Raw genomic sequence first — 57671 nt, 5'->3', positions numbered from 1 at the left:
GCGCGCCGCCTGGTTGTCAGGATAGGCGAACACCAGATGGCTCACCGCCTGTGCGACGAACCGAAATTCGCCCTTGGCAAAATCCGCCCGCGCCCGCGCAAGGATCGCGTCCGCGCCGCCCATATACTCGACATATTTCTTGCCTGATTCCACCGGCGGCAAGGGATCGAGGTTGACGGGATTGGCGTCGTACCAGCCGAGGTATTTTTGGTAGATCGCCTTCACATTATGCCTGATGTGACCGTAATAGCCGCGGCCATGCCAGGCGCCTTCAAGGCTCGCCGGCAAGCGAATGGCTTCCGCGATTTCGGTCGCCGTCAGGCCGTGATTCATCAGGCGGATAGTCTGATCATGCGCGAATTTGTAGAGGTCGCGCTGCTGGCGGATCATGGTGTCGATCCGCTCGTGGCCCCAAACCGGCCAATGATGCTGGCCGCACATCGCGTCTGCCTTGCCGCCCCACATCCGCAACGCTTCGCCGAGATATTTCGACCACGCCAGCGCGTCGCGCACGTCAGCGCCGCGGAACGGCAGCAGATTGTGAAAATTATGCGTGCAGTTTTCCGCGAGATTGAGCAGCTTGTAGCGGGCGACAAAGAAATGCATCTCGGCCGGCGCTTCGCTGTTCGGCGCCATCTGGAATTCGAACTCGACGCCATCGATGGTGCGCCTGTCGCCGGTTGCGATAATCAGGTCGGTCGGGCGCACCAGCGCGACCGCTCCTGCAGCCATCGTTTTGCCCAGTCCGCAATCGACTTGCCCGCGCGCGCCCTTGGCCAGGAACGGCCCGAACTGATATTGCGCGCGCCGCAGCATCGCGGGCCCTGCGATGATGTTCTCGGAGACCGCGTGCTCCATGAAGAGATTGGGCGCGATGACCGGCACCTTGCCACCGGCGAGCATCGCATCCTCGAGCACGCCGCGCGCGCCGCCCCAATGGTCGGTATGGGTGTGAGTAAAGATGACGGCGGCGACCGGCCGTTTGCCCCGATGCTGGAAATAGAGCTCCATCGCGGCTCGCGCGCCCTCGATCGAGGTCAGCGTATCCACCACGATGACGCCGCTGTCGCCCTCGATCAGCGTCATGTTGGCGATATCGAGCCCGCGCACCTGATAGACGCCGGGCACCACCTCGAACAGGCCATGATGCATGTTAAGGCGCGACTGCCGCCACAGGCTGGGATCGACCGTCGGCGGCGCCTCTTCCGCCGATAGGAAGCCGTAAGGCTCGAGGCTCCAGACCACCCGGCCCTGCGGGGAGGTGATCTTCGCGTTCTCTACCGTGCCGAGGAAGCCGCGCGCCGCGTCTTCGAAGTCGCGCGTGTCGGAGAACGGCAGCGCTTTCAGCGTCGCCGCGTGCTGCGCGATGACGGGAGCGGAAGCTTCCTTCGGGGTTTCCTTTGCCGTTTCGATCGTGGCTGGTTGGCTCATTATCGTGTACTCCCTCTTCGCAACTGAGACGAAACCCCGAGTAATTCGACGTCAGCGAAACGCGATTCCCTCGAACTTGCCGCTGCTGCGCCAACCCTCGATATATTTGAAGTAGGCCAGCGGACCTGCTGGATGGCCAACGTTGAGCTTGGCCGCCGGGCCCGGCTCGTGTCCCTCATTGTTGTAATAGCCGGGCGTGCAATCGGGTGAACCGATCATGCGTCCAGGGCCGGTCAGCAGCAGCTCGACCCAGCGATCCTCGGCTTCCCTGGTGACCTCGATTTCCTTGAACCCGTTTGCCCGCGCATGCTGCACCATCAACGCGATCGTCTTCGCAGCATCGGTGAGATTGTGCGGGACATTGGAGATGAGATTGGCGCCCTGCGCCGGCTGCACGAAGAACGCGTTCGGGAAACCGTGCACGTGAATGCCGTGCTTGGTGCGCATGCCCGACGCCCAATGGTCCGACAGCTTGACGCCGCCACGGCCGGTCAGGTCGAAGCCGGCGCGCCGCTTGTACTCGGTGCCGACCTCGAAGCCGGATGCATAGATGATGCAGTCGAGCTGGTATTCCCTGCCAGCGACGACGACGCCGTCCTCAGTGATACGCTCGACGCCCTTGCCGTCGGTATCGATCAGATGGGTGCCCGGCGTGTTAAAGGCTTGCAGATAGGAGTCGTGGAAGCATGGCCGTTTGCAGAGCTGGCGATACCAGGCCTTGAGCTTTGCCGCGGTTTCGCGGTTCTCCACGATACTGTCGACCCGCGTGCGGATTTCCTCCATCTTCTCGAAATCGGAATCTTCGAACGCCGCCAGCATGTTTTGTGCCGTGCGCTGCTCGCGCGGCAGGTCCATGATCTTGGCGCGAATGCGTCGCGACAGGTCGGTCCAGCCGTCCTGCACCAGATCTACTTCCGCGGAGCCGCCGGCCTGGTTGGCGGTAAAATTCTCCAGCCAGCGCTGCTGCCAGCCGGGCGTGGCGATCCCGGCAAACCACTCCGGATCGATCGGCGCATTGTCGCGCACGTCGACCGAGGATGGCGTGCGTTGGAACACGTAGAGCTCCTTGCAGGCGCGCGCGAGATGCGGCACGCACTGCACGGACGTGGCGCCGGTGCCTATGATGCCGACGCGCTTGTCGGCGAGTTTCTCCATCAGCGCGCCCGACGGATTGCCGCCGGTGTAATCGTAATCCCACCGGCTGGTGTGGAACGAGTGTCCCCTGAACGACTGGATGCCGGGAAGGCCCGGGAGCTTCGGCACGTGCAGCGGCCCGGTGCCCATGCCGACGAACTGCGCGGTGAAGGCGTCGCCGCGATTGGTGCGGATATTCCAGCGCGACTTTGCTTCGTCCCAAGCGAGGTCCACGGCTTCGGTATGAAACAGCGCATTGTTGTAGAGGCCGTATTGCTTGCCGATGCGCTGGCAGTGCGCGAGGATTTCCGGCGCATGCGCATATTTCTCGGACGGCATGTGCCCGGTTTCCTCGAGCAGCGGCATGTAGACCATCGACGCGGTGTCGCATTGCGCGCCCGGATAGCGGTTCCAGTACCAGGTGCCGCCAAAGTCGCCGCCCTTCTCGATGACCCGGACATCCTTCACGCCGGCTTCCACAAGCCGCGCCGCGGTGACGAGCCCGGCGAAACCGCCGCCGATAAAGCCGAAGGTGACGTGATCGGTTTTCGGGTCGCGCGGAGTGACCGGCGTATAGGGATCGTCGAGATAATGCGCGAGCTGCCCCGCGACGCGCAGATATTGATCGTTGCCGTCAGGACGCAGCCGCTTGTTGCGCTCCTCCAGATATTTTTGGCGCAGCTGCTCCTTGTCGATCATGGGCCCCTGCGAGGTCAGGGCTTTTTCGCCTTGTTCGGTCATTGTCATCCGGAGCGGCCTCCCTTTCGCGGAACCTAAGCGCAATTCGAAACGATATGCAAATTCATTTCGATATATTGACAGAATGGGCCATGATGGCCAATTTCCAGCTATGGCAGCGATTTCCAGCATCGATCCCTTGAAATCCAGGACGGCGGAGGACCAGGCCGATCCCTCCTTTGCGACTACGCTGGCGCATGGGCTCGACGTGCTGGCCGCGTTCCGCAACCGCAGCGGTTCGCTATCGAATGCCGAACTGGCGCTGCATACCGGCCTGTCGCGCCCGACAGTGTCGCGGCTGACCTACACGCTGGCGCAGCTCGGCTATCTCAAGCGCGATGCCAAAGGACGTTTCCAGCTCGGGCTCGCGATACTCGCCGCCGCCTATCCGGTGCTGTCGGCGCTGAAGGTGCGGCAACTGGCGCGGCCCTTGATGCGCGATTTCGCCGCCTATACCGGCGGCACCGTGTCGATTGCGATGCCATTCGGGCTCGACTTCATCTATGTCGAGACGCTGCGCACCACCGACGCGGTGGCGCATTTGCCCGACGTCGGCTTTACCGGCTCGCTGGCGCCGACCGCCGTCGGCCGCGCTCTGCTGTCGCTCTTCACCAGGGAAGAGCTCGATGCATATGTGGCGAACGTAAAGGCCGAACGTCCGGAAGAAGCTGATTATGTGAAGACGCGCACGCTGCCGGATGTCGAACTTTGCAAGGAGCGCGGCTTTGCGATTTCGCTCGGCGACTGGCGGCGCGAGATCTTCGGCGTCGCGGCGCCGCTGTACCGCACGCCATCAGGCGATTGTCTTTCCGTCAATTGCGGCATTCCCTCGTTCCGCTTCAACGCCGAGCAGATCGAGCGCGAATGCGGCCCGCGCATGCTGGGCCTGGCGCGCAGCATCCGCTCGCTGGTAGCCGGCGAATAAAAATACCCCCCGCAAGAGGGGCAAAGGCGCGCGCCGCTCGCAAGGTGCGCAACATACGGGGAGGGAAGAATGAGCCGGATCGAGACCGTGCTGGGCTTCGCCATGGGTATTGCCGTTGGCGCGGCCATGCTACTCGCCAATGCAGCACAGGCGCAGAGCAATTACCCAAGCCTCCCGATCCGCATCGTCGTGCCCTATCCCGCCGGCGGTATCGTCGACATTGTTGCCCGCGCCGTGACCGAGCAGGTCGGCCGCGACTGGATGAACACCGTGATCATCGAGGCAAGGCCGGGCGGCAACAGCAACATCGGCACCGCATCGGTCGCGCGCAGCGAACCCGATGGTTACACCTGGCTCGTCACCGGTCCGGCGGCGCTGGTCAACCCGACGCTTTACAAGGACGCCGGCTGGGATGCGCTCAGGGATCTCCGATGCGTCGGCCTCGCCGTCTGGAATCAGAGCGTCGCGCTGGTTCATCCCTCGATGCCGGCCAGCACTATCAAGGAATTCGTCGAGATCGCGCGCAACAAACCTGGCGAATTGAACTTCGGCAATCCCGGCACGGGGTCATCGATCGACCTGAGCGCGCAGAAGCTGTTTCAGGCGGCGAACATCAAGCTCACCAATGTCGGCTACAAGGGCCAGCCGCAGGCCCTGATCGATCTGATGACGAATTTGATGCATTTCGAGATCGTCTCGCTTGAGCTCGCCTTGCCGCACATCAAGGCCGGCACCGTGAAACCGCTTGCCGTGATGACCGACAAGCGCGTCACCGATCTGCCCGATGTGCCGACGATTGCGGAAGCCGGATTTCCGGAAGCCACTTATGTGCCCTGGTACGGCATCTATGTTCAGGCCGGCACGCCGGACGCCATCGTCGCGAAAATCAATGACGGTATCAACAAGGCGCTGCAGAACCCCGAGGTGCAGCGCCAGCTCGCCGTCGCCAATATCCCGGGCAAGCCGATGCCGCTTGCCGATCTCGCCGCGCTGATGAAGGCCGACCACGAGAAGCTGACCAAGGTGATCGCGACCGCCGGCATGGCGCTGCAGTGAAGCGGCGCTAGTTCAGCGCCCATAGATACGCCAGCGTCGCCGCGATCCCAAGGCCGGTCCTGACCGCGTGCAGACCTCCCCACTTCACGATCAGCGCGCGTGACTGCGGACCTGCATCGTCCTCGGCAATCGCCTTCAAAGCGTGGTTGGTCGGCATGATGCCGAGCAGCGTATAGGGCCAGTTGGCGAGAATGAGCACCGCGCCGACGATCCAGCGCCAATCCCACGTCGCCCAGGCCGCGATCAGACCGAGCACGCCCGAAATCACCGCACAACTCGCCTGCATCGTGAGGCCACGGTCGTAGCTTGGCTTCCACTCTTTCAGAAGAGCCCGGTCATCGAGGCCGAGCCGGGCCGGCTGCTCGGCGAAGTTGATATAGAACGCCGCTCCCGCGAACGCGGCAGCAACGATCGTCGCAAGCTGTCCTGCAAACATGATGTACTCCACGTCACTTTCCTATATTGACAACATGTTGTCATACTGGATACTAATAGTCAAATGACAGGCCAACGACACTCGCCCGGCGGCGAGGCCCTGACCGATCTGGTCCTTACGGTGTTCCGCCTCAACGGCCGCCTGCTCACGGCCGGTGACCGCCTTGTTGCCGATCTCGGCCTCACCAGCGCCCGCTGGCAGGTGCTGGGCGCGATCGCGCTTTCGCCAAGCCTGCAACCGGTAGCCTGGCTGGCGCGGAATATGGGCCTCAATCGCCAGGGCGTTCAGCGCATCGTCAACGAAATGCGGGACGACGGCCTTGTTGAGCTGCGTCCTAATCCGCACCATCGGCGCGCGCATCTCGTCGCGCTGACCAAACGGGGCGAAGACGCCTTTGCTTCCGCCAGCCGGTTACAGACGCCCTGGGCAAATGCGCTGGCCAAGGGAATCAGCGCCGAGGAACTCGCGAAGACGCGCCGCCTGCTCGCGACGTTATGCGAGCGGCTCGATCAGGAACTCGGCAAAAGCCGCGAAGATGATTGACCCAGTGGTGGCGCCAACATCGTCAAGCGCCGCACTGCGGTGATGCTTCAACTGTCATTGCGAGGAGCGAAGCGACGAAGCAATCCATCTATCCGGTATGCCGCGCTATGGATTGCTTCGCTTCGTTCGCAATGACGGCGGAGACGCTACTGCCCTACTTCTTCACCTTGCTGGCGTCCATCTTGATCGACGTATCAAGCATCTTAACCGAAAACGCCGTATTCACGTCGAACGGCTTTTCCATGCCGAGATAGGTCTGCACCAGCTCGTAGTCCTTCTTCATGCGCTCGGCGTCGATCCATCCCAATGCCTTGGTCGTGGTGAATTCGTCTGTCATCAGGAACTTGATGCGCTCCCACTGGCGCTGCTGGTTTTCCTTGTCGAGACCGGAAGCCTGGTCGAGCAGCGCCTTGAGACAGGGCTCAACGTCGGCGACGCAGGCCGCATAAGCCTTCTGGCTGATCTTGACGAACTCCTCGACCAGTTTCGGGTTCTTCGCGAGGTACGCGCCGTTGACGATCAGCGAATTGCCATAAGGATTGAGGCCGATATCCTTCCAGTTGACATAGCCGAGATCGGCGCCGAACTCGATCACCTTGAGATCGTGCTCGTTGTAGAAGTCGCTGATGATGTCTACGGTATGGGCCTTCAGCGCCGCGATCTTGGCGGTTGGGCCGACATTGACGAAATTCACGGAGTCCGGCGCGATACCGGCGGCCTTGGCAAAGGCTGGCCACATCACCCGCGACGCATCGCCGGGCGGGTTGCCGATCTTGTGGTTCGGAAAATCCTTTGGCCCGTTCACGCCATAGCTCTTCAGCCAGTAGAAGGTCTGCCCCGTATTGGCGTAGATGCTCATCAAGGCCACCACGTCGGCGCCCTTGCTCTTGGCCACCAAGGCGGTCGCGAGATCGGCGATACCGAACGGCGAGCCGCCGGAGCCGACCTTCAGCGAGGAGACGCCGGAGCCCTTGCCGACCTCGATCGTCAGATCGATGCCGGCCTTTTCGTACCAGCCCTGCGACTTGGCGTAATAGAACGGCGAATGGTCCGCGGTCGGCGTCCAGTTCAGGATCAGGTTGACGGCTTCGCCCGCCACGCAGGGCGCAGCCGGTATGGCAAGCGCAAGCGCCAGTCCCGCAATTCGCAAAGCCTTCATCGCACGCTCCTCGTTCTACAACCCGATCTTGTCGCCGCACACGGGTGACGCTACCAATGCAACTAGGGACAAGACGAGTTGTCAACTATTTGGTTGGAAATGCCCAAGAGACGAACGGACGACTTGAAGCCGCAGCGGCGTGATCCGGCCGCCACCCGCAAGAAGCTATTGACGGCGGCGCGGCGGGAATTCGCCAGCAGCGGCCTCGCCGGCGCCCGGGTCGACGAGATCGCGGCGCGCGCGGGGGTCAACAAGCAACTGGTCTATCACTATTTCGGCGACAAGGATGCGCTTTATCTGGCGGTGCTCGAATGGGTCTATGAGGAGATTCGCGCCCAGGAGCGCAAGCTAAACCTCGAAGGACTGCCGCCAGAACGGGCCATCAAGAAGCTGATCGAAAGTTCCTTCGACCACCTCGCTGCACATCCCGATTTCATCGTACTGCTGAACGACGAAAATCGCGGCGGCGCCCGCCATGTGCGCGGCTCGCGCAAGCTGGAAGCCATGCATTCGCCGCTGGTCAGCATGATCTCGGCCATTCTGTCCGAGGGCGTGAAGGCCGGCACATTCCGCAAAGGCATCAATCCGGTGCACCTCTATATTTCGATCGCCGGGCTCAGCTACTTCTATTTCTCGAACACGCCGACCCTGTCGGCGATCTTCGGCAAGGACCTGTCGAGCCGGGCCGCCAGACAAGCCCGCCGCAAGCATGTCGTCGACCTGGTGATGCACTCGCTCCGCCCCTAATCAACCAGATAGTTGATTGTCGGATGGTGCCGCGATAGATTGCCGCCTCGCGGCTTGGGAACCCGGCCGTGCCTCAAAAGGAGTCTTGCGGTGTTCAGCGGAGACGGCGGACCGGCACGATCTTTTGCGATCATCCTGATCGTGCATCTGGCCGTGATTGTGCTCTGGCAGGTTCTGGTCGATGCGTTCCAGGTGCCGAAATTCATTCTCCCCTCGCCGCTGGCGACCATCAAGACGCTGGGCTCGCCGAGCTATGCCTGGCTCTCCAATCTCGCGGTGACGGCGGCCGAAATTCTCGGCGGGTTCTGCCTCGGCGCGCTGGTCGGCATCACGCTCGCCGTGATGTTCACCTGGTCGCCGCTGGTCAGCCTGTTACTGCTGCCGCTGTTCGTGACGCTGAACATGATCCCGAAAGTGGCGCTCGGGCCGCTCTTCATCGTCTGGTTCTCCTACGGCATCTTTCCGAACATCCTGATTGCGTTTTCCATCTGCTTTTTTCCGATCCTGCTGACGACCGCGAGGGGTTTGAGCGAGGTCGAGCCCGATCTCTTGGATCTCGTGAAATCGTTGCGCGGCTCCCGTTGGACGCTGTTCCGAAAAATCCAGTTGCCTGGCGCGTTGCCTTACGTGTTTTCCGGAATGAAGGTCGGCGCGATCCTGGCGGTGGCCGGCGCCATCGTCGGCGAGTTCATCGCCTCCGAGCGCGGGCTCGGCTATCTCATGATCCAGGTGCAATCCTCGCTGGATACGCCGGCGATGGTGATGGCGGTCGTGCTCCTGACACTGCTCGGTGTGGCCCTGTATGGCCTCGTGCTCGGCCTCGAGCGGATGTTCGTCGTGCGCGACATCCGCCTGCAATAAGACAGGGAATGAACATGCTGCTAACGCGCGAAAACCTGCCGCAGACGATTGCCGATATCGACGCACTCGACGAGCTGTTGTGCCGCCCGAGCCAGGCGCTGATCGACGATCTCCGCAAGGTCGACGGTGACATCATGATCTTGGGCGTCGCCGGCAAGATGGGGCCGACACTGGCGGGCCTTGCCAAGGCGGCCGCACCGGAGCGCCGCGTGATTGGCGTCGCGCGCTTCAGCGATCCCACTGTGAAGGACTGGCTGCAGGCGCGCGGCGTCGAGACCATCAGTTGCGACCTGCTCGATGAAGCTGCCATCAAGGCGCTGCCGAAGATTTCAAATGTCGTGTTCATGGCCGGCCGCAAGTTCGGCGCCGAAGGCGATCTGTCGCTGACCTGGGCGATGAACTCACACGTCCCTGCCCTGGTCGCACAAGCTTTTTCATCTTCGCGCATCGTCGCGTTCTCGACCGGCTGTGTCTATCCGTTCGTGCCGGTGGATAGCAAAGGCTCGACCGAAGATATGCCTCCCAACCCGCCCGGCGAGTACGCGCAATCCTGCGTCGGACGCGAACGCATGTTCGAGTATTTCTCGAAGAAGTATTCGACGCCGGGGCGATTGTTCCGGCTCAACTACGCGATCGACATGCGCTACGGCGTACTGCACGACATCGCAAGCAAGGTTCTGCAGGGCAAGCCGATCGACGTCAGCCTCGGTCATGTCAACTTCATCTGGCAGGGCGACGCTTCGGCGCAGGCTCTGCGCTGTCTCGCGCACTGTGAGATACCAACTTCGCCGATCAACGTCAGCGGCCACGAAATCCTCGCTGTGCGCGATCTCGCCGCAAATTTCGGCCAGCGCTTTGGCCTCGCGCCCGTGATCGTTGGCAAGGAGGAGCCGACGGCCTGGCTCACCGACACCTCGCAGGCGGTGAAACTGTTCGGCCTGCCGATCGTCGATACCGAACAGCTCATCACTTGGACTGCCGACTGGGTCTCGCGATCAATGCCGAGCCTCGGCAAGCCCACCAAGTACGAGGTGCGCGATGGCCGGTACTGAGCCGATCGACGTCGTCGAGCTTGGCGTCGGCGACGCGCAGGCCGCTCTGGTGCTGTCGACTGAAGCCGGCTGGAACCAGAATGAGGCCGACTGGCGATTTTTCCTCGCCCAAGGAATTGTGTTCGGCGTGCGCGACGGCGAACGGCTGGTCGCAACCGCGGCGCTATTGCCTTACTCGGCGGGCAACGCCTGGATCAGCATGGTGCTGGTGACCGCCGACTTCCGCCGCCGCGGCATCGCGACCACGCTCGTGGATACCTGCCTCAACTTGGCGAAACGACGCGGCCTGACGAGCTGGCTCGATGCAACACCGGCCGGCGCCACCGTCTACGGCCCACTCGGCTTCATGCCGACACTGCAATTGCGACGGCTGCGGCTGGAGAAGCCGCAAGGCACCAAGGCGACACAACAGCCCTCAGCGGGCAGCCCCGACGCCTTGGCCACGCGCGATAGCAGAGCCATGGGGTTCGACCGCAGCACATTGCTGTCGGAATTTGCAGCTCGCCCCGGCTCCCGCATCGTGTCGGGCGATCGAGCCATGGCCCTCGTCCGCGATGGGCGCACTGCGCGACATATCGGCCCGGTGCTGGCCGATCGCGCCGATCAGGCGTTGAAGCTGGTGGAGGCCGTTGTTGGCTCTGAAACCGCCCCGTGGCTGATCGACGCGGTGTTCTCCCAGGATGAGTTTCTGGACGGGCTCGTCCGCGCGGGCTGGAGCATCGAGCGGCCGTTTCAGCGCATGCGCTTTGGCCCCGCAACCGCCTCGCCCGCGCAACTGCCATTCGCCGTCGCCGGACCGGAATTTGGATAGAAAGTGCCGTCATGCACCATAGCGAAATCAAGCCCGAGATCCGCAGGCTGATCGCCAACGGCACCGTGCTGCCGGCGCATCCCCTCGCGCTCGACGCGAACCGCAAGCTCGATACCAGGCATCAACGGGTACTGACGCGGTATTACCTCGACGCCGGCGCCGGCGGATTGGCCGTCGGCGTGCATACCACGCAGTTTGCGATCCGCGATGTCGGCCTGTACCGCCCGGTGCTGGAGCTGGCAGCCGAGACCGCTGATACATGGACCAGGCGGCCGGTCGCGATGGTGGCGGGACTGGCCGGCCCGACCCAACAAGCCATTGCGGAGGCGCAAACCGCACGCGGCATCGGCTATCACGCCGGCCTGCTCAGCCTCGCCGCGATGAAATCGGCTTCCGAAGACGAGATCATCACCCATTGCGAAACGGTGGCGCGCGAGATCCCGCTGGTCGGCTTTTACCTGCAGCCGGCGGTCGGCGGCGTCATCCTCAGCGCCGATTTCTGGCGTCGCTTCGCTTGCATCGACAACGTGATCGCCATCAAGATCGCGCCGTTCAATCGTTATCGGACGCTGGACGTGCTGCGCGGGGTCGCGGCGGCGGGCGCGCTCGACCGCGTCGCGCTCTATACCGGCAATGACGATCACATCCTGCTCGATCTCACCTTGCCGTTCGACCTGCGCGACAACGGCGTCACCACCCGCGCCTATTTCAGGGGCGGCCTCCTTGGCCACTGGTCGGTCTGGACGGCGAGCGCGATCAAGCAATTCGAGATGTGCAAGGCCGCGCGGGGCAAGGACACCATACCGGCTGATCTGTTGGCGCTCGACGCCCGCGTCACCGACTGCAACAGCGCGTTCTTCGACGTCGCCAATAATTTCCATGGCTGCATCGCCGGCTGCCATGAAGTGCTGCGGCGGCAGGGGTTGATGCAAGGCCTATGGTGCCTCGATCCCGCCGAAGGACTGAGCCCCGGCCAGATGCAACAGATCGACCGCGTCTGCCGCGAGCATGCCGATCTCTCCGACGACGCCTTCGTGAAGGCGAACCTCGAGAAATGGCTGGCATGAGCACGGACGAGCCCTTCATCAGCCTGCGCAACGTCCGCAAGGTCTATCGCTCCAAAGGCGCGGAATTCCTCGCCGTCTCCGACGTCACCATGGACGTGAAGGAAGGCGAGCTGGTTTCGCTGGTCGGCCCGTCCGGCTGCGGCAAGACCACTGTGCTGAAGATCCTCGCCGGGCTGCATGAAGCCGACGGCGGCACGATCAAAATCGGCAATGCCAAGACGCCGTTCGATCCCGCGCGCGACATCGGCATGGTGTTTCAGCAGGCCTTGCTGCTGAAATGGCGAACCATTCTGGACAACGTGCTGCTGCCGGCCGAAATCGTCGGTCTCCCGATGAAGGCGGCGCGGAGCCGCGCCCGTGAGCTCCTCAACCTGGTCGGCCTCGCCGGTTACGAAGACAAATATCCGCAGCAACTGTCCGGTGGCATGCAGCAGCGCACGGCGATTGCGCGCGCCTTCATCCATGATCCCAAGCTGATCCTGATGGACGAGCCGTTCGGCGCGCTCGACGCGCTGACCCGCGAACAGATGAACCTCGAAATGCTCAGGATCTGGCGCGAGAGCGGCAAGACCATCCTGTTCGTCACGCATTCGATCCAGGAGGCGGTGTTTCTCGCCTCACATTGTGCGGTGCTGACCGCAGGTCCTGCGCGGATGGCGGAGTATTTCCCGATTGAGCTACCGTTTCCACGCGCGCTGCCGATCAAGACCACCGATGAATTCGGCGCCTATGCGCGAAGAATTTATGCACGCCTGGGATTGAGCGCCGGCCCGTAGGCACCCGCGCTCCCGCCACTTCGCCAGCCCGCTTCGCATACGCATCATGCAAGGAAGCGCCTGTGGCGCATGTCGCGTTCGTAGTACACGCCGCGAGACGGGCGCGTCCGCGGCCGGCGTGGAGAGCCCGACAGAATGTGCGCAGAGGTCACTTCAAAATCAGCAGCCCCCATGGACGGCCTGCCGCCCGAACTCAGGCGGTGGGCAGTCGCTGCGATCTTCACTGCGCTGGCGATGGCTTCGCTGGATACGGCGATCGCCAATGTCGCCCTTCCGGCCATTGCCGCCGATCTCCGCGTCAGCCCGGCGGATGTGGTCTGGGTGGTCAACATCTATCAGATCGCACTAGTGGCGACGCTGCTGCCGCTCGGCGCGCTTGGCGAGATCGTCGGCCATGAGCGCATCTACATCGGAGGCCTGGTGCTGTTTACGCTCGCCTCGCTCGGCTGCGCCCTGGCATGGTCGCTGCCCAGCCTGACCGCGGCACGCGCGCTGCAGGGCCTTGGCGCCAGCGGCATCATGAGCGTGAACGCCGCCCTGGTCCGTTTCGTCTATCCCACCCACATGCTCGGCCGCGGCTTCGGCCACAACGCGCTCGTGGTCGGAACCGCCTTCACCTTCGGCCCAAGCATTGCCTCTGCAATCCTTGCAGTCGGCACATGGCCGTGGCTGTTCGCGATCAACATCCCCTTCGGCGTGATTGCAATCTGGATCGGCCTGAAGACCTTGCCGAAAACACCGCGCGCGGTACACGCCTTCGATTTTGCAAGCGCAGGACTCACCGCAAGCTGTCTCGGCCTCTTCATCATCGGAATAGGCGGCGCCGCGCATCAGGTGCCGCCCGTCCTGGTCGGGCTGACCCTTGGCGCGGCGTTAGCGCTCGGCTGGGTCATCAGCCGCAGATATCAGAATCATCCGGCGCCGATGTTGCCGATCGATCTCTTCAAGCGGCCGATGTTCGCGCTGTCCGCGGCCACCTCGGTCTGCGCGTTCGCCGTGCAGGGACTCGCCTTCGTCTCGCTGCCCTTTTACTTCGAGGACGTCCTGCACCGCTCGCAAGTCGAGACCGGCTTCTTCATGACTCCGTGGCCGCTGGTGGTGGCGATCATGGCGCCGATCGGGGGCCGGCTATCCGACCGCTATCCCGTCGGCATCCTCGGCGGCCTCGGGCTGGTGTTGCTCGGCATTGGCATGGCGCTGCTAGCGACGCTGCCGCCGGACCCAAGTGTCGCCAACATCGTCTGGCGCACGGTGATTTGCGGGATCGGATTTGGATTCTTTCAGACGCCCAATCTGCGGGCACTGATGTCGAGCGCACCGCCGCATCGCAGCGGCAGCGCAAGCGGCATCGTCGCGACCGCCCGCCTGACCGGCCAAACCCTCGGCGCGGCGCTGGCGGCGCTATGCTTTGCCCTCGCCGGTCACAACGGCGCGACGGTGGCGCTGGCGCTCGGGGCCGGCTTTGCCGCGCTGGGGAGTCTGATGAGCTTCCTGCGTCTTACTGTGCCTGCAGAAAAAGCATGACAGCCATGCGATCGGCACGTGCCGACGCAACACCGGCAGATCGAATTTCTTCCGGTCCGCAAACACGCTTTTTCTTGATTTGAACTATTCCAAGTTGCACGCCATCTTCCCGCGCGCAGCTCACTCGGTGGATTGAGCTAACAGGGGATACGCGATGGCAAACCTCACAATTAACGGCAAAACAATCAATGTGGATGTCGAAGACGACACACCACTGCTTTGGGCGATCAGGGAAAATGTTGGACTGACCGGCACCAAGTACGGGTGCGGCATCGCGCTATGCGGCGCCTGCACGGTGCATGTGGACGGGGTCGCGATGCGCTCCTGCGGCATGACTGTCAGCGAAGCGGTCGGCAAGCAGATCACCACGATCGAAGGACTCGCCAGCAACGGCGCACTGCACAAGGTGCAGCAGGCCTGGATTGCCCACGATGTCCCGCAATGCGGCTATTGCCAGAGCGGCATGATCATGGCGGTCGCAGCCCTTCTCAAGGAGAAGCCGAAGCCGACCGACCAGGACATCGACGAGGCCATCACCAATATATGCCGCTGCGGGACCTTCCAGCAGGTCCGCGAGGCAATCCACGCCGCCGCGAGCGCTTGAGGTGACGCCATGAACCAGCACGTCATGCCCAAACTCAATCGTCGCGCCTTCGTGATCGGCGCCGCTGCTGCGGGGGCCGGCCTCGCCATCGGCCTCGATATTCCCTTCGGCGGACCACAGGTCGTCCGTGCCGCCGACGGCTCGCCCGAAGTCAATGTCTGGGTGGTGATCCGCCCCGACAACACGACCGTGATTCGCGTCGCCCGCTCCGAGATGGGCCAGGGCACCCTCACCGGCCTCGCCCAGCTCGTCGCCGAGGAACTCGAATGCGACTGGTCGAAGGTCATCACCGAATACCCGACCCCCGGGCAAAGTGTCGCACGCAAGCGCCCCTGGGGCGATTTCTCGACTGGCGGCAGCCGCGGCATCCGCTCCAGCCAGGAATATGTGCGCAAGGGCGGCGCCACCGCGCGCATGATGCTGGTGCAGGCCGCTACGAACGAATGGAAGGTGCCGGCCTCGGAATGCACTGCGGCCAACAGCGTCATCACCCACACGCCGTCGGGCAGGACCACGACCTACGGCAAGGTGGTGGAAGCCGCAGCGAAGCTCACGCCGCCGGCGGACGCCGACGTGAAGCTAAAGGATCCGAAGGATTGGAAGATCGCCGGCAAGGGCGTGAAGCGGCTCGACACCGTCGACAAGACCACAGGCGCGATGATCTACGGCGCCGACTTCAAGCTGCCGGGCATGCTCAACGCTGCGATCAAGGATGCGCCGGTCTTCGGCAGCAAGCTGAAGAGCTATGACGAGGCCAAGATCGCCGGCATGAAGGGCGTCAAGAAGGTGGTGAAGGTCGGCGATAGCGCAGTGGCTGTTGTCGCCGACACCTGGTGGCACGCCAAGACCGCGCTCGATGCGCTGCCGATCGTCTGGGACGAAGGCGAGAACGCCAAAGTCTCCAGTGAGTCGATCGCCAAATGGCTGGCCGAAGGTCTCGACAATTCACAGCCGGCTTTCATCGGCAACCAGAACGGCGACGCCAAGGCCGCGATTGCCTCTGCGGTCAAGAAAGTCGAGGCGGTCTATAACTACCCGTACCAGAATCACGCGACGATGGAGCCGATGAACGCCACGGCGCTCTATACGCCGGACAAGTGCGAGGTCTGGTGCGGCACGCAGAACGGCGAAGCGGCATTCGCCGCTACCCTGGAAGCCTCGGGCTTGCCGGCCGAAAAATGCGAGGTGCACAAGCTGATCCTCGGCGGCGGCTTCGGCCGTCGCGGCATGACCGACTATGTCCGGCAAGCGGTTCTGATCGCCAAGCAGATGCCCGGTACGCCGGTCAAGCTGCTCTGGTCGCGCGAAGAAGACATGGCGCAAGGCAAGTTCCATCCGGTCACGCAGTGCAAGCTGACCGGCGCCTTCGATGCCGACAACAATCTCACGGCGCTGCATGTGCGATTGTCGGGCCAGTCGATCCTGTACACGGTGCGCCCGGCGGCGCTGGTGAACGGCATGGACACGGCTGCGTTCCAGGGCCTCAGTCCGTCCGGCGATGCGGCGTTCGGCTACTCCGTGCCGAACCTGCTGGTCGAGCATTCCATGCGCAACCCGCACGTTCCGCCCGGCTTCTGGCGTGGCGTGAACGTGAACCAGAATGCGATCTACATGGAATGTTTCATGGATGAGCTGGCGCATTCGGTGGGCCAGGATCCGGTGGAATTCCGCCGCAAGCTGATGAGCAAGCATCCGAAGCATCTCGCCGTGCTCAATGCCGTGGCCGAGAAGATCGGCTGGGGCAAGCCCGCGCCGCAAGGCGTCTATCGCGGGATTGCGCAGGTAATGGGCTATGGCAGCTACGTTGCGGGCGCCGCCGAAATCTCCGTCACCGACGGCAGCAAGATCAAGGTGCATCGTATCGTCGCCTCGACCGATCCCGGCTACATCGTCAACCCGGCGCAGGTCGAGCGGCAGATCGCGGGTTCCTTCGTCTATGGCCTGTCCGCCCTGTTCTATGGCGGCTGCACGGTGAAGGACGGCAAGATGGAGCAGACCAACTTCGATACCTACAACTCGATGCGCATCGCCGAGATGCCGAAGGTGGAATGCGTGATGGTGCCGAGCGGCGGCTTCTGGGGCGGTGTCGGCGAGCCGACCATCGGCGTCGCCGCGCCCGCGGTGCTCAACGCCTACTTCGCGGCGACCGGCAAGCGCATCCGTTCGGTGCCGTTGAAAGACCAAAACATCACGTTTGCCTGATAATATACGGCGGCCCCATCCCGGGGCCGCCGTATCCCATCGGGAGATTGCTGATGAAAGGGTTGCGTATCGCCATCGCAGCTGCCGCGGTCGCGGCGTGGTATCAGCCGCTGCTTGCGGCTTCCGATCCTCCACCCGGCGCGGCATCCTGCTCCGGCTGCCATTCCACCGGAACAACCGCCTTCTCCATTTCGCGGCTGTACGGCCGCGATGCAGAGGACATCACCAAGGCGATGGCCGGATTTCGCGACGGCTCGCTTCCTGCGACCGTCATGAACCGCATCGCCAAAGGGTTCACCGACGAAGAGTCGCGCGCGATTGCGGCGTGGCTCGCGGCACAGAAATAAGGGGGCACCGGCATGGGTATCAGCCATCGCATCAGCCGCCGAGATTTCTGCCGCGTCGGTGCAGCGGCCGCAGCGACGGCGGCGCTTCCGTTACCCGCGTTCGCGCAAGCGGCAGCACGCGTAGTCGTGATCGGCGGCGGCTTCGGCGGCGCAAGCTGCGCGCGGGCGCTGAAGCAGATCGACCCGAAATTGCAGGTTACGCTGGTCGAGCAGAGCCGGACCTTCACCGCCTGCCCGTTCAGCAACAATGTCGTCGCCGGGCTGCGCTCGATCGAACAGCAGCAATTCGGGTACGACAAGATCGCTGCCAGCGGCGTGACCGTGGTGGTGCAGGCAGCAACGGCCGTCGATGCGACCGCGCGGACCGTCGGTCTCGCCGACGGCACCTCGCTTCCCTATGACCGGCTGGTGCTGTCCCCCGGCATCGATCTGCGTTTCGACGTGCTACAGGGTTACGACGAAGCCGCCGCCGCGAAGATGCCGCATGCCTGGAAAGCCGGCGAGCAGACGCTGCTGCTGCGCAAGCAGCTCGAGGCCATGGACGATGGCGGCCTGGTGGTCGTCGCAGCGCCCGCCAATCCTTACCGCTGCCCGCCGGGGCCGTACGAACGCGCCTGTCTGATCGCGTATTACCTGAAGACCAAGAAGCCGCGCTCCAAGCTGCTCATCCTCGACGCTAAGGACACGTTTTCCAAGCAGCGTTTATTCCAGAACGCTTGGAAGGAGCTGTATCCCGGAATGGTAGAGTGGGTCTCGCTGTCGCAGGGCGGCAAGGTCAACGGCGTTGATGCAGCGACCAACACGCTGATCACCGATTTCGGCAACCACACCGCCCAGGTAGCGAATGTGATTCCGCCTCAGCGCGCCGGACGCATCGCCATGATCGCAGGGGCTACCGACAAAACCGGCTGGTGCGCGATCGATCCTGTGACCTTCGAGTCCAAATCGGCCCCGAACATCCATGTCATCGGTGACGCCTGTCTCGCCGGCAGCATGCCTAAATCGGCATTCACTGCCAATTCGCAGGCCAAGGTCTGCGCACATGCGATTGCCGCGCTGCTATCGGGCAGATCACCCGCCGCGCCGAAACTGATCAATACCTGTTACAGCCTGGCGGCGCCCGACTATGGCATCTCGATTGCCGGCGTGTACCAACCGAAGAACGGATTGCTCGCCGATGTCGAAGGTGCCGGCGGCGTCAGTCCGCTGGATGTGCCTCGCGATTTCCGCGCGCGCGAGGCCCACTATGCGCAAACCTGGTTTGCAACCATTACGGCAGAAGTCTTTGGCTAAGCTTGGGTTTCGCATATCGGCGTCGATCCTTGCCGGAGCGCTGCTTGCCCTGCCCGGTGACGCGGGCGCGCAGGAACTTCGCAACTATACTGTGGTCGGCGATGCCATTCCGCTTTCGCTGACGGGCGTGGCCGGCGATGCCGCGCGCGGGCGCGCGCTCGTCGTCGAACGTTCCAGCACTTGCATCCTCTGCCATAGCGGCCCATTTCCCGAACAGAAATTCCAGGGCGATCTGGCGCCTGACCTTTCTGGTTCCGGCAGCCGCGCGTCCGAAGGCCAGCTTCGGCTCCGCCTGGTGGACGCGTCGCGCCTCAACGCCGCGACCATCATGCCGTCCTACTACCGCGTGGATGGTCTTAACCGCGTCGGTACGCCATGGCGCGGCAAGTCGATCCTGTCCGCGGAACAGATCGAGGATATCGTGGCGTATCTCGTCAGCTTGCGTGAATAGGAAGGCACGATGCAGCAATCCCCCAATTCATCCCGCCGCCAGTTCCTCGGCCTCGCCGGTGGCGCCGCCGCGCTCGGCGCCCTCCCCACAGTCATCGTGCGTCCCGCCGAGGCGACGCCCGCGATGCTGGCGTCCGCGATCCAGAATGTCACCGGCGGCGCGGCGGTGCGCACCGGCAAGGTCAAGCTCGACATCCCACCCCTGGTCGAGAACGGCAACACGGTGCCGATGACGGTTACCGTCGCGCATCCGATGGCACCGGAAGATCACGTCCGCAGCATCCACGTCTTCAACGAGAAGAATCCACAGCCCAATATCGGCAATTTCCACTTCAGCCCGCAGAACGGCCGCGCCCAGGTGTCGACCCGCATCCGTCTCGCTGATAGTCAGAAGATTGTCGCGATCGCAAAACTCTCGGACGGTTCGTTCTGGTCGGCGAGCGTCGACGTCGTGGTGACGCTCGCTGCCTGCACCGAGGAGGTGATCTGATGGCTTCCGCCCTCATCAACGTGCCGGCGAAAGCCAAACGCGGCGACATCATAGAGATCAAGACGCTGATGTCGCACATCATGGAAACCGGCTATCGCCATACGGCGTCAGGCGAAGTCGTCCCGCGCAACATCATCACGAGCTTTACGTGCCGCTTCAACGGCACCGAGATTTTCCGCGCCGACCTGTTTCCGGCGATCGCCGCCAACCCCTTCTTCACTTTCTTCACCACCGCCACCGAGAGCGGCAAGTTCGAGTTCGAATGGACCGGCGACCGGGGATTTTCCGAAACCGCATCCGCTTCGATCACGGTCGAATGAGATTTTACGGCGCCATAGTCGTCGCGCTCCTGATCGCGAACGCGGCTTTCGCCGCCGAGATCCCGCAAGCCGAACGCCGCTCCGGCCATAGCTTCATGAAGCCCGACACCAGGGCGATGCAGGACGAGGAGACCGCCAATCCCGGCATGCTCTGGGTGCTCGACGGCGAGACGCTGTGGAAACGCAAACTGGGCGCCGCCAACAAGGCCTGTGCCGATTGCCATGGCGATGCGCGCACGAGCATGAAGGGCGTAGCCGCGCGCTATCCGGCCTACGACAAGGCAACCGGCCGCCCGATCGACCTGGAGCAGCGCGTCAATTCGTGCCGCAGCAACCACCAGCAGGCGACGCCGCTACCCTACGAAAGCCGTGAGCTGCTGGCACTCACGGCCTTCGTCGCTCGGCAGTCGCAGGGGACCGCGATCGAAACCGGCGACGACCCGGAGCTTGCGCCGTTCATCGCCAAAGGACGCGAGCTCTACATGCAGCGGCAGGGCCAGCTCAATCTCGCCTGCGCCAATTGCCATGATGACAATTGGGACAAGAAGCTCGCCGGCTCCGCAATTACCCAAGGGCACCCGACCGGCTACCCGCTCTACCGGCTGGAATGGCAATCATTGGGCTCGCTGCAGCGGCGCCTGCGCGCCTGCATCACCGGCATCCGCGCGCAGGCCTATGACTACGGCGCGCCGGAGCTGGTCGAACTGGAGCTGTACCTAATGTCGCGTGCGCGCGGGATGCCGATGGAAGCGCCGGGGGTTAGGCCTTAGCTCCCAACTCTTATGCGTTACCGCTCCGCGAACGCCTTCTCGACCACGAACTGGGCCGGCTCGCCGTGATTGCCTTCGACAAAACCCCGACCGTTGAGCAGCGCACGGGTATCCGTCACCAGCGCCGGGCTGCCGCAGATCATGACGCGGTCATGCGCGGGATCGAGCGAGGGCAGCCCTATGTCGCTAAAGAGCTTGCCCGAGGTGATCAGGTCGGTGATGCGGCCGCGGTTGCGGAACGGGTCGCGCGTCACGGTCGGGTAATAGATCAATTGGTTGCGGACATAGTCGCCGATCAGTTCGTCATTCGGCAGCTTCTCCGTGATCATCTCGCCATAGGCGAGCTCGGCGACGCGGCGGCAGCCGTGCAGTAGCACGACCTTCTCAAACCGCTCATAGGTCTCGGGATCCTTGATCACGGAAAGGAACGGTGCGAGCCCGGTGCCGGTGCCGATCAGGTAGAGGTTGCGGCCGTCTTCGAGGTTGTCGATGACCAGCGTGCCGGTCGCCTTGCGGCTGACAATGATCTCGTCGCCCTGCTTTAAGTGCTGCAGGCGCGAGGTCACCGGGCCGTCCGGCACCTTGATCGAGAAGAATTCGAGCCGGTCCTCGTAATTGGCGCTGGCGACCGAATAGGCGCGAAGCAGCGGCTTCTCGCCGATCCTGAGCCCGATCATGGTGAATTCGCCGTTGCGGAAGCGGAACGAAGGATCGCGCGTGGTGGTGAAGCTGAACAGCGTATCGGTCCAGTGATGGACGCTGAGAACGCTTTCCTGGTTGAAACTGCTCATCGCACCGTTTCCTGACCTGCAAGCCGATTGACCGGCCAAATCATTCGTATACGATCGTTCGTATACAAATGAATAATCCAGCTTGATCCGATCGTCAAGCCGGGCAGAATGTTCGGCGAAGGCATTGAACCAAAAGGAAAAACCATGGCCCACGACGCACCCCAGGCGACCGGTCCGAGCAAGCTGGTGATCCGCAACATCGGGCTACTGCTATCGGGGGCGCTGGAAAAGCCGATCCTTGACGGTGATACGATCGTGGCCGAGAACGGCAAGATATCCGCGATCGGCCGCTTCAAGGACGTCAACACCGAGGGCGCCACCACTGTTGTCAACGCCAACGGCACCACCGTCGCGCCAGGCCTGATCGACAGCCATGTCCATCCCGTCGCCGGCGACTGGACACCGCGGCAGAACCAGATCAACTGGATCGACAGCTATCTCCACGGCGGCGTCACCACCATGATCTCGGCCGGCGAAGTCCACATGCCCGGCCGTCCGCGCGACGTCGTCGGCTTGAAGGCGATGGCGATCTTTGCGCAGCGCGCGTTCTGGACGCTTCGGCCCGGCGGCGTGAAGGTTCACGCCGGCGCGCCGGTGATCGAATGCGAAATGGTGGAAGACGACTTCAAGGAAATGGCGGCGGCCGGCGTCAAGCTGCTCGGCGAAGTCGGACTCGGCGGCGTCAAGGACGGCCCGACCGCGCGCAAGATGGTCGGCTGGGCGCGCAAATACGGCATCCAGAGCACGATCCATACCGGCGGCCCATCGATTCCCGGCTCCGGGCTGATCGACAAGGACGTGGTGCTGGAAGCCGACACTGACGTCGTCGGCCATATCAATGGCGGTCATACCGCCCTGCCCGACGACCAGATCCGTTGCATTTGCGAGGGTTGCAAGCGCGGGCTGGAGCTGGTTCACAACGGCAATGAGCGTTCGGCGCTGTTCACGCTGCGGACCGCGCGCGAGATGGGTGATCTGCACCGCGTCATCCTCGGCACCGACGCGCCGGCCGGCTCCGGCGTGCAGCCGCTCGGCATCTTGCGGATGGTCTCGATGCTGTCGTCGCTCGGCGAACTGCCGGCCGAACTCGCCTTCTGCCTTGCGACCGGCAACACCGCGCGGATGCGCGAGCTCGACTGCGGCATCATCGAAGTCGGCCGAGCCGCCGATTTCGTCATCATGGACAAGGCGCAGCACTCGCCCGGCAAGAACATCCTGGAAAGCGTGCAGCTCGGCGACCTACCCGGCGTCGGCATGACCATCATCGATGGCATCGTCCGCACCCAGCGCAGCCGCAACACGCCGCCCGCGGGGAAAGTGCCAGAGATCGTCAGCGGGCATTGATGCCGACACGCTTGAGGCATGCGCATGGGACGCGTGTGAAAAATCACATTAAGCCTTGAAGGCGGTGAACGAAATAGCCGTCATCGCGACCAATGCGGGCTGGCCTGATGGCCGCCTTGGTCAGACCTTCGAGGAACATTTGAAGAATTCGCTGCAAGTCGCCGGCGGCATCGTCGGCGCAGTCATCGGCTTTGTCGCGACGTTGCTGCTGCTTGAGCTGGTCGGCTTCGGAAACCGGACCGATCCGATCATGTCCGGCATGCTCGCGCTACTGCTGTTTGCGCCGTGCGGCGCGGTCGGAGGCCTCCTGCTCGGCACGGCGCTCGCGAGGCAGCTGCGCGGCGGACACAATAGCGACGGAGGTCTTAACAACCCGAAGGCATCAGCGGTTCTGATCGCGCTCTGCGCCGTAGCCGGTGCCGCCTATTACGTCTATGCGGTCACCACGGCGACCCCGTGGCTCAATCCGAATGCCCCCAATCCGCTACTTGTATTTGAGATTCGCCTGCCGGAAGGTGCGGCATTGCCCAATTCCCCCCGTGACATAGCGGTCGAACTGCAGACGGACCTAAACACCATGCCGGGCGAGATACGGCCCGACCTGTTCCGCCGCGACGGCGATAAGCCCGTCATCGCCGGCCATGTCGAACTTGCCTTCCGCACCGCGCATCGGCAATTGCAGATCAAGATCAAGGGCCAGCCCGACCGGCTCTATCTCATTGGCCTCCCGGCCAAGGCGCCACATGCACGGGAGTTCGGGCCGTGGCAGGCCAATCGCGACGGCAGCGAAATCTGCTACCGCGCCAGATGGCCGGGGCAGAATTGACCACCGCTTCCGTGCGAGGAATTTAACTCGCCGCTTTCGTGTCGGCACCGTTCCTCGTTTGCTCAACCGTATCCGGGCCTGCGCTCATATCCTGAGCTTGAATCGATATACGGCGAGCGATCAGCCTCCTTTCATGTGATTTCACTCACACTTAGCCGGCATGGAACCGTGCACGGCTGCTTTGCGGCGAACTGCCAGCATGGTACGCTGGGGGTACCGGAATGATTGTTTGCCTACGCTGAGATTGCTGCAGCCCGAGGAAATCAATCCGAACCATGGCCCAAATTCGTGACATCAAGTCAGGCCGCGCTGGTGAGCCACCACGCGAGCCAACGCCACGGCGCCTTGCGGCCATCGTGGCGGGCGACATCTCCGGCTACAGCCGCCTGATGCAGATCGACGAGGAAGGGACGCACAACCGCGTCAAGCGGCTCGAGCGCGACCTCATCGAACCCACCATCAGAGAACACCACGGCAGGCTGGTCAAAACCACGGGCGACGGCTTCATCGCCATCTTCGACAGTCCTGTCGAAGCCGTGCGCGCCAGCATCGTGATCCAGCAAAACCTGGTTGGTCGCAATGCTTCATTGCCCAAGCATCATTGGATCGAATACCGGATCGGCGTCAATCTCGGCGATGTCATCATCGAATCCGACGATGTGTATGGCGACGGGGTCAATATTGCGACGCGGCTCGAGGGCATCGCCCATGCTGGCGAAGTCTTTATCTCAGGCGGCATCTACGAGCAGATAAAGCACAAACTGGTTTGCGGATACGAGTCACTCGGTGATCGAAAGGTCAAGAACATCACCGATCCTGTCCGGGTCTATCGTGTGCTTCCCGACCCGGGCGCACTGCACGAGAATCGGAAGCGACGCGAAAGGATCCTGACCCTCCTGCTCATCCTTGCACTAGTGGTCATTGCGGGAGGCACTCTCTGGAACTTGTTCGGGCAACCGCGCAAACTGGCAAATCTGGCGTCGGCCCCCGTTTCGTCTCCCGCGGAAGCGCCGAAGGCACCGGCGACCGTCGCAAGATCATCACCGCCTCCGGCTCAGCCCGCTCCGACAGCGGCACCTGTTCAACAACAAACGGCAACGCCGCCAGAACCATCACCAGCACCACCGTCTCCGGTACAGAAACAGGCGGCGCCGCTTGCGCCATCGCCAGCGCCCGTCGCTCCCGAGCCTCCACCGACGACGCAAGCAGCCGTGTCGGTTCGAGAGCCCGAGATGATTTCCCTTCGGGGTGGCAGCTTCGCGATGGGCAGCAACGAAGACATCTCGGAGAAGCCGGTCCGTCAGGTAACGATCAAGCCGTTTGCGATGGGGAAATTTCCGGTCACCGTACGGGAATGGAATGCATGCGCCGCGGCAAAGGCCTGCGGGTTCACGGCGACCGGAAAGGACGATGCGCCCGTTACGAACGTGAGCTGGACCGACGCCAAACAGTATGTCGCCTGGCTTGCGCAGGCCACCCGAAAACCATATCGCCTGCCGAGCGAAGCCGAGTGGGAATATGCGGCGCGTGGCGGCACGCAAAGCCGATACTGGTGGGGCGATCAATTCCAGCCCGGCATGGTCAATTGCAAAAACTGCAGCGACATTCCAGCCAGTGAACAGCCGGCCAAGGTCGGCAGCCTCAAGCCAAATCCTTTTGGACTGTTTGATATGGGCGGCAGCGTTGACCAATGGGTCGAAGACTGTTGGCACAAGAATTATCAGGGCGCGCCGGCCGACGGGTCAGCATGGGTTGAGAATGATTGCTCCTCGCACGTCATCCGTTCCGGATCATGGAGGAAAGACTCGAATTACGCCCGGGCATCAAATCGCGGCAGCTATGACACCAACGTGCGATATCCCACCCACGGATTCCGCGTTGCGCTATCCCAATGAGGAAGTTGCGAGGCATTCATGAAGGTGTTGCAGTGGATCGCTCTGTCCGTGGCTCTCACTTGCCTGCCGTTCGCCGTCTATGCTCAGGGGAAGCCTTCTGCCAAGGATGCGCGTCTCTATTTCGTGTGGCCGCAGAACGGCGCCGTTATCAAAGGCGCATTCTGGTGCCGCTTTGGTCTGCGCAACATGGGCGTGACCCACGCCGGCGATAACTACCCGAACAGCGGCCATCATCATCTTCTGATCAACGTTAACCATCCACTCAATCCGAACGAACCGATTCCGCAAGACAAGTCACATCTGCATTTCGGTGCGGGTCAGACCGAAGCCCGGATCGAACTTCCGCCCGGCAAGCACACGCTTCAGCTCGTGCTGGGGGACGCCGAGCACTATCCACACGTCCCTCCGGTCGTCTCCGAAAAAATTACCATAACGATCAAGTAGAGCCCGCTGGTCGCCTTCAGTGAGGATTGCTCGAAACCGGGCGCAGCAGTCCGATCGGTAGCGCTATCGTTGTTTTCGCCCAGTCATATTGCGTGTATTGTCGGCCGGCAAATCCTGGCCGGCGGCACTCGCGAGAGGAACTCAACGCGCCGGGTGATTTCTTGCTACTGCATGCCGTTGAGCCGTGTTGCTGATCATTTCAGGCAAACAGGGAGGCAGTACGATGAATATTCGGCCCGATCCCACATTTCACGCTTCGCCAAGGCTTGCCATGGAAGCTCCGCCGGAGAGCTTCGCCTACACCGTGCTGCTCAGCCCGGACGCGTCGCAGCCAGATGCACTGGCCGTGATCGACGTCAGGCCGGACTCCCAGACCTACAGCCAGGTCGTTCACACCGTGACGATGCCCAACAAGGGCGACGAGTTTCACCATTTCGGATGGAACGCCTGCTCGTCGGCGCTGTCGCCGCTCACCGGACATGCCTTTCTCGAGCGCCGTTATTTGATCATTCCCGGCATGCGCTCGTCCCGCATCTACATTGTCGACACCAAGCCGGATCCCACCAAGGCGGCGATTCACAAGATCATCGAGCCCGAGGAGATATTCAGGAAGACCGGGTACTCGCGGCCGCACACCGTTCATTGCGGGCCGGAAGGCATCTACATCTCTACGCTCGGCGGCGCCGGCAAAGACGGTACCGACGGACCTCCCGGCGTCTTCATCATGGATTGCGAGACCTTCGAGGTGCTCGGTCGCTGGGAGCTCGATCGCGGTCCGCAAACATTGCACTATGACTTCTGGTGGAATCTGCCGCGCGACTACATGGTGACCAGCGAATGGGCATTGCCGCCGCAGTTCGAGAACGGCATCGTGCCGGAGGATCTCCTCTCCAACAAATACGGCCACCGCGTCCACTTCTGGGACCTGCGCGCGCGACGCAATGTTCAGACCATCGATCTCGGCGCCAACCACCAGATGGCGCTGGAGGTACGCCCCGCGCATGATCCGGTGCGCGAACATGGCTTCCTCGGCGTCGTGGTCGACACCACGAACCTCGAAGGCTCGATCTGGACCTGGTGGCGCGAGGGCGGCAAGTTTCACATCGAGAAGACCGCGACGATCCCGCCCGAGCCCGCGGCGAAGGAGCAACTGCCGCCGCTGCTGCAGGGGTTCGGCGCCGTACCGCCGCTGGTATCTGACATCGACCTGTCGATGGACGACAAATTCCTCTACGTCGCCTGCTGGGGCACCGGCGAGATGCGGCAATATGATGTCCGCGAGCCGCGAAAGCCGAAGCTGGCCGGCTCGGTCCACATCGGCGGCATCGCGCGCCGCACGCCGCATCCGAACGGCAAGGCCTTTGGCGGCGGTCCGCAGATGGTCGAGATCAGCCGCGACGGCAAGCGGGTATACTGGACCAACTCGCTTTATTCGACGTGGGACGATCAGTTCTACACTGACGGCGTTCCGGGCGCCATGGTGATGGCCAATGCGAATCCGGACGGTGGCCTCGAGCTCGCGAGGGATTACTGGGTGAATTTCCCCGACGGTTACCGCGCGCATCAGATCCGATTGGACGGCGGTGACTGCTCGACGGATTCATTCTGCTATCCCTCGGTCTGAATTTGAGCGCAACCGACTGGACACCTGCGTGGCTCTGGATGGCTGTGATTGCGAGCGGCCTCTACCACGGCGTCAACCCGGGAATGGGGTGGCCGCTCGCCGTTTCGGCTGGATTGATGGAAAGAAGCTCGCGTGCGCTGGTATCAGCGCTCTGGCCGCTCGCGACCGGTCATCTGCTCGCAATGCTGCTCGTGCTCCTTCCCTTTGCACTGCTCATCGCCATCATCGAATGGCAGCACACGATACAGGTCAGCGCCAGCCTCCTCGTCATTGTCTTCGGTCTCTACAGGATGGCCAACCGGCGCCATCCGAGGGTGCTGGCGCGAATATCGCCGGCGCAATTGGGCCTGTGGTCGTTCGCCGTAGCGCTCGCGCATGGCGCCGCGCTGATGCTGGTGCCGATCTATCTCGGGCTCTGCCGGGAGACCGAACTCGACCGCGGCCACGCCGCCGCAGGCACGCTCATCAACGCCAATCTCGGCATGGCCGTGCTGGTTGCTATCATCCACGCCGCCGCGATGATCTCCGCCGGCGGATGCTGTGCGTGGCTCGCCTACCGCTATCTCGGCCTCAAATTCATATCGCAGAGCTGGTTTAATCTGGAAACGACCTGGGCCGTCAGCCTTATTCTGGTCGGTGCGATCGCACTGGTGCTCAGCCTGATCTAGTCCAAGCCCTCGGCTTCACCGCAGCTTGTCAAGCAGCGCGATCAGCGTCTCGCGTTCCTTGGCGTCCAGCGGCGCCAACGTCTCCCGCGAGATTGCAAGCGCGTTCGGCGCGGCCTTCTCCGCCAGTTGCTGGCCGGCGCGGGTGAGACTCACCAGCAGGCGACGACCGTCCTCGGGGTCCGGGCTGGTCTCGGTCAGGCCGCGCGCGGTGAGGCGGTCGATCACGCCCTTGATGGTCGCGACATCCATCGCCGTCAGCCGTCCGAGCAGATTCTGCGAGCACGGCCCGGTCTCAGCGAGCTTTGAGACGGCCGCCCATTGCGTCGGCGTCAGGTTGATGCCGATCTCGCGGGCGAAGATGGTGGCATGGCGCTGCCAGACCTGGCGCAGGATGAAGCCGATCTGCTCGTCGAGAATGTAGGACGGCCGCGCCGGCTTGACCGCTCGTTTCGGCGAAACACTCCTTCCCATCGATCCCGCCCCTCCCTTGCGCCCGGCTACAGCGACAGATGCGCGTCTCGGACGTCCGGCCGCGCGTCGAGTTCGGCGATCGTGCCACCGAAGCAGATCTTGCCGCGTTCGATGATGTAGACGCGATCCGAGATCAGCCGCGCGAAATGCAGGTTCTGCTCGGAGACTACGATGCTGACGCCTTCCTTCTTCATCGCGAGGATAGCGTCAACCATCTGCTCGACGATCTTGGGCGACAGCCCTTCGGAGGGTTCGTCGAGCAGCACCAGCGATGGATTGCCCATCAGGGTGCGCGCGATCGTCAGCATCTGCTGCTCGCCGCCGCTCATCCGCCCGCCCGGGCGGTTGCGCATCTCGCCGAGATTGGGAAACAGCGTGAACAGCTTTTCGCGGGTCCAGTACGGCGCGTTCGGCCGCTTCGGCTGGCGGCCGACCTCAAGATTCTCCTCGACTGTCAGGTCGGTGAAGATGCGGCGCTCCTCCGGCACGTATCCAAGGCCGCCGCGGACGATCGCATGCGTCGGTTCGCGCGAAACATCCTTGCCTTCGAACACGATCCGACCCGAACGGTTCTCGACCAGGCCGACGATGGAGCGGAAGGTGGTCGACTTCCCCGCGCCATTGCGGCCCAGCAGCGCCACCACCTCGCCCTCGCCGACTTCGAGCGCGATATCGAACAGGATATGCGCCGGGCCGTAAAAGCTGTTGAGATCGGCGACCTGCAGCTTCATGCGCCGGCTCCCTCGCGATGACGCGCGTCGTAAACCAGGCCTTCACCGAGATAGATGGCGCGCACCTGCGGATTGCCGCGCACTTCCTCGGGCGAGCCCTCCGCGATCAGGCTGCCGCGGTTCAGCACCAAAATGCGGTCGGCATGTTCGAACACCACGTCCATGTCATGCTCGGTGAAGAGCACGCCGATCGACTGCTCGCGGGCGATGCGCGCGGTGAGCCGCATCAGTTCGATCCGCTCGCGCGGCGCCATCCCCGCGGTCGGCTCGTCCATCAGGAGAAGCCTCGGCTGATTGGCGAGCGCGATGGCAAGCTCGAGACGCTTGAGGTCGCCATAGGCAAGCTCGCCGCAGGGACGCTCGGCATAGGCACCCATGCCGACGAGCTCGAGCAATCGCCCGGCCTCGCCACGCGCGTAAGCCGCCGTCGAGCCCCACAGATTGAACAATTGCCGTCCATACGACACCAGCGCGACCTGTACATTCTCGCGCACCGTCATGGTCGGGAATGTCGCGGTGATCTGGAACGTGCGGCCGACGCCGAGCCGCCAGATCGCGCGCGGCTTCCGCCCGACGGTATCCTCGCCGAGCAGCGTGATGCGGCCGCTATCCGGCATGTTCTGGCCGTTGAGCATGTCGAAGCAGGTGCTTTTGCCGGCGCCGTTGGGCCCGATCAGCGCCAAGATTTCACCTGCGCGCAACTCGAACGACACGCTGCGCACGGCATGGACACCGCCATAGGATTTGCTCAGGTTCTCGACCGACAGCAATGTGGGAACCATGCTCATTCGGCCACCTCCACGCGGGACGTCGCAAGCGCGGATTTGGTGTCGGTTGACCGCCGGCGATTCCTGAGCGCCTCCAGCGTGCCGACGATACCTTTGGGGAATGCCACCACCATCAAGACGATGAAACCGCCTAATACCAGCTTGGAAAGATCTGTCTGGCTGACGAGCCAGATGTTGGCCGCCTTGAACACTATGGCGCCGATCACAGCCCCCGAAACCGTCTCGACGCCGCCGAGCAGTACCATCACCAGCGCATCCACCGACAGCGAGATGCCGACACTGTCCGGAAACACGCTTCCCTTCAGATAGGCAAACAACGCGCCGCCGATCCCTGCAGTCGTGCCAGCGATCACGAAGGCCGTCCACCGCACGCGCTTGCCGTTGATGCCAATCGCCTCGCTGCGCAGCGGCGAGTCCCGCGTCGCGCGCAACGCAAAGCCGAAGGGCGAGAACACGATCACCCTGAGCACAGTCGCCACAAGCGCCGCAATCCCGAGTGACAGCCAGTAGAAGCTGGCCGGGCTTGATGCCCAGTTGTCCGGCCAGACGCCGAGGATGCCGTTGTCGCCGCCGGTCACCGTCACCCACTGGAACGCGATCGACCAGATAATCTGCGCAAAGGCCAGCGTCAGCATCGCGAAATAAACGCCGGAGAGTTGCACGGCGAAGAAGCCGAATACCGCCGCGCCCAATAGTCCCAGCAGCGGACCGAGCAGCAGCGAGACGATCATCGGTAGCCCCGCTGCCTTGGCGAGGAACGCAACGCCATAGGCGCCAAGCCCGAAATAGGCGGCGTGGCCGAACGAGGCGAGCCCGCCGACTGACATCAGGAAATGGAGGCTGGCGGCGAAGATCACGAAGATCGCGATTTCCGATCCGACCGTCAGCGCGTAATTGCCGGCGAACAGCGGCAGCATGGCCGCAAGCGCCAATGCGCCGATCGACATCAACCGCTCGCCTGACGTGAGCGGCCGCCACGGATTGACCGTTAGGCCCGGCGTACGGCGCGCGGCGGCTTCCGGCTTGCCAAACAGGCCCCACGGACGCACGATCAGCACGACCGCCATCACCAGGAACACCAGGATGATGGAGATCTTCGGGAAAATGAGAATGCCGAAGGCGTTGAGTTCGGACACCAGCACGGCGGCGACGAACGCGCCGATAATGCTGCCGAGGCCGCCGATCACCACCACCACGAACACTTCAACGATGATGCGAAGGTCCAGCGCGTGATGCACGGCATCGCGCGGTATCTGCAGTGCGCCGCCAAGCGCTGCGAGGAAGACGCCGAGCGCGAACACGCTGGTGAACAGCCATTTCTGATTGACGCCGAGTGCGGCCACCATGTCGCGATCCTGCGTCGCCGCGCGCACCAGCACGCCCCAGCGCGTGCGCTGGAACAACAGCCAGAGTATGCCGAGCACAATCGGACTGAGCGCGATCAGGAATAGGTCGTAACTGGGAATATTCTGGCCGAAGAAATCAACCGCCCCTCTGAAGCCGGGCGCGCGGCGGCCGAGCAGATCGTCGGGCCCCCAGATCAGCACGACGATGTCCTGGACCATCAGCGTGAGGCCGAAGGTCGCCAGCAACTGGAACAGTTCCGGCGCGTGGTAGATCCGCCGCAGCAGCACCATCTCGACCAGCACGCCAACGGCTGCGACGATCAGCGCCGCGACGACGATGCCGCCCCAGAAGCCGAGCGCGCCGGAGAAGCGCTCGGTCAACGTGAACGCGACATAGGCGCCGAGCATGTAGAACGCGCCATGGGCAAAATTCACGATCCGCGTCACGCCGAAGATGATGGACAGTCCCGATGCGACCAGAAACAGCGACGCCGCGCTGGCGAGACCGGTCAGGAACTGAACGAAGTAGAAGGCCATTGGCGGTCCGGGTTCGTGGTCGCTTTACCTCGCCCTGCTTGCGGGGAGAGGTCGGATTGCGAAGCAATCCGGGTGAGGGGGTCCAGGTCTAACAACTCGCACAACTCGCGGAGAGAGCCCCTCACCCCAACCCTCTCCCCCGTAAGAACGGGGAGAGGGAGAGCCAGTGCTCTCTTCCGCTCGCGAAGCTCAGTCCTTCGGCCGAAGCTTCTCCACTTCTGCATCGCTTGGCAGATAGTCCGCGCCCTTGCGATAGACCGAGTTCACCATCACGCCCTTGCCGTCCTTTAGCGCGGTCTTGCCGACAAAGGCCCCGAGCGTCGACTGGTGGTCGATCTTGCGGAAGGTGATCTCGCCGAACGGCGACGGCATCGACAGGCCCTCGGTCGCCGCGATCAGCTTCTCCGGATCGGTGGAGTTGGCCTTCGCAAGGATCGCGGCGGCCGCCTTGATGGTCTGGTAACCGACGATCGAGCCGAGCCGCGGGTAATCGTTGAACTTGGCCTGATAGGCCTTCAGGAACTTGTCATGGTCAGGCGTCTTGATGTCGTACCAGGGATAGCCGGTGACGATCCAACCTTCCGGTGTCTCATCCTTCAAGGGATCGAGATATTCCGGCTCGCCGGTGAGGAAGGAGACCACCGAGCGTCCCTTGAACAGGCCGCGGGTGTTGCCCTCGCGCACGAGTTTAACCAGATCGGCGCCGAAGGTGACATTGAGGATCGCCTCCGGATTGGCCGATGCAACGGCCTGCACCACCGGACCGGCGTCAATCTTGCCCTGCGGCGGCCACTGCTCGTCGACCCACTGGATATCAGGCCGCTTCTCCGACATCAGTTTCTTGAACACCGCGACCGCCGACTGACCGTATTCATAGTTCGGCGCAATCGTCGCCCAGCGCTTGGCCGGCAGCTTTGCGGCTTCTTCCACCAGCATCGCCGCCTGCATATAGTTGGAGGGACGCAGGCGGAAGGTGTAGCGGTTGCCCTTCGACCAGGTGATGGCGTCGGTCAAAGGCTCCGCGGCCAGGAAGAACACCTTCTTCTGGTTGGCGAAGTCGGAGACGGCGAGGCCGATGTTGGAGAGAAATGTGCCGGCCAGCATCGCGACCTTTTCGCTCGACACCAGCTCGTTGGCGGCTGTCGTCGCATCCGCCGGCTTGCCGCCGTCGTCCTTGGAGATGACGACGAGCTTTTTGCCGTTGATGCCGCCCGCCGCGTTGATCTCCTCGACCGCGAGCTGCCAGCCCTTGCGGTAGGGCTCGGTGAAGGCCGGCAACAGTGAATAGCTGTTGATCTCGCCGATCTTGATCTCGCTCTGCGCCATGGCATTGCCCGCCATGCCGGCAACCACGATCGCCAGCCCCGCGCCCAGTAAGTGTCTCCGTCGCATCCCTACCTCCAATTTATTGTGAACTATCTCAAACCGTCTTCGCCTTTGACTTCCGAAACCGTCAGCCCGCCGACGCGCGGCAACGGCCTGCCGCTGTCGGTGATCGCAATCGCGACCATGATCTCATTGGCGCGCGGTGCGTCGTTGATCTGCACTTCCATGCCGTCGAAATGGCTGCGCACGAAGGCTGCGTCCTTGTGGCCGAGCGGAATGTCCAGCGTCGTTCCCGGGCCACTTCGCTTCTTCGAGGACGGGATCAATGCTGCGCCCTTGCCCAAAACTTTGCGCACCGGTGCACCCATCTTGGGATGCAGGATCGCGGCCGCATGCTCGAGTTCGCCGTTCTCACCTACGGCGGCAGCCTTGCCATAGCTGTGCGCCTTGGCACCCTCGATGCCAAGCGCGGCGACCGCCTTCTTCGAAAGCAGATCGCCGAGTTCCTCGCCGATTTCGATCAGGGGCGAGAGATCCTCGACATATCTGCCGGCGAACGGATTTTCGATGACGGCAATCGCAGCGGCCCGCCGGGTCGGCGGCGCAACCTTTTGTCCCATCTCGAGATGGGTTTCCTCGACTACCGTGACGATCTTGCGAATGATCGCGCTCATCTGTCAGCCTCGCTCCCGATCAAACATGCGCTATTCTTTCCAGTGCGCTTCCGTGAAACGCGGGCAACGCCCCTGCCCTGATCCCTGTTGAACCCACCACGGCCGTCTCGCCTAGTAGACGCAAGGCCGCACCTTCGATCAATCCAGCCGCAAGCAATTGCTGTGCCCGGCTCACCCCAGCGCTTAATGCAGCGTCGATTTCCTCCCCGCGGAGTTCGCCGACGTCGCGGGTAACAAGGCGCGCGCCGAGATCGCTATCGGGCTGCAATTCGTTGGCCGGACAGCGACTGATCGCGGGATGACCGGGCAGATCGACGGCATTGGCGACGATGGTTGCCGCGGCATCGGCCTGCGAGGCGGTTCGCGCCAGCACGGTGACGGCGTCTGCGATCCCGAGCGAAAAGCTGCGGCCATGGCGCCCGCTGGTCGCGATGCCGTGCGCGGGATCATCTGCTTCGATGGTGATGGCCTGCATCACGCCATGATGGTCCGGCCGGTCCATCAGCCCGACGGTGAACTGCTCGCCACGGGTCAAATGCAAAGCGATATCGCCGCCATTGTTGACGTAGGCACGATCGAGCCGCGCCGCGCCCAGCATCGCTCCAAGAATTTCTTCCGCAACGCTGCCCGCCACGGCCGCCATCGGCGTGATGAAATGCTCGGCAGCAAACGGCGCCACAGCCGCATGCATGCGGCGCGCGACGACGCCGTTCAGGGCGCATCTAGCCGGATCGGCGGCCTTTCGGAGTTCAATCAACTCTTCGCAGAGTTCATCGAGCAGGCCGGTGAAGCGCCGCGCAGCAGCCTCGTACGCAGAACGAACGCTGCCCTCACTTCCCTTCGCCTCAATGATCAGGTCAATCGGACCGTCCTGCAAATGCAGCCGCTTGCCGTCAGGAAGAAGCGCTATTTGCGGGAGTCGTTTCATGCGCGACGTCCGGGCATATAGGGCATCGGCCGGAATTCGCTGTTTTCCCGCAAGGAGGCCAGCGGGCGAACGTGATCCATGTGGCCGCCGAGCGCGGCATAGTCGGACAGTTTCAGCGTGAACTCGATCGGTGCCACCAGCGCCGGCGTCGGCACATAGCCAAATGCACCCGCCGGCATCTGCGTGACATCAACCATGAAGGTGATACCGCCGCCCGGCCACACATAAACCGGTGCACCGCCGCTGGTGACCCGCGTCAGCGCATCCTTGACCGAGCGCGTCAGCCGCACCGGATTATCAGTAACACCCGCGCGCAGCGAGCCGCCGGCGCCTCCCATGAACAGCACCGTACACAGCGCCGGCTCGCAATTCTCCTGGATGCGCTCGACCGAAAACTGAAGATCAGCTGGCATCTGCTTCTCAATCGGCCGCAGCGCCTCATCGAGCTCGTAATAAGCCGCGTGCTCGCCTGTCGTCGAAACCATCAGCATCGTCAGGCCCGGCCGCGCTTCCTTGGGATTGAACGGCCCCAGCACCGATAGAGGATCGGAGATATTGGTGCCGCCCCACCCCGTTCCGGGATCGGCGACCTGAAAGTAACGGCCCGGCGTCGAGCGTCGGCCTTTCATCTTGATCCCGGTATCGGGAATATCGAGCAGCTTGCCGGCCTGATGTTCCGAGAGCACGCCGGTAATATGGTCGTCGACGACTACGACCTCGTCGACCTTGCCGTGCCATTGCTTGGCAAACATGCCGATGGTCGCCGAACCGCAGCCCACCCGCATCCGCTCTTCGGCAACGCCGTTGACGATCGGTGGACGGCCGGCCTGTACCACGACCGTAGCGCCGCCATCGATGGTGAGTTCCACCGCCTTGCAGTTGGAGAGGTCCATCAGTGCGTCGCAGGTGACGCGTCCTTCTTTCTTTGAGCCGCCGGTAAGATGATGCACGCCGCCAAGCGACAGCATCTGCGAACCGTACTCGCTGGTCGTCACATGACCGATCGCCTCGCCCTCCGCGCGGACGGTTGCCGTCTCCGGGCCGAGATAGCGATCGGTGTCAATCTTCACTTTGACGCCGCAATAGCTGAAAATGCCCTCGGTCACGACAGTGACCATGTCGACGCCGTCGACTTCCGACGACACGATAAAGGGCGCAGGCTTGTAGTCGGGATAGGTCGTTCCCGCGCCAATCGCGGTAACGAACACACTGGGTTCGTGAACGAGCTTGCCGTCCCAGTCGCCGCCGGCCTGGAACGGCACCAGCCGCCCGCCATGCGACACCGTTCGCTCCAGCACGATATGCGGATCGACGCGCACCAGCTCGCCATTGTGGTTGGCGTAACGATCGCACGCGCCCGCCGCGCCCGGCTTGATGTAGCACATCACCGGACAGGCATCGCAGCGGATCTTGTCGCCACCGGCGACGGTCGCATCGGTCATGAACAAGCCTGCGATCGAGAAGGCGCCGATCGTGCCCGCCTCCTCGCGGGTCCGACCATTTGTTCGTATACGAATGATGTTGCGCGCGGACTTGAACGCTGTCAAGCGGGCTGGCAGGCGAAAAGCCCAGCTTGCCGCATAATACCTCATTTGCCTCGCTCTTTGTTCATAAAGCGGGCAAGGCTCCGCAGCGAGATGCCGCGGCTTGCACGTTTGTACACAAACGGTATCCTCCGCGAAGTGTCCAGCGCAAGATTTTGCAGCGCAACGAGGACTCGCGGGGAGCATGACGCAAAGCACGATGCGCCTGACCGTCAACGGCAAGACTCATGATGTCGATGCCGCACCCGATAGCGCATTGCTTTATGTGCTGCGCAACGATCTCGAACTGAACGGACCGAAATATGGTTGCGGGCTCGGCGAATGCGGCGCCTGTGCCGTGCTGATCGACGGCGTCGCCGCGCGCTCCTGCGTGATCCCGATCGAAGGCTGCGACGGGCGTGACATCGTGACGCTCGAAGGCCTCGGCACGCGCGCGCAACCTGATCCGGTGCAGCAGGCGTTCATCCGCGAACAGGCCGCGCAATGCGGCTACTGTCTCAACGGCATGATCATCACGACGAAAGCGCTGTTGCTGCGCTCCCCTCACCCGTCGGAGGACGAGGTGCTTGAAGCGCTGCGTCATCATCTCTGCCGCTGCGGCGCGCATGTCGAGATCATGCGCGCCGCCATGCGCGCCGCCGGCCATGTCGTTGAGGCGCAGGCGTGATGGCTGCGCCTCGCACGTCCAAACCGTTGCAAGGCACGCTGACCGTCGTTCGCGCGGCCTCGCCGGTCGAAGCCGTCAAGTTCGAGACCTTCATCAAGATCACCGCCGACGGAACGGTTACCGCCTATAACGGCCACGTCGATCTCGGCACCGGTATCCGCACCGCGCTCGGGCAGATCGTGGCAGAAGAGCTCGACGTATCCTTTGCGCGTGTCGTGGTCGTGCTCGGCGACACCGCCCTCGTCCCCAATCAGGGCGCGACGATCGCGAGCGAAACGATCCAGATCACGGCCGTGCCGCTGCGCAAGGCCGCAGCGCAAGCGCGGCAGTTTCTGGCCGCACGAGCCGCGGAACGACTGGAGCTTCCGGTTGAACAGCTCGTCATTGAAGACGGCCTGATCCGCGGCAAGGATAATCGCAGCGTCAGCTATGGCGAACTGATCGCGGGCGAAATCATCCAGCTTGAACTGGCGGACGACGTTCCGGTGAAATCGGTCGAGGCCTACACCATCGTCGGACAATCGATGCCGCGCCTCGACCTGCCGGCAAAGGCAACCGGCGAACTGGTCTACGTGCACGACGTGCGCGTCCCCGGCATGCTTCACGGACGCGTCGTCCGGCCGCCCTATGCTGGCGTCGACGTGGGAGACTTCATCGGCAACAGCCTGATCGCGGTGGACGAGAGTTCAGTCAGCAATATTCCAGGACTCGTCGCCGTCGTCAGGATCGGCGATTTCGTCGGTGTCGTCGCCGAGCGCGAGGAGAATGCAATCAAGGCCGCCGCGCAGCTCAAGGTGAGCTGGAAGCCGGTTCCGACGCTGCCCGACCTGAAGGATATCGAGACTGCGCTTCGAGCAAATCCATCTACTCCGCGCAAGCTGATCGACAAGGGCGATGTCGACGCTGCGATTGCCGGCGCCGCCAAGCCGATGCCGCGCACCTACATCTGGCCTTATCAGATGCACGCCTCGATCGGTCCATCCTGCGCGGTCGCCGATTATCAGGAGGATCTGACGCGAGTCTGGTCGGGCACGCAGAACCCGCATCATCTGCGCACCGATCTGGCCCGGCTGATCCACCGGCGCGAAGCCGAGATCGAGGTGATCCGACTGGAAGCGGCCGGCTGCTACGGCCGCAACTGCGCTGATGACGTCTCCGCCGACGCGGTGCTGCTGTCGCGCGCCGTCGGCCGTCCCGTCCGCGTGCAGCTGACGCGAGAGCAGGAGCACGCCTGGGAGCCGAAGGGCACCGCCCAATTGATGGACGTCAACGGCGGCCTGAACGCCGACGGCAGCGTCGCCGGATATGATTTTGCGACGCGCTATCCATCGAACGGCGCGCCAACGCTCGCGCTGCTTTTGACCGGCGCCGTCCCGCACACGCCGGCCGTCTTCGAGATGGGCGATCGCACGGCGATCCCGCCCTATGACTACGAGAATCTGCGCGTGGTCGCGAACGACATGCCGCCGATCGTGCGGGCGGCGTGGCTGCGCGGCGTCTCGGCACTGCCGAACACGTTTGCGCATGAATGCTGGATCGACGAATGCGCATCGGAGGCCGGCGTCGATCCGATCGAGTACCGCCTGCGCTATCTGAAGGACCCGCGCGCGGTCGATCTCGTCAACGCTGTGGCCGAGCGCGCGGGCTGGAAGCCGCGGCCGGTTCGGCGGGACAAGCAGGCCGAAGGCGATATCGTGCGTGGGCGCGGCTTTGCCTACGCGCTCTATGTGCACAGCAAGTTTCCCGGCTATGGCGCAGCGTGGTCGGCATGGATCGCCGATGTCGCGGTCAACAAGGTGACCGGCGATGTCAGCGTCACGCGCGTGGTGGCCGGACAGGACTCCGGGCTGATGATCAATCCGGATGGCGTGCGCCACCAAATCCACGGTAACGTCATCCAGTCGACCAGCCGCGCACTGATGGAGGAAGTCTCATTCGACCGCACCTCCGTGACGGCACGGGAATGGGGCGCCTATCCCATCATCAAGTTTCCCGACGTGCCTGAGATCGACGTGCTAATGCTGCCGCGGCAGGATCAGCCGCCGCTCGGCGTTGGCGAATCTGCTTCCGTTCCGAGCGCCGCAGCGATCGCCAACGCGATCTATGATGCGACCGGCGTGCGCTTCCGCGAATTGCCGTTTACACCAGAGCGCATCTTGCGCGGGCTGCGCGGCGAGGAGCAGACAACGCCGGAAGCATTATCCGCACCGCCCCAACCCGCCCCCGCATCGCGCACATGGCAGAATCCGTTCGCCGGACGTGGCATGCTTGCAACCGCAGCAGCCCTGTGCGCCGCTGCAATCGGTATAGGCGCTGCCGCGTTGCCGTGGCGGGCGATCGCGCCGATCGCGCGGCCGGATGCCTCGGTCTACTCGGCCGCGACCATCGCTCGCGGCCAGCAACTCGCCGCGCTCGGCGATTGCGCCGTCTGCCATACCTCGGCGAACGGAGCTCTGAACGCCGGCGGCCGTCCGCTGCAAACGCCTTTCGGTACGATCTATGCCACGAACATCACGCCGGATGTTGAGACCGGCATCGGTGCATGGTCCTATCCAGCGTTCGAGCGCGCGATGCGTGAAGGCATCCACCGCGACGGGCGGCATCTTTATCCCGCGTTCCCCTACACCCATTTCGCCAAGACGACCGACGCCGATATGCAGGCGCTCTACGCCTACCTGATGGCGCAGCCGGCTGTGCGCGCCGAGACGCCGCAGAATGCATTGGCATTTCCGTTCAACATGCGTCCGCTAATGGCGGGCTGGAACGCGCTGTTCCACAAGCCCAGTCCATTCCAGCCTGACCCGGCCAAATCCGAGACATGGAATCGCGGCGCCTATCTGGTCGAAGGTCTCGGTCACTGCAGCGCCTGTCATTCGCCGCGCAACGCGCTCGGCGCGGAAGTTGCTGGTGCTCACCTTGCCGGCGGATTTGCGGAAGGCTGGGAAGCCCCGGCGCTGACTTCGCTGTCGCAGGCGCCGATCCCGTGGAGTGAAGACGAGCTCTACGCCTATTTGCGCACCGGCGAGTCGCGCTTTCACGGTGTCGCCGCCGGACCGATGGCGCCGGTCGTGAAGGAGCTCGGTGCGCTACCGGATTCCGACATCCGAGCCATGGCCGTCTATCTCGCTTCGTTCAACGCGCCTTCGATGGACCGTGCGACGCAGGAAGCGCTCGCGGCGAGACTGGAATCCTCGACCGGCACGCGCGCGTCGGCGGCCTCGAGCATCGGCGCCCGGATCTACCAGGGCGCCTGCGCGGTGTGCCACGAGGTCGGCGGCGCGCCGCTGTTCGGCAGCCGGCCGTCGCTGGCGCTGAACAGCAACCTGCACAGCACCGCACCTGACAACCTGATCCAGGTCGTCCTGCACGGCATCGCCAAGCCGGTCATAACTGACCTCGGCTATATGCCGGCCTTCAAGGACAGCCTGAGTGACGGCCAGATCGCCGAATTAGTCGGGTACCTCAGGCAACAATTTGCTCCGGATAAGCCGATCTGGAAGGATATTCATGCTGCCGTGGGGCGTATCCGGCGGGAACAGACGCGCTGAGCTGCCATGCCGAGGTCAAATCCCCCTAGTTGGGCGGCCCGCGGCACGGTAGAGTTCCGCCATGGCAGTTACCGATATTGCATCGCGAACCTATAATCACGGCTGGCGGCTCGATCCGATCGTGCGCAGCCTGCTCGATACGGACTTCTACAAGCTGCTGATGCTGCAGATGATCCGGGATCTCTACCCGGCTCAGCGTGTCACCTTTTCGGTCATCAACCGCTCCAAGCACGTCCGCCTCGCCGAGATCATCGATGAGGGCGAACTGCGCGCGCAGCTCGACCATGCGCGGACCATCCGCTTTACCAAGAAGGAGCTGATCTGGCTTGCCGGTAATACGTTCTACGGCAAGACCCAGATGTTCTCGCCGGACTTCATCCACTGGCTCGCCAACTTCCGCCTGCCCGAATACGAGCTCAACAAGGTCGACGGCCAGTATGAACTTCACTTCCATGGACCGTGGACCCACACCACGATGTGGGAGATTCCGGCGCTTGCGATCATGAACGAGCTGCGCTCGCGCCAGGTGACCAAGGGTCAGGGACGCTTCGTGCTCGACGTGCTCTATGCGCGAGCCAAGGCCAAGCTGTGGTCCAAGGTCGAGCGGCTGCGCAGGCTCGAGGGCCTCAGGCTGTCCGACTTCGGCACCCGCCGCCGCCACGGCCATCTCTGGCAGCGCTGGTGCGTCGAGGCCGTCAAGGAGGGTCTCGGTTCCTCCTTCACCGGTACGTCCAACGTGCTGCTCGCAATGGACAATGATCTGGAAGCGATCGGCACCAATGCGCATGAGCTGCCGATGGTCGCAGCCGCTCTCGCCAATTCGGACGAGGAGCTGCGCTGGGCGCCCTATCGCATCCTCGATCAATGGCGCCATACCTACGGCGGCAACCTCTTGATCGCCCTCCCCGATGCATTCGGCACCAAAACGTTCTTGCGCGACGCGCCCGAATGGGTCGCCGACTGGACAGGCTTCCGTCCCGATAGCGCGCCGCCGATTACGGCCGGCGAGGACATCATCAAGTGGTGGAAGCACAAGGGCCGCGAGCCCAAGGAGAAGCTGCTGGTATTCTCCGACGGCATGGATGTCGACTCGATCGAGGAGACCTATCGTCACTTCACCGGACGTGTCCGCATCTCCTTCGGCTGGGGCACCAACCTCACCAATGACTTCGTCGGCTGTGCGCCGGATGGCTCCGCCGATCTCGATCCGATCTCGCTGGTCTGCAAGGTAACGTCGGTCGACGGGCGGCCGGCGGTCAAGCTGTCTGACAATCCCGAAAAGGCGACCGGTACGCCGTCCGAGATCGAACGTTACTTGCGCGTGTTCGGCAATGCCGGGCGCGTCCGCACCGCTGTTCACGTCTGAGCCATCGATTACCTTCCCGCCACAAGTTGATCTGACGAGTCCCGCATGCCCGCACCCAAGCCGCCTGCCTTCGAGACCCTCAGCCTGCATGCCGGCCAGCGCCCGGATCCCGCGACGGGCTCGCGCGCCGTGCCGATCTACCAGACCACGTCCTACGTGTTCCAGGATTCCGATCACGCCGCGGCGCTGTTCAACCTGGAACGCGCCGGCCACATCTATACCCGCATCTCCAATCCGACCACGGCGGTGCTCGAGGAGCGGCTCGCCGCACTCGAAGCCGGCGTCGGCGCGATCTGCACAGCGAGCGGCATGGCCGCGATGCATCTCGCAATCGCGACGATCCTCAATGCCGGCGACCACATCGTCGCCTCCGCCTCGCTCTATGGCGGCACCATCAACCTGCTCGCGCATACCCTGCCGCGCTTCGGCATCACGACGACCTTCGTCAAGCCCCGTGCGCTCGATGAATTTCGCGCCGCCATCAAGCCGAATACGCGGCTGGTGATCGGCGAGACCATCGGCAATCCCGGAATGGAAGTGCTGGATATTCCGGCGGTCGCCCAGATCGCCCATGATGCGAAGATTCCGCTCCTGATCGACAATACCTTTGCGACGCCATTCCTGAGCCGCCCGATCGAGCTCGGTGCCGATCTCGTGATGAATTCGGCGACCAAGTGGATCGGCGGCCATGGCATCGCGATCGGCGGCGTCATCGTCGATGGCGGCCGGTTCGACTGGCACGCGTCGGGCAAGTTCCCTCAGCTCACCGAGCCCTATGCCGGTTATCACGGCATCGTCTTCGACGAGCAGTTCGGCCAGGCCGCCTTCATCATGCGCGCCCGCACGGAAGGTTTGCGCGACTTTGGCGCCTGCCTGTCGCCGACCAATGCGTTCCAACTGCTGCAGGGCGTCGAGACGCTCGGCGTGCGCATGGAGCGCCACATGAGCAACACGCTCGCGGTGCTGGAGGCGCTGACCGCCAACAAGGCGGTCGACTGGGTGCTGCATCCGGCGCTGGAAAATCATCCGGACCACCAGCTCGCCAAGCGGCTGTTGCCGCGCGGCGCGGGGTCGATCGTGTCTTTCGGCATCAAGGGGGGTCGTGCGGCCGGCAAGAAATTCATCGAGTCTCTGCGGATGATCAGCCACCTCGCCAATGTCGGCGACGCCAAGACGCTGGTCATTCATCCCGCCAGCACGACGCATCAGCAGATGGATGCCGCGCAGCTCAAGGCCGCAGGGATCGGCGAGGAGCTGGTGCGGCTGTCGGTCGGCATCGAGACCGTATCCGACATCATCGACGATCTCGGCCAGGCGCTCCGCGCATCGCAGAAGGTTTGAACCATGCAGCTCTCCGTCAATGGCGTTGATACGTTCGTTGCGACCGGCGGCCGTCCGTTCGATCCGTCGTTGCCCGCGGTGGTGATGCTGCATGGCGCCGGTTTCGATCATTCGACCTGGGCGCTGCACAGCCGATGGTTCGCCCATCACGGCTATTCGGTGCTGGCGCCCGACCTGCCTGGCCACGGCCGTTCGGGAGGCAGCCCGCTTCCGACGATCGCCGACATGGCCGACTGGACCGCCGCCCTGCTCGACGCGGCCGGCGCGCCGAAGGCGAAGCTGATCGGCCACTCGATGGGATCGCTGATTGCGCTGGAGACCTCCGCGCGGCATCCCGACAAGGTTTCGGCTCTCAGCCTGATCGGCACGACCGGAACGATGACGGTCGGCCCCGAACTGCTCAAGGCCGCCGAGGTCAACAATGCCGATGCCATCGACATGGTCTCGATCTGGGGTCTCGGCTTCAAGGCAGAGCTCGGCGGCAGCCTCGCGCCGGGACTGTGGATGCATCAGGGCGCGCAGCGCGTGCTGCAGCAGACGCGGCCCGGAGTGCTCTACAGCGATCTCAACGCCTGCAACACGTATCAAAATGCGCTCGCGGCCGCGGCGCAGGTCAAGGTGCCCACGACCTTCATCCTCGGCGAGCGCGACATGATGACGCCCGCGAAGGGCGGCAAGGCGCTTGCCGCGGCGACACCGAATTCGCGCACGATCGTCGTGCCGGGCGCCGGCCACATGATCATGGCCGAAGCGCCCGACGAGTTGCTGGCGGCGTTGCGGCAGTAGCACCACGCATGTCATTGCCGGGCTTGACCCGGCAATCCATCCCAGGAAGAGAATCTTGCGAAAATTGATGGATGCGCGGGTCGAGCCCGCGCATGACGAACTGAGGACACTGCTACCGCGCCGGCTTCCGCTCCACCGGGTGAATGTCGATCGCCCGCAACCTTCCCAACCGCAGCACGTCCATCGACAGCGTGCGGCCGATGCGGTCGCGGTCGAGGGCGCGGATCAGATCGTCGACGCCGTTGATCTCGACGCCATCGAGCTTGATCACGACATCGCCCGGCAGCAAGCCGGCCTTCGCTGCAGGGCTGTCCGGCTCGATCTGTGCCAGCAGCGCGCCCATCTTGTTGTCGACGCCGGCGACCACCGCGTGGCGCCGCGGGATCGGCGCGGTCTGGCCGGCGACGCCGATATAGGCGCGGCGGACATAGCCGTGGCGGATGATCTCCGACAGCACGAATTGCGCGGTGTTGCTGGCGACCGCAAAGCAGATGCCCTGCGCGCCGCTGATGATCGCAGTGTTGATGCCGATCACCTCCGCCGCCGACGACACCAGCGGCCCGCCGGAATTGCCGGGATTGAGCGCCGCATCAGTCTGGATCACGTCCTCGATGGTGCGCCCGCTTACCGAGCGGATCGAGCGGCCGAGCGCCGACACGACGCCGGCAGTGACCGTCGATTCGAAGCCGAGCGGATTGCCGATCGCGACCACGAGCTGGCCGCGGCGCAGGCTCTTGGAATTGCCGAGCGAAGCGTAGCGCAAGTCGCGCGCGCCATCGGCCCGCAACAGCGCGAGATCAGTGTCGGGATCGACGCCGAGCACATGGGCATCGGTGACGAAGCCTTCGGTATCACGCAGGCGGATCTCCTTCGCCGACCCGACCACATGGCTGTTGGTGAGCACGAAACCATCTGGCGAAATGACGATGCCCGAGCCAAGCCCGCCGCGCTCGCGCGCGGAACGCACTTTCGGTCCGGTCTCGACGCGCACGACTGCGGGGCCGACGCGTTCGGTCACGTCGATCACGGCATTCGAATAGGCATCGAGCAGAACCCGATCATTGTCCGCGGCAGGCGCGGCTGATCGCGATGACGGCCCGTCATCGGCGATATCTGAGGTAAAATCCAACATGGCGAGATTCCTTCGGCTTTCTCAGATGGTGGCCGGGAACCGCGTATGCAAGAGCTGCGCTCCGCGCGCAGCGCCACCCGCCTCCATCTCAAGGAATCCGCATCCGGCCACCGCGCGCCCTCACGGGATCGAGCAGCGACCAATCGCCTTCAGGCAGCACATGCCCCTTCGGGAACGGCGCGCGCAGCTCGAGCCCGAGCGAACGCAGCACGCGGTCGTCGCGGTAGTAGCATTGCAGGACGACGCGGACGAGCGTCGCCGCCGCCACGCCGCCGGTAGCGCGGAACTCCTTTGCGATCTCGTCACGCCTGGCTGCGTCGAGTTCGGCGAGCGGCTTTCCGGCAAGGCGCGCGAGATGATCAAGCGCCTGCGCAACCAGCAGCGTATCGCGGCCGAGCGTCGCCAGCATGTCGGCCTGGATCGCCGGGTCGTCGGCGCCGGGCACCTGATACTCGTCGCTGGCGGGAATGATCATCGCGGCGACGGTGCGGAGATCGTCGCGTTGGGCTGCGGTCAGTTCATTGGCTGCGGACATGGCGGTCTCAGTCGAAGAGGTTGGCAAGGCGTTGCTTCATCTGATCAGCGATGTAGAGCGCGATCGCCTGAATGGTCGAGGTCGGGTTCACGCCGCCTGAGGTGACGAACACGCTACCGTCGACGATGAAGAGATTCTTCACATCGTGCGAGCGGCCCCATTCGTTGACCACGGAGCGCGCAGGATCGGTGCCCATCCGCGCGGTGCCGAGCAGGTGCCAGCCACCCCAGGGAATCGGGCTGTTGATGCAGATGTCGGTCGCGCCGGCCGCTTCAAGAATCTCCCGGCCGCGCGCCAGCCCATGCTCCATCATCTTCCGGCTGTTCTCGCTGATCGTATAATCGATCTTCGGCGCGGGAATACCGTGGCTATCCTTCAGCACGGGATCGAGCGTGACACGGTTGTGCTCCTCGGGTAGATCCTCGCAGATCGCGGAGACCGCGAGGCGATGGCCATTGAGTCTGCGAAACACGCGGTGATGATCCGCGCCCCATGGCAAGATGCCCTTCTGCTCGCTGGCGACAGCTTCGAACACCGGACCGGCGCCGCGGCCGAACTGGATGCCGTAACCGCGGACGAAGCCGCGCGACAGATCAGTGTCGTAGAACTCCTTGCTCCAGAGGCAGGTCGGCGGCGCGCGGTTGGAGTCGGTCGGCTCCTTCACGAAGCCGTAGATCTGCGCATAGGGATGGAACATCAGGTTCTTGCCGACCAGACCCGATGAGTTGGCGAGGCCGTTGGGGAAGCGGCCGGAGACTGAGTTCAGCAGCAGCCGCGGCGTGCCGACGCCGTTGCAGGCGATGATGACGACTTCGGCCGGCTGGAATTGCTCGACGCCATCCTGGTCGTAGTAGACGACACCCGAGGCCATGCCGTGCTCGTTGGTCAGGATCTCGCGCACGCGGCAGTGTGTCTTCAGCTCGACGCCAGCGCGGATCGCTTGCGGCCAATAGGTGATGTCGGTCGATGCCTTGGCGCCTTGCGCGCAGGCCGGCGTGCAATGGCCAAGATTGATGCAGCGCGCCCTGCCCTCATAATCCATCGTCGCGACCGTGGTGTCGGACGGCCACCAGTGCCAGCCGAGCTTGTTCATGGCCTTGCCGATCAGCGGGCCTGAGAGCCCGAGCGGCTGCGGCGGCATCGGCGGATGCGTCAGCGGCGACAGCGGATCGCCTGACAGGCCGGAGACGCCCATCATCCGGTCATTCTCCTCGAAGAACGGCACCAGCGTTTCGTAGTCGATCGGCCAGTCGTCGGCGACGCCATCCAGCGTCTTCACGCGGAAGTCGGAAGGGTGCAGCCGTGGCCAGTGCGCGGTGTACATCACTGTTGAGCCGCCGACGCCGTTGAAGTTCACCACCTTGATCGGCGAGTTGTCGTCGTTGATCGGATAATCCTCGGGCCGGGCGCGGATGTTCGGGCTGGTCGACCACTCGCCGTAAAACTTCGCCTCCCAGTCGCGCCCGGTGCTCGGATATTCCGACGGCTTCATCCAGCCGCCCTGGTCGAGGCAGAGGATATGCATCTTGGTTTCGGCCAGCGACCAAGCCACCGCCGCGCCGGACGCGCCGGCGCCGATGATCAGGACGTCAACGGGATCGTGTTTGTTCATTGTTGTTTGTTCTCAACTGTCTCTGCCGTCATTGCGAGCGAAGCGAAGCAATCCATATCTCCGCAAGCGGCGGACTGGATTGCTTCGTCGCTATGCTCCTCGCAATGGCGGGGATGGGTTCGGGGCAATATCATATCAACGACTCGTAGAGGTCTTTCCAATCCGGATTAAGAGCTTCGATCAACGCCAGCTTCTTTGCCCGACTGCCCGCCTTGATCTGCTTTTCCCGAGTAATGGCCTCAATCATACTTTCGTGCACTTCATACCAGACCAGCATCTTGCAGCCGTATTTCTTCGAGAATCCCCTCATCAGCCCTTCGCGATGCTCGAAAGCGCGCTTGGGCAGGTTCGCGGTTACGCCAGTGTAAAGCGTACCGTTGCGCTTGCTCGCCATGATGTACACACACGGCTGTTTCATGATTTTTCCTTAGGCCCCATCTCTCACCCCGTCATTGCGAGCGAAGCGAAGCAATCCATATCTCGGCAAGCGGTGACATGGATTGCTTCGCTTCGCTCGCAATGACGGGGTAAATACCGGCTCCCCAAAACCAAAATCCGGCCGGCCGGAGCCATCGCTTCCCTCCCCATCCACCGTCGCCGCTTGCTGGGCGATCTGAGCCATGAGGATAGGGGCAGACACGGCTGCGAGTAAAGTCGAAAGGCCGGCGGCAAACCTGCAACCCTGCTACGCGTCGATGCGGGGTTTGTCCGCGGATACCGGAGCGGATAGGTTTGACCACCCCAAGCACGAACATGGAGGCGGCGCCCATTCCGGACTACGACGCCATCATCATCGGCGCTGGCATGTCGGGCCTGTACCAGCTCTATCGGCTGCGCGAACGGGGCCTGCGTGTCCGTGTGTTCGAGGCGGGCACCGATGTTGGCGGCACCTGGTACTGGAACCGCTATCCCGGCGCGCGCTTCGACTCCGAGAGCTATTCCTATGGCTACTCGTTCTCCAAGGAGCTCCTGGAGGAATGGGAGTGGTCGGAGCATTTCGCCGGCCAGCCGGAGACGCTGCGCTACCTCAACTATGTTGCCGACAAGTTCGACCTGCGCCGCGATATCCAGTTTCGCAGCCGGGTGACGGCCGCAGTCTATGACGAGGACTCGCGGAGCTGGACCATCACGCTCGAAGACGGCAGCCGCCTCAATTCTCGCTTCCTGATTACCGCGATCGGGCCGCTCTCGACGCCCACGCTGCCGCGGATCGAGGGACGTGACGATTTCAAGGGCGCCTCCTTTCACACTGCGCGATGGCCGAAGGAGCCGGTTGATTTCGCGGGCAAGCGCGTTGCCGTGATCGGCACCGGCGCAACCGGCGTGCAGACGATCCAGACCATTGCGGGACAGGTCGGCCATCTCACCGTCTTCCAGCGCACGCCGAACTGGTGCGCGCCGCTGCATAACGGCAAGATTGATGCGGAGACGCAAGCGAAGATCAAGGCGGGTTATCCGGAAATCTTCGCCCGCTGCAAGGAGACCTTTGCCTGCTTTCTGCATACGCCCGACCCGCGCGGCGCGTTCGAGGTGTCGGACGAGGAACGCGAGGCGTTTTATGAGAAGCTCTATGCCGAGCGCGGCTTCGGCATCTGGCAGGGCAATTTCAAGGACATACTGATCGACCGCAAGGCGAACGCCACGATCTCCGATTTCGTTGCGCGCAAGATCCGCCAGCGCGTGAAGAATCAGACAGTGGCCGAGAAGCTGATCCCGAGGAATCACGGTTTCGGCACCCGCCGCCTGCCGCTCGAGACGTTCTATTACGAGGTCTACAATCAGGAGAATGTCGAACTGGTCGATATCAGGGAGACACCCATCGAGCGCGTCACGCCCGCGGGGATCAAGACCAACGAGCGGGAGTTTGCGTTCGACATCATCATCTATGCGACCGGCTTCGACGCCATCACCGGCAGTTTCGACAAGATCGATTTCCGCGGCGCGGGCGGGGCGCGGCTGAAGGACAAGTGGAAGCGCGGGCCGGAGACCTATCTCGGCATCATGGTTCATGAATTTCCGAACATGCTGATGCTGATGGGGCCTCACACCGCGCTCGGCAACATTCCGCGCAGCATCGAATACAGCGTCGACTGGGTGACGGGACTGATCATGTTTGCGATGGAAAAGGGATTGACGCGGCTCGAGGCGACGCCTGAGGGCGTGAAGTCCTGGACCGACCACGTCAAGGCGCTTGGCGAGGGCTTGCTGTCCAACGAGGTCGATTCCTGGATGACGGGCATCAACTCCAACGTCGAAGGCAAGCAGAGGCGCATCGTCGCCCGCTACAGCGGCAGTGCGCCGGCGTACCGCGCGAGGTGCGACGAGGTGGCCGCGAAGGGGTATGAGGAGTTGAGGTTGGGGTAGCGTCAGCGTCGTCATGGCTCTTCCCCGTCATTGCGAGCGCAGCGAAGCAATCCATCCTTCCGCGCACAGGGTGACAATGGATTGCTTCGCTTCGCTCGCAATGACGCGGAGGTAGCGACGCAACACTCGACTGTCATCCCCGCGGACGCGGGGATCCAGTACGCCGCGGCTTCTCGATTCAATCACTGCTGTCTCTGGGATACTGGGTCACCCGCCTTCGCGGGTGACGACGACCGAGTATGACTTCGCGATCTCGCGACATGAACTGCCCGAGCTTTGCTCAGAATTTCCCGCCCTCTTATCAGAGGGCGCAGGGAAGACCGGGTGCGCGCCGCACCCGCGGTCTCGTGTGCCGTTGCGCATAAAGGAAACGCACACGAGCATACAGGTACAGCGGAAACACTCCGGCCTTCCCTGCGCAATGGCTTTACGGCTTATACGTGATCTTCCCGGCGAACGGCTCTTTTGCCACCGTCGCCTCCGAGAAGTTTCGCTTCTCTTGGAGACTTAATGCCAGCACCGCGACATCAGGACCACACGACTTCGCCGTACGCATCCGGCGCGCAACGTCTATCGCGCCATCCGCGTCCATCGCATCCCACTGCACGTTGGTGACGATGGCCGACGCCCCTCATCTGCGGTGAGACGGACGGAGTTATGTGACTGATTTGGGTGAGAACGGAAGCGGAATATTTTTGATTCCGGGGCTTGACACGATTTCTGAAAATCAGAAATGATTTGCCGTCGCGCCAAATGGTCGCAGGCGTCGCATGAAATTGCGTTTGTGCGCGATGCAAATCAGTTCGTAGGCGGGCTTGCACGGCTACCTCCCCTCGTCATTGCGAGCGCAGTTCGTAGGGCGGATTAGCGGAGCGTAATCCGCCGGCCGCTGTGCAAGCGGGATCAGTGGTGGGTTACGCTTCCACTAACCCACCCTACGAAGTCTCCGGCTACCACGCATCAATACACGGCCGCTTCTTTGTCGTGCGCGGCTCCGGCTTCGGCACGGAGCGCAGGCCCGACATGATCCAGTGCCGCGTGTCGGCGGGATCGATCACCTCGTCGATCTCCAGCACAGAGGCAATCGAGACCGCCTTGCCGTTGGCGTAGAGCTCGGCGACCTTGGCCTTGTAGTAGTTCTCGCGCTCGACCGGATCTTCGATCGCTTCCATCTCCTTGCGGAAGCCGAGCCGCACATAGCCTTCAAGGCCCATGCCGCCGAACTCGCCGGTCGGCCAGGCCACCGTAAAGAAGGAGGCGTGGAAGCCGCCGCCGATCATCGATTGCGCGCCAAGGCCATAGCCCTTGCGCAAGACGATGCCGAACAGCGGCACGGTGAGGCTTGCGCCGGTCACGAACATGCGCGCGACATGGCGCACGATCGCGGTCTTTTCCGCTTCAGGGCCGACCATGAAGCCCGGCGTATCGCAGAGCGATACAATCGGGATGTCGAAGGCGTCGCAGAGCTGCATAAAGCGCGCGGCCTTGTCGCCGGCCGGCGCATCGATGGCGCCGCCGAGGTGCTTTGGGTTGTTGGCGATCAGGCCGAACGGTTTTCCCTCGATGCGGATGAAGGCGGTGATCATCCCGACGCCGAAATCGCGGCGTATCTCCAGCACCGAGCCTTCATCGGCCAGGAGATCGATGACGCTCCGGATGTCGTAGACCCGCAGGCGGTTTTCCGGGATCGCCCGGCGCAAGAGGCGCTGGTCCGGCGCCTTCCAGTCGGCAACCGCACCCTGGAAGTAGGAGAGATATTTCTGCGCGGCGACCGTCGCCTCCGCCTCGTCCTCGACCAGAATGTCGATCACGCCGTTCGGCGACTGGAACGATACCGGCCCGACTTCGGCCGGATGATAGACGCCGAGGCCGCCACCCTCGATCATCGCGGGGCCGCCCATGCCGATGGAAGCATTCTTGGTGGCGATGATGACGTCGCAGCAGCCGAGCATCGCAGCGTTGCCGGCGAAGCAATAGCCGGAGACGACGCCGATGACCGGCACCAACCCTGAGAGTTTTGCAAACTGCACGAAGGACGGCCCGTCAAGGCCGGTCATGCCGAGCCGATCGGTATCGCCGGGACGGCCGCCGCCACCCTCGGCATAGAACACCAGCGGCAACCGCCATTGCTCGGCAAGGCTCAGCATGCGGTCGATCTTCTTGTGGTTCATGTGGCCTTGCGTGCCGGCGAGCACGGTATAGTCATAGGCGATCACCATGCAGCGGGCGGCATCCGCGCCGAACTTGTCGGCATTGACAGTGGCGACGCCCGAGATCAGGCCGTCGGCCGGCGTGTTGCGGATGAGATCATCGACGGTGCGGCGCCGCCGCTGGGCGGCGATGGCGAGCGAGCCGTATTCGACAAAGGAGCCGTCATCGACGAGATGAGCGACGTTCTCGCGCGCCGTGCGCTGGTTGGTCTTGCGGCGGCGCTCGACCGAAGCCGGACGATTTTCGTCCAGCGTGATGGCGTGGCGCTCGATCAACTCGGCCAGATCGGGGCGGATGTGATCGAGATCGACATCCTCCTCCTCGGCCACGTCATGGGCGTCGATTTCGGCCGGCTCCAGATAAAGGATTGGCTCGTCCTGCATCAGCGTCGCGCCTGGGTCAGCCGCGATCCTCGTCACCCTGCCGCCATGCGGCGCGGTCACCAGATGCTCCATCTTCATGGATTCCAGCACAGCGATCTGCTGGCCGGGGCGGACGAGATCCCCTTCCCTGACGTCCACCCCTACGATAGTCCCCTGGAGTGGCGCCGGTACGGCGAGCGAACCCGCAGGCAGGCTCGTCGGGATTTCGGCTGCCGGCACGCCATTGTCGGCCGCAGCGCCGGATTCGATCAACGCCGCCTCTGCCGTCGCCTCGACCATTCTCTTTGCTTCGCCGACGAGACCGGCGACATGCCTGTCGATGAAACCGGTGCTGAGGCGGTTCTCGATAAAATCCGGATGCACCAGGATCGCTGCGAGGAACGGGAGATTGGTGGCGACGCCGTCGATGCGAAATTCACGCAGCGTCCGTGAGGCCTTGTGCACGACATCGGTCCAGTTGCCGCCTGGGGAATGCACGATGACCTTGGCCAGCAGCGAGTCGAAGGCAGCGCTGGTGCGGTAGCCGGAATAGCCGAACGTGTCGACGCGAACGCCGGGGCCGGACGGCAGGTCGAACATCGCCAGCGTCCCGCCGGTCGGTTTGGTGGCGCCGGTCTCGTCCATCACCTCCATGTTGACGCGGAGCTGCATCGCAAAGCCGCGCGGCCGCGGGATGTAGCCTTGCGCCAGGCCGAGCGAGCCGAGCGTCGCGCCGGCCGCGACCGCTAGCTGCGACTGCACGAGGTCGACCCCGAGCACCTGCTCGGTGACGGTATGCTCGACCTGCAGCCGCGGATTGGCCTCGATGAAGGCGAACGCCCTGTCGCTGGTACGGGCGTCGTTATCGACCAGGAATTCGAAGGTGCCGAGATTATCGTAATTGGCGGCGGCGGCGAGTTCCTTGGCGGCGTCGATGATGCGGATGCGCAAGGCGTCGCTCAGCGACGGGCTTGGCGCGATCTCGATGAGCTTCTGGTTGCGGCGCTGCACGGTGCATTCGCGTTCCCAGAGATGGCTGATCGCGCCGTGATGGTCGCAGATGATCTGCACCTCGATGTGGCGGGCGTTGCGGATCAGCCGCTCGACATAGACGCCGTCGTTGCCGAAAGCCGCCATGGCTTCGGACTGGCAGCGCGCATAGGCTTCCTCCAGCAGCAAGGGATCATCGACGATGCGCATGCCGCGGCCACCGCCGCCGGCAATGGCCTTGATCATGATGGCGCCGCGCTCGCCCTGCGATTCAAGAAAGGTCCTCGCCTCTTCCAGGCTGGTCGGACCGCTGGTGCCCTCGATGATGGGGACGCCGCATTGCTTTGCCAGCGCCTTGGCCCGCGCCTTGTCGCCGAACAGATCGAGCGCTTCCGGCGACGGCCCGACGAAGACGATGTTTTCTGCGATGCAGCGGCGAGCGAACGCGGCGTTCTCGCTGAGGAAGCCGTAGCCGGGATGAATGGCGTCGCAACCGGTCGCCTTGGCGGCTGCGATCACCGCCTCGATATCGAGATAGGCCCGCGCGCCGCGGCCGGGGATTTCGTGGGCGGCATCCGCGGCGCGGACATGCAGCGATTGCGCGTCATCAGCGGAATGGATCGCGACGGTGGCGAGGCCGGCGTCACCCGCCGCGCGCGCGATACGGATGGCGATCTCGCCGCGGTTGGCGATCAGCAGCTTGTTGAAGGACATGGACGTTCCGTATGACCCCTACGTTCGGCCTGAGTTCGCGAGCGAAAACCGCTGTCGATTCAGATTCTTGTTGCCGAACATGACAACCTTGCGGGAATTGCGATGCAAGTGGAAATTTGTTCCGCGAAGCGGGAAATCACCGGAAGGTGCGAGAGTGGTTCGTCGTTAGCTGCAGGAGAGCTGGCCTTCGAACCAGTCTTGCACCGCGGCCGAAAGCTGCGGCCAGGCGCGCTGGAAGCCGGAGAGGTTGGCTGCGCTGGCGCGGTAGATGCCGCGCAGCTCGGTCTCGATGGCAGCGAGATCGACGCCGGTGCAGCGGCCGTCCCGCACGATCAGCCGACCATCGACTACGACGTCGCGCAGGAACGAGGCGTTGCCGCGCGCGAACAGGAGATCGATGGGGTCGACCGGCATGATCTGGTCGCGATCGAGCCGGTCGAGATCGACGGTGACGAAATCGGCCGGTGCGCCCGGCATGAGCGCGCCGGTCCCGGGCGCGCCTGTCGCTTTGCGGCCGCTCTCGATCGCGAGCGCGAGGAACTCGGAAGGACTCCAGCTGCGCTTAAAGCCGAGGCCGCCATGGATCATCTGCACCAGCCGCATCTCGCGCAGCACGTCGTCATCCTCGTCCAGCGCCAGACCGTCCACGCCGACCGCGATCGAGCAGCCGCATCGGTGCGCCGCCGCGATCGGCGCCAGCCCGGAGCGCAGGTGCAGATTGGAAGAGAAATTGGTGACGATGCGGGCACCGGACGCCGCGATCATCTCGATCTCGTCGGGGCGGGCATGGATGCAATGGGCCAGCGTCAACCGCTCGGAGAGGAAGCCGATGTCGCGGAGGTAGCGGACGATACCATCAGGGAAATGCTGATCCGCCCAGGCGCGCTGATAGACGGTCTCGAGCAGATGCATGTGAATGCGCCGGCCGGTCTGCGCCGAATTCTCCGCTACCGCTTCGAGCAAGGGTTTTGAGCACCATTGCACGCCGGCCGGGCCGAGTTGCACGTCGACCTTGGGGCCGGCGATGGCGGAGGCGACCGCATCCGTCAGCTCGATATAGGCCTTCGGCGACATCGGGGCGCGGACGAATAGCTGTTCGATGGTATTGCGATCGTCCTTGGAGAGGCCGGCGAGAACTGGCTCCTCATCACCATACACGAGCGGATTCTGGTCGCGCACTGCAAGCGCGAAGGCGATGCGGGTGCCGACATCGGAGGCCGCGCGCGCAATGGCTTTGGCTTCCTCGACCAGCGGCATCGCCCCACTCGGTCGGGTGTAGTGAACCATCATTGCCGCGCATCCCGCCCGCGCCGAACGCGCCAGCGCTGATGCCGCCGTCAGATACGGATCGACCGGCGTGCCGAGCGCGGAGCGCAGGATCCAGCTTTCCAAGGGCATGCCGACCGCGCCGAACGAGGACGCGGTCGGGCGGGCATGGTCGTGGGCGTTGACGAAGGCCGGCAGCACGAGGGAGCGCGGGCCGGCCGTCGGCGACGCGGCCTCCGAGATGGACGTGATAACGCCGTTGTCATGCCGCAACATGACATTTTCGAGCAGGCCGCGCTCGGGGCCGGAGAACAGGCTGTGTGCGGGGACTTCCATGGTCATAATCCCACTCCGTCATTGCGAGGAGCAAAAGCGACGAAGCAATCCATCTATCCCCGAACCGAGGCATGGATTGCTTCGCTGCGCTCGCAATGACGAGAAATCGTCAATTCGCCGTATACACCAATTCCCGCTCCGCGCGCGGCGGCAGGAATTCGCGAGAAAAGATCTCCGACGGCGCGGGCGCGCGGGCGAGCTGATAGCCTTCGACGATGATGCCGATGGCGCGTGCCATGCGGTCGTCCTTGATATCGCCGACGCCGATCTCCTTCATCTCGGGCGAGACGATCAGCTTGTCGAAGGAAAACTGCAGGCGGCGCTTTTCGACATCGACATTGATCAGGTTGTCGTAGTTCACCGCGGCCTTCATCCCGGCGTTCTGGTCCTTGGCGATCGCGATCATCGCCTTGTTGACGGCGCGGACGAGGCCGCCGACAGCCTTCGGATTGGACGCGAGCAGCTTGCGCGACACCATCAGGCCGTTGGAATAGAGGTCCAGCCCGTAGTCCCCGAACGAGAACCATTTATAGTCCTTGTCGGGATCCTGGCGGTTCAGCACGAGGTTGAAATAGCTCGTGATGTTGAACACCAGGGCGGCGTCGATGTCGCCCTTGATCAGCATCGGCTCCTGCAGGTTCGGCGCCATATTGGAAATCTTGATCTTCTCGCCTTCCAGCTTGTTCTTGCTGGCGAACACCGGGAGCAGCCGCGTGGTCGGCGTGCCCTGTGCGCCGCCGAGCGTGCGGCCTTCGAAATCCTTGATGGTGTTGATGCCGCTGGTCTTCTTGGTCACGATCGCAAATGGCGGCTGGTTCCAGATCTGGTAGACCATGACCGGCGCCTCCTGCGGCTTGGTCGAGGCGTTCTGGATGATGGCGTTGACGTCGCCGAAGCCGGCATCATAGGCGCCCGACATGATGCGCGTGACGGTGGCGCCCGAGCCCTCGCCCTGGTCGATGACGACGTTGAGGCCTTCGTCTTTGAAGAAGCCATGGTCCTTGGCATAGAAGAACGCGGCGTCGGAGCCTTGGGTCTTCCAGCCCAGCGTGAACTTGATTGTCGTCTCCTGGGCATGGGCGGCGCCGGCAAACAGGGCTACTCCCAACAGCGCGGCACTTACTCTGGCTAACATCGCGGGTCTCCTCGGGCTCGGTTGGATGGCGGTTGGCGGGATCTTCGTTCAGGTGGCGATCATGTCGTTCTTGCGCGTCGCCCAGCCGGTGATGCGGCCCTCGATCAGCGAAAAGATCACGTAGAGCGCGACGCCGAGGCCGGCGAGCACGAACAGGCCGGCGAACACCAAGGGCACGTTGAAATTCGAGGACGCGGTCATCATGACGTTGCCGATGCCGCGGTTGGAGGCGACGGTCTCCGACAGCACCGCGCCGACAAAGGCGTAGGAGATCGCGACCTTCAGCGAGGCGAAGAAGAACGGCATGGTCCTGGGCAGGCCGACGTTCCAGAGAATATCGAGCTTGCTGGCCCCTAACGCCTTCAGCACGTCTTCCAGCTCGGGCTCGGTGGTGGCGAGGCCCGTTGCGATGTTGACGACGATCGGAAAGAAGCAGATCGACAGCGCGGTCAGCACCGCCGGCACAGTGCCGGAGCCGAACCACAAAACGAAGATCGGCACCACCGCGACTTTCGGGATCGAGGAGAAGCCGACCAACAGCGGATAGGCGGTATCGTAAGCGGTTTTGGAAACACCGATGATCGCGCCGAGCACGACGCCGAGGCCTACGCCGAGCACGAAGCCGATCATCGT

General features: G+C 63.5%; 51 protein-coding genes (2 of these 51 cut by a window edge). 30 read left to right on the top strand and 21 right to left on the bottom strand.

What is annotated here, in order from left to right:
* Both J6524_RS22490 and J6524_RS22485 read right to left on the bottom strand, forming a co-directional pair.
* On the bottom strand, positions 1–1431 hold the 5' portion of the coding sequence (locus J6524_RS22490; RefSeq protein WP_225674504.1) for an alkyl/aryl-sulfatase. The gene continues 516 nt to the left of window position 1, outside the view; 1431 of the gene's 1947 nt are visible here — the first part of the coding sequence; the start codon lies at positions 1429–1431; the stop codon falls past the left edge of the window.
* Positions 1432–1482: 51 nt separating this feature from the next.
* Entirely contained in the window at positions 1483–3312 is a 1830-nt protein-coding gene (locus J6524_RS22485; RefSeq protein WP_225674502.1) for a flavin-containing monooxygenase, read from the bottom strand.
* A gap of 103 nt (positions 3313–3415) precedes the next feature.
* Here J6524_RS22485 and J6524_RS22480 point away from each other — a divergent pair, with 103 nt between their 5' ends.
* Positions 3416–4228, top strand: a complete 813-nt coding sequence (locus J6524_RS22480) for an IclR family transcriptional regulator (RefSeq protein ID WP_225674501.1) — start codon at positions 3416–3418, stop codon at positions 4226–4228.
* Between the two features lie 69 nt (positions 4229–4297).
* Entirely contained in the window at positions 4298–5284 is a 987-nt protein-coding gene (locus J6524_RS22475) for a Bug family tripartite tricarboxylate transporter substrate binding protein (protein ID WP_225674499.1), read from the top strand.
* Between the two features lie 7 nt (positions 5285–5291).
* Here the strand turns inward: J6524_RS22475 and J6524_RS22470 are convergent, their stop codons facing one another.
* A complete protein-coding gene (locus J6524_RS22470; protein WP_225674497.1) occupies positions 5292–5720 on the bottom strand; it encodes an anthrone oxygenase family protein in 429 nt (142 codons plus the stop codon).
* A 63-nt stretch (positions 5721–5783) separates the two neighbouring features.
* Between J6524_RS22470 and J6524_RS22465 the strand changes: the two genes are divergently transcribed.
* The gene (locus J6524_RS22465; RefSeq protein ID WP_225674495.1) at positions 5784–6263 is read left to right on the top strand and encodes a MarR family winged helix-turn-helix transcriptional regulator; all 480 of its coding nucleotides are present in this window, start codon (positions 5784–5786) and stop codon (positions 6261–6263) included.
* Between the two features lie 154 nt (positions 6264–6417).
* Here J6524_RS22465 and J6524_RS22460 read toward each other — a convergent pair whose 3' ends face one another.
* Complete coding sequence (locus J6524_RS22460) at positions 6418–7422, bottom strand: ABC transporter substrate-binding protein (protein WP_225674493.1); 1005 nt, start codon at positions 7420–7422, stop codon at positions 6418–6420.
* Between the two features lie 99 nt (positions 7423–7521).
* Between J6524_RS22460 and J6524_RS22455 the strand changes: the two genes are divergently transcribed.
* The 15 genes from J6524_RS22455 to soxA all read left to right on the top strand — a co-directional run bounded on the left by J6524_RS22455 (position 7522) and on the right by soxA (position 20736).
* On the top strand, positions 7522–8169 hold the full coding sequence (locus tag J6524_RS22455; protein ID WP_225674491.1) for a TetR/AcrR family transcriptional regulator: 648 nt from the start codon (positions 7522–7524) through the stop codon (positions 8167–8169).
* Between the two features lie 90 nt (positions 8170–8259).
* On the top strand, positions 8260–9030 hold the full coding sequence (locus J6524_RS22450) for an ABC transporter permease (protein ID WP_225674489.1): 771 nt from the start codon (positions 8260–8262) through the stop codon (positions 9028–9030).
* A gap of 14 nt (positions 9031–9044) precedes the next feature.
* Positions 9045–10082, top strand: a complete 1038-nt coding sequence (locus J6524_RS22445; protein ID WP_312002447.1) for an NAD-dependent epimerase/dehydratase family protein — start codon at positions 9045–9047, stop codon at positions 10080–10082.
* Entirely contained in the window at positions 10069–10893 is an 825-nt protein-coding gene (locus J6524_RS22440; RefSeq protein WP_225674485.1) for a GNAT family N-acetyltransferase, read from the top strand. Before J6524_RS22445 ends, J6524_RS22440 begins: the two co-directional genes overlap by 14 nt.
* An 11-nt stretch (positions 10894–10904) precedes the next feature.
* Entirely contained in the window at positions 10905–11960 is a 1056-nt protein-coding gene (locus J6524_RS22435) for a dihydrodipicolinate synthase family protein (protein WP_225674483.1), read from the top strand.
* Complete coding sequence (locus J6524_RS22430) at positions 11948–12736, top strand: ABC transporter ATP-binding protein (RefSeq protein ID WP_225674481.1); 789 nt, start codon at positions 11948–11950, stop codon at positions 12734–12736. The genes J6524_RS22435 and J6524_RS22430 overlap by 13 nt, the downstream gene beginning before the upstream one ends.
* Before the next feature lie 171 nt (positions 12737–12907).
* The gene (locus tag J6524_RS22425; RefSeq protein WP_225674479.1) at positions 12908–14260 is read left to right on the top strand and encodes an MFS transporter; all 1353 of its coding nucleotides are present in this window, start codon (positions 12908–12910) and stop codon (positions 14258–14260) included.
* A 154-nt stretch (positions 14261–14414) separates the two neighbouring features.
* Positions 14415–14864: a (2Fe-2S)-binding protein gene (locus J6524_RS22420; RefSeq protein WP_225674477.1), complete on the top strand. Its 450-nt coding sequence runs from the start codon at positions 14415–14417 to the stop codon at positions 14862–14864.
* A 9-nt stretch (positions 14865–14873) separates the two neighbouring features.
* A complete protein-coding gene (locus J6524_RS22415; RefSeq protein WP_225674475.1) occupies positions 14874–17066 on the top strand; it encodes a xanthine dehydrogenase family protein molybdopterin-binding subunit in 2193 nt (730 codons plus the stop codon).
* 53 nt (positions 17067–17119) lie between these two features.
* Positions 17120–17413 carry a c-type cytochrome gene (locus J6524_RS22410; protein ID WP_225674473.1) on the top strand — a complete coding sequence of 98 codons (294 nt, stop codon included), beginning with the start codon at positions 17120–17122 and terminating at the stop codon, positions 17411–17413.
* Positions 17414–17425: 12 nt separating this feature from the next.
* On the top strand, positions 17426–18706 hold the full coding sequence (locus J6524_RS22405; RefSeq protein WP_225674470.1) for an NAD(P)/FAD-dependent oxidoreductase: 1281 nt from the start codon (positions 17426–17428) through the stop codon (positions 18704–18706).
* On the top strand, positions 18699–19157 hold the full coding sequence (soxX, locus tag J6524_RS22400) for a sulfur oxidation c-type cytochrome SoxX (RefSeq protein WP_376712059.1): 459 nt from the start codon (positions 18699–18701) through the stop codon (positions 19155–19157). The genes J6524_RS22405 and soxX overlap by 8 nt, the downstream gene beginning before the upstream one ends.
* Before the next feature lie 9 nt (positions 19158–19166).
* Complete coding sequence (locus J6524_RS22395; protein ID WP_225674468.1) at positions 19167–19646, top strand: SoxY-related AACIE arm protein; 480 nt, start codon at positions 19167–19169, stop codon at positions 19644–19646.
* A complete protein-coding gene (gene soxZ / locus J6524_RS22390) occupies positions 19646–19966 on the top strand; it encodes a thiosulfate oxidation carrier complex protein SoxZ (RefSeq protein ID WP_225674466.1) in 321 nt (106 codons plus the stop codon). Before J6524_RS22395 ends, soxZ begins: the two co-directional genes overlap by 1 nt.
* Positions 19963–20736 carry a sulfur oxidation c-type cytochrome SoxA gene (gene soxA / locus J6524_RS22385; RefSeq protein ID WP_225674464.1) on the top strand — a complete coding sequence of 258 codons (774 nt, stop codon included), beginning with the start codon at positions 19963–19965 and terminating at the stop codon, positions 20734–20736. The genes soxZ and soxA overlap by 4 nt, the downstream gene beginning before the upstream one ends.
* A 17-nt stretch (positions 20737–20753) precedes the next feature.
* On the opposite strand, the gene J6524_RS22380 is transcribed toward soxA, so the two are convergent.
* A complete protein-coding gene (locus J6524_RS22380) occupies positions 20754–21527 on the bottom strand; it encodes a ferredoxin--NADP reductase (protein ID WP_225674462.1) in 774 nt (257 codons plus the stop codon).
* A gap of 144 nt (positions 21528–21671) precedes the next feature.
* Here J6524_RS22380 and J6524_RS22375 point away from each other — a divergent pair, with 144 nt between their 5' ends.
* The 6 genes from J6524_RS22375 (at position 21672) to J6524_RS22350 (ending at position 28328) form a co-directional block, all read left to right on the top strand.
* Positions 21672–22871, top strand: a complete 1200-nt coding sequence (locus J6524_RS22375; RefSeq protein ID WP_225674460.1) for an amidohydrolase family protein — start codon at positions 21672–21674, stop codon at positions 22869–22871.
* 64 nt (positions 22872–22935) lie between these two features.
* Positions 22936–23697 carry a hypothetical protein gene (locus J6524_RS22370; protein WP_225674458.1) on the top strand — a complete coding sequence of 254 codons (762 nt, stop codon included), beginning with the start codon at positions 22936–22938 and terminating at the stop codon, positions 23695–23697.
* A 275-nt stretch (positions 23698–23972) separates the two neighbouring features.
* A complete protein-coding gene (locus tag J6524_RS22365) occupies positions 23973–25592 on the top strand; it encodes an SUMF1/EgtB/PvdO family nonheme iron enzyme (protein ID WP_225674456.1) in 1620 nt (539 codons plus the stop codon).
* Positions 25593–25610: 18 nt separating this feature from the next.
* The gene (locus J6524_RS22360; RefSeq protein WP_225674454.1) at positions 25611–26036 is read left to right on the top strand and encodes a DUF4399 domain-containing protein; all 426 of its coding nucleotides are present in this window, start codon (positions 25611–25613) and stop codon (positions 26034–26036) included.
* A gap of 223 nt (positions 26037–26259) precedes the next feature.
* Positions 26260–27660, top strand: a complete 1401-nt coding sequence (locus J6524_RS22355) for a selenium-binding protein SBP56-related protein (protein WP_225674452.1) — start codon at positions 26260–26262, stop codon at positions 27658–27660.
* Between the two features lie 38 nt (positions 27661–27698).
* Positions 27699–28328, top strand: coding sequence for a hypothetical protein (locus J6524_RS22350; protein ID WP_225674450.1), 630 nt, complete (start codon positions 27699–27701; stop codon positions 28326–28328).
* 15 nt (positions 28329–28343) lie between these two features.
* On the opposite strand, the gene J6524_RS22345 is transcribed toward J6524_RS22350, so the two are convergent.
* The 8 genes from J6524_RS22345 to J6524_RS22310 form a co-directional block, all read right to left on the bottom strand.
* Positions 28344–28799 (bottom strand): MarR family winged helix-turn-helix transcriptional regulator, encoded by a 456-nt coding sequence (locus J6524_RS22345; RefSeq protein WP_225674448.1) that lies wholly within the window; start codon positions 28797–28799, stop codon positions 28344–28346.
* 26 nt (positions 28800–28825) lie between these two features.
* A complete protein-coding gene (locus J6524_RS22340; protein WP_225674446.1) occupies positions 28826–29530 on the bottom strand; it encodes an ABC transporter ATP-binding protein in 705 nt (234 codons plus the stop codon).
* Positions 29527–30318, bottom strand: a complete 792-nt coding sequence (locus J6524_RS22335) for an ABC transporter ATP-binding protein (protein WP_225674443.1) — start codon at positions 30316–30318, stop codon at positions 29527–29529. The genes J6524_RS22340 and J6524_RS22335 overlap by 4 nt, the downstream gene beginning before the upstream one ends.
* Positions 30315–32201, bottom strand: a complete 1887-nt coding sequence (locus J6524_RS22330) for an ABC transporter permease (RefSeq protein ID WP_225674442.1) — start codon at positions 32199–32201, stop codon at positions 30315–30317. The genes J6524_RS22335 and J6524_RS22330 overlap by 4 nt, the downstream gene beginning before the upstream one ends.
* Before the next feature lie 189 nt (positions 32202–32390).
* Positions 32391–33593: an ABC transporter substrate-binding protein gene (locus tag J6524_RS22325; RefSeq protein ID WP_225674439.1), complete on the bottom strand. Its 1203-nt coding sequence runs from the start codon at positions 33591–33593 to the stop codon at positions 32391–32393.
* Between the two features lie 23 nt (positions 33594–33616).
* Complete coding sequence (locus J6524_RS22320) at positions 33617–34201, bottom strand: amino acid synthesis family protein (protein WP_225674437.1); 585 nt, start codon at positions 34199–34201, stop codon at positions 33617–33619.
* A 19-nt stretch (positions 34202–34220) separates the two neighbouring features.
* Complete coding sequence (locus J6524_RS22315; protein ID WP_225674435.1) at positions 34221–35129, bottom strand: UPF0280 family protein; 909 nt, start codon at positions 35127–35129, stop codon at positions 34221–34223.
* Positions 35126–36571: a 6-hydroxynicotinate reductase gene (locus tag J6524_RS22310; RefSeq protein ID WP_225674433.1), complete on the bottom strand. Its 1446-nt coding sequence runs from the start codon at positions 36569–36571 to the stop codon at positions 35126–35128. The genes J6524_RS22315 and J6524_RS22310 overlap by 4 nt, the downstream gene beginning before the upstream one ends.
* Before the next feature lie 286 nt (positions 36572–36857).
* Between J6524_RS22310 and J6524_RS22305 the strand changes: the two genes are divergently transcribed.
* The 5 genes from J6524_RS22305 to J6524_RS22285 all read left to right on the top strand — a co-directional run bounded on the left by J6524_RS22305 (position 36858) and on the right by J6524_RS22285 (position 44381).
* Entirely contained in the window at positions 36858–37340 is a 483-nt protein-coding gene (locus J6524_RS22305) for a (2Fe-2S)-binding protein (RefSeq protein WP_225674431.1), read from the top strand.
* Complete coding sequence (locus tag J6524_RS22300) at positions 37340–40888, top strand: molybdopterin cofactor-binding domain-containing protein (RefSeq protein ID WP_225674429.1); 3549 nt, start codon at positions 37340–37342, stop codon at positions 40886–40888. Before J6524_RS22305 ends, J6524_RS22300 begins: the two co-directional genes overlap by 1 nt.
* Positions 40889–40949: 61 nt before the next feature.
* Complete coding sequence (gene pncB, locus J6524_RS22295) at positions 40950–42254, top strand: nicotinate phosphoribosyltransferase (protein WP_225674427.1); 1305 nt, start codon at positions 40950–40952, stop codon at positions 42252–42254.
* A gap of 45 nt (positions 42255–42299) precedes the next feature.
* A complete protein-coding gene (locus J6524_RS22290) occupies positions 42300–43595 on the top strand; it encodes an O-acetylhomoserine aminocarboxypropyltransferase (RefSeq protein ID WP_225674425.1) in 1296 nt (431 codons plus the stop codon).
* A gap of 3 nt (positions 43596–43598) precedes the next feature.
* Positions 43599–44381 carry an alpha/beta fold hydrolase gene (locus J6524_RS22285; protein WP_225674423.1) on the top strand — a complete coding sequence of 261 codons (783 nt, stop codon included), beginning with the start codon at positions 43599–43601 and terminating at the stop codon, positions 44379–44381.
* A gap of 112 nt (positions 44382–44493) precedes the next feature.
* Here the strand turns inward: J6524_RS22285 and J6524_RS22280 are convergent, their stop codons facing one another.
* The 4 genes from J6524_RS22280 to J6524_RS22265 all read right to left on the bottom strand — a co-directional run bounded on the left by J6524_RS22280 (position 44494) and on the right by J6524_RS22265 (position 48078).
* Positions 44494–45513 (bottom strand): S1C family serine protease, encoded by a 1020-nt coding sequence (locus J6524_RS22280; protein ID WP_225674421.1) that lies wholly within the window; start codon positions 45511–45513, stop codon positions 44494–44496.
* Between the two features lie 88 nt (positions 45514–45601).
* Complete coding sequence (locus tag J6524_RS22275; protein WP_225674419.1) at positions 45602–46048, bottom strand: gluconate 2-dehydrogenase subunit 3 family protein; 447 nt, start codon at positions 46046–46048, stop codon at positions 45602–45604.
* A 7-nt stretch (positions 46049–46055) separates the two neighbouring features.
* Complete coding sequence (locus J6524_RS22270; RefSeq protein ID WP_225674418.1) at positions 46056–47660, bottom strand: GMC family oxidoreductase; 1605 nt, start codon at positions 47658–47660, stop codon at positions 46056–46058.
* 130 nt (positions 47661–47790) lie between these two features.
* On the bottom strand, positions 47791–48078 hold the full coding sequence (locus J6524_RS22265) for a GIY-YIG nuclease family protein (RefSeq protein ID WP_225674416.1): 288 nt from the start codon (positions 48076–48078) through the stop codon (positions 47791–47793).
* A 314-nt stretch (positions 48079–48392) separates the two neighbouring features.
* On the opposite strand from J6524_RS22265, the gene J6524_RS22260 reads away from it, so the two are divergent.
* Entirely contained in the window at positions 48393–50024 is a 1632-nt protein-coding gene (locus J6524_RS22260) for a flavin-containing monooxygenase (RefSeq protein ID WP_225674413.1), read from the top strand.
* 950 nt (positions 50025–50974) lie between these two features.
* Here the strand turns inward: J6524_RS22260 and J6524_RS22255 are convergent.
* The 4 genes from J6524_RS22255 to J6524_RS22240 all read right to left on the bottom strand — a co-directional run.
* The gene (locus J6524_RS22255) at positions 50975–54301 is read right to left on the bottom strand and encodes a carboxyl transferase domain-containing protein (protein WP_225674411.1); all 3327 of its coding nucleotides are present in this window, start codon (positions 54299–54301) and stop codon (positions 50975–50977) included.
* A 165-nt stretch (positions 54302–54466) separates the two neighbouring features.
* Positions 54467–55909 (bottom strand): amidohydrolase family protein, encoded by a 1443-nt coding sequence (locus tag J6524_RS22250; protein WP_225674409.1) that lies wholly within the window; start codon positions 55907–55909, stop codon positions 54467–54469.
* A gap of 103 nt (positions 55910–56012) precedes the next feature.
* Entirely contained in the window at positions 56013–57038 is a 1026-nt protein-coding gene (locus J6524_RS22245) for an ABC transporter substrate-binding protein (protein WP_225674407.1), read from the bottom strand.
* Between the two features lie 48 nt (positions 57039–57086).
* Positions 57087–57671: the 3' portion of an ABC transporter permease gene (locus tag J6524_RS22240; protein WP_225674406.1), read on the bottom strand. Its footprint extends 192 nt past the window's final position; 585 of the gene's 777 nt are visible here — the last part of the coding sequence; its start codon lies off the right edge, out of view; it ends in the stop codon at positions 57087–57089.

It is taken from the genome of Bradyrhizobium hereditatis (assembly GCF_020329435.1).
Lineage (GTDB): Bacteria > Pseudomonadota > Alphaproteobacteria > Rhizobiales > Xanthobacteraceae > Bradyrhizobium > Bradyrhizobium hereditatis.
The sequence above is the reverse complement of the archived record's forward strand: the minus strand, read 5'-3'. Positions and strand labels throughout refer to the sequence as shown.

Coding starts and splice junctions, on each gene's coding strand:
- J6524_RS22485 (WP_225674502.1), bottom strand. CDS start 3,312: ATGACAATGACCGAACAAGGCGAAAAAGCCCTGACCTCGCAGGGGCCC.
- J6524_RS22480 (WP_225674501.1), top strand. CDS start 3,416: ATGGCAGCGATTTCCAGCATCGATCCCTTGAAATCCAGGACGGCGGAG.
- J6524_RS22475 (WP_225674499.1), top strand. CDS start 4,298: ATGAGCCGGATCGAGACCGTGCTGGGCTTCGCCATGGGTATTGCCGTT.
- J6524_RS22470 (WP_225674497.1), bottom strand. CDS start 5,720: ATGTTTGCAGGACAGCTTGCGACGATCGTTGCTGCCGCGTTCGCGGGA.
- J6524_RS22465 (WP_225674495.1), top strand. CDS start 5,784: ATGACAGGCCAACGACACTCGCCCGGCGGCGAGGCCCTGACCGATCTG.
- J6524_RS22460 (WP_225674493.1), bottom strand. CDS start 7,422: ATGAAGGCTTTGCGAATTGCGGGACTGGCGCTTGCGCTTGCCATACCG.
- J6524_RS22455 (WP_225674491.1), top strand. CDS start 7,522: ATGCCCAAGAGACGAACGGACGACTTGAAGCCGCAGCGGCGTGATCCG.
- J6524_RS22445 (WP_312002447.1), top strand. CDS start 9,045: ATGCTGCTAACGCGCGAAAACCTGCCGCAGACGATTGCCGATATCGAC.
- J6524_RS22440 (WP_225674485.1), top strand. CDS start 10,069: ATGGCCGGTACTGAGCCGATCGACGTCGTCGAGCTTGGCGTCGGCGAC.
- J6524_RS22435 (WP_225674483.1), top strand. CDS start 10,905: ATGCACCATAGCGAAATCAAGCCCGAGATCCGCAGGCTGATCGCCAAC.
- J6524_RS22430 (WP_225674481.1), top strand. CDS start 11,948: ATGGCTGGCATGAGCACGGACGAGCCCTTCATCAGCCTGCGCAACGTC.
- J6524_RS22425 (WP_225674479.1), top strand. CDS start 12,908: ATGGACGGCCTGCCGCCCGAACTCAGGCGGTGGGCAGTCGCTGCGATC.
- J6524_RS22420 (WP_225674477.1), top strand. CDS start 14,415: ATGGCAAACCTCACAATTAACGGCAAAACAATCAATGTGGATGTCGAA.
- J6524_RS22415 (WP_225674475.1), top strand. CDS start 14,874: ATGAACCAGCACGTCATGCCCAAACTCAATCGTCGCGCCTTCGTGATC.
- J6524_RS22410 (WP_225674473.1), top strand. CDS start 17,120: ATGAAAGGGTTGCGTATCGCCATCGCAGCTGCCGCGGTCGCGGCGTGG.
- J6524_RS22405 (WP_225674470.1), top strand. CDS start 17,426: ATGGGTATCAGCCATCGCATCAGCCGCCGAGATTTCTGCCGCGTCGGT.
- J6524_RS22395 (WP_225674468.1), top strand. CDS start 19,167: ATGCAGCAATCCCCCAATTCATCCCGCCGCCAGTTCCTCGGCCTCGCC.
- soxZ (WP_225674466.1), top strand. CDS start 19,646: ATGGCTTCCGCCCTCATCAACGTGCCGGCGAAAGCCAAACGCGGCGAC.
- soxA (WP_225674464.1), top strand. CDS start 19,963: ATGAGATTTTACGGCGCCATAGTCGTCGCGCTCCTGATCGCGAACGCG.
- J6524_RS22380 (WP_225674462.1), bottom strand. CDS start 21,527: ATGAGCAGTTTCAACCAGGAAAGCGTTCTCAGCGTCCATCACTGGACC.
- J6524_RS22375 (WP_225674460.1), top strand. CDS start 21,672: ATGGCCCACGACGCACCCCAGGCGACCGGTCCGAGCAAGCTGGTGATC.
- J6524_RS22365 (WP_225674456.1), top strand. CDS start 23,973: ATGGCCCAAATTCGTGACATCAAGTCAGGCCGCGCTGGTGAGCCACCA.
- J6524_RS22360 (WP_225674454.1), top strand. CDS start 25,611: ATGAAGGTGTTGCAGTGGATCGCTCTGTCCGTGGCTCTCACTTGCCTG.
- J6524_RS22355 (WP_225674452.1), top strand. CDS start 26,260: ATGAATATTCGGCCCGATCCCACATTTCACGCTTCGCCAAGGCTTGCC.
- J6524_RS22350 (WP_225674450.1), top strand. CDS start 27,699: ATGGCTGTGATTGCGAGCGGCCTCTACCACGGCGTCAACCCGGGAATG.
- J6524_RS22345 (WP_225674448.1), bottom strand. CDS start 28,799: ATGGGAAGGAGTGTTTCGCCGAAACGAGCGGTCAAGCCGGCGCGGCCG.
- J6524_RS22340 (WP_225674446.1), bottom strand. CDS start 29,530: ATGAAGCTGCAGGTCGCCGATCTCAACAGCTTTTACGGCCCGGCGCAT.
- J6524_RS22335 (WP_225674443.1), bottom strand. CDS start 30,318: ATGAGCATGGTTCCCACATTGCTGTCGGTCGAGAACCTGAGCAAATCC.
- J6524_RS22330 (WP_225674442.1), bottom strand. CDS start 32,201: ATGGCCTTCTACTTCGTTCAGTTCCTGACCGGTCTCGCCAGCGCGGCG.
- J6524_RS22325 (WP_225674439.1), bottom strand. CDS start 33,593: ATGCGACGGAGACACTTACTGGGCGCGGGGCTGGCGATCGTGGTTGCC.
- J6524_RS22320 (WP_225674437.1), bottom strand. CDS start 34,201: ATGAGCGCGATCATTCGCAAGATCGTCACGGTAGTCGAGGAAACCCAT.
- J6524_RS22315 (WP_225674435.1), bottom strand. CDS start 35,129: ATGAAACGACTCCCGCAAATAGCGCTTCTTCCTGACGGCAAGCGGCTG.
- J6524_RS22310 (WP_225674433.1), bottom strand. CDS start 36,571: ATGACCGATGCGACCGTCGCCGGTGGCGACAAGATCCGCTGCGATGCC.
- J6524_RS22305 (WP_225674431.1), top strand. CDS start 36,858: ATGACGCAAAGCACGATGCGCCTGACCGTCAACGGCAAGACTCATGAT.
- J6524_RS22300 (WP_225674429.1), top strand. CDS start 37,340: ATGGCTGCGCCTCGCACGTCCAAACCGTTGCAAGGCACGCTGACCGTC.
- pncB (WP_225674427.1), top strand. CDS start 40,950: ATGGCAGTTACCGATATTGCATCGCGAACCTATAATCACGGCTGGCGG.
- J6524_RS22290 (WP_225674425.1), top strand. CDS start 42,300: ATGCCCGCACCCAAGCCGCCTGCCTTCGAGACCCTCAGCCTGCATGCC.
- J6524_RS22285 (WP_225674423.1), top strand. CDS start 43,599: ATGCAGCTCTCCGTCAATGGCGTTGATACGTTCGTTGCGACCGGCGGC.
- J6524_RS22280 (WP_225674421.1), bottom strand. CDS start 45,513: ATGTTGGATTTTACCTCAGATATCGCCGATGACGGGCCGTCATCGCGA.
- J6524_RS22275 (WP_225674419.1), bottom strand. CDS start 46,048: ATGTCCGCAGCCAATGAACTGACCGCAGCCCAACGCGACGATCTCCGC.
- J6524_RS22270 (WP_225674418.1), bottom strand. CDS start 47,660: ATGAACAAACACGATCCCGTTGACGTCCTGATCATCGGCGCCGGCGCG.
- J6524_RS22265 (WP_225674416.1), bottom strand. CDS start 48,078: ATGAAACAGCCGTGTGTGTACATCATGGCGAGCAAGCGCAACGGTACG.
- J6524_RS22255 (WP_225674411.1), bottom strand. CDS start 54,301: ATGTCCTTCAACAAGCTGCTGATCGCCAACCGCGGCGAGATCGCCATC.
- J6524_RS22250 (WP_225674409.1), bottom strand. CDS start 55,909: ATGACCATGGAAGTCCCCGCACACAGCCTGTTCTCCGGCCCCGAGCGC.
- J6524_RS22245 (WP_225674407.1), bottom strand. CDS start 57,038: ATGTTAGCCAGAGTAAGTGCCGCGCTGTTGGGAGTAGCCCTGTTTGCC.